Annotated in this window: 52 protein-coding genes, 1 tRNA gene, 1 other RNA gene and 1 pseudogene (1 of these 55 running past the window's edge); 33 read left to right on the top strand and 22 right to left on the bottom strand. The window is 29.5% G+C overall.

What is annotated here, in order from left to right:
- From folE to L8W40_RS05820, 10 genes are all read left to right on the top strand, one after another.
- A protein-coding gene (gene folE / locus L8W40_RS05865; protein WP_133318995.1) for a GTP cyclohydrolase I FolE crosses the window boundary here: on the top strand, positions 1–431 show its 3' portion. 142 nt of this gene lie to the left of the window's left edge; only the last 431 of its 573 coding nucleotides appear in the window; the start codon falls outside the window, past its left edge; it ends in the stop codon at positions 429–431.
- Positions 431–1,738, top strand: a complete 1,308-nt coding sequence (fliI, locus tag L8W40_RS05860; protein ID WP_220566469.1) for a flagellar protein export ATPase FliI — start codon at positions 431–433, stop codon at positions 1,736–1,738. The genes folE and fliI overlap by 1 nt, the downstream gene beginning before the upstream one ends.
- A gap of 56 nt (positions 1,739–1,794) precedes the next feature.
- Positions 1,795–2,283 carry a hypothetical protein gene (locus L8W40_RS05855; RefSeq protein WP_133318996.1) on the top strand — a complete coding sequence of 163 codons (489 nt, stop codon included), beginning with the start codon at positions 1,795–1,797 and terminating at the stop codon, positions 2,281–2,283.
- A gap of 53 nt (positions 2,284–2,336) precedes the next feature.
- Positions 2,337–2,516: a putative motility protein gene (locus L8W40_RS05850; protein WP_133318997.1), complete on the top strand. Its 180-nt coding sequence runs from the start codon at positions 2,337–2,339 to the stop codon at positions 2,514–2,516.
- A gap of 79 nt (positions 2,517–2,595) precedes the next feature.
- Positions 2,596–3,741, top strand: coding sequence for a hypothetical protein (locus tag L8W40_RS05845; RefSeq protein ID WP_263664914.1), 1,146 nt, complete (start codon positions 2,596–2,598; stop codon positions 3,739–3,741).
- Between the two features lie 126 nt (positions 3,742–3,867).
- Entirely contained in the window at positions 3,868–5,046 is a 1,179-nt protein-coding gene (locus L8W40_RS05840; RefSeq protein WP_263664910.1) for a NifS family cysteine desulfurase, read from the top strand.
- Between the two features lie 10 nt (positions 5,047–5,056).
- Positions 5,057–6,028, top strand: a complete 972-nt coding sequence (locus L8W40_RS05835) for an iron-sulfur cluster assembly scaffold protein (RefSeq protein WP_220566466.1) — start codon at positions 5,057–5,059, stop codon at positions 6,026–6,028.
- 85 nt (positions 6,029–6,113) lie between these two features.
- Positions 6,114–7,274 carry a Na+/H+ antiporter NhaA gene (gene nhaA, locus L8W40_RS05830; protein ID WP_263662131.1) on the top strand — a complete coding sequence of 387 codons (1,161 nt, stop codon included), beginning with the start codon at positions 6,114–6,116 and terminating at the stop codon, positions 7,272–7,274.
- Positions 7,271–8,425, top strand: a complete 1,155-nt coding sequence (gene nhaA / locus L8W40_RS05825) for a Na+/H+ antiporter NhaA (RefSeq protein ID WP_263664909.1) — start codon at positions 7,271–7,273, stop codon at positions 8,423–8,425. The genes nhaA (L8W40_RS05830) and nhaA (L8W40_RS05825) overlap by 4 nt, the downstream gene beginning before the upstream one ends.
- Before the next feature lie 54 nt (positions 8,426–8,479).
- Positions 8,480–8,554: transfer RNA gene (locus L8W40_RS05820), tRNA-Glu, on the top strand.
- A 190-nt stretch (positions 8,555–8,744) separates the two neighbouring features.
- Here L8W40_RS05820 and L8W40_RS05815 read toward each other — a convergent pair.
- The 6 genes from L8W40_RS05815 to L8W40_RS05790 are packed head-to-tail and all read right to left on the bottom strand — an operon-like array spanning position 8,745 to position 13,644.
- On the bottom strand, positions 8,745–9,371 hold the full coding sequence (locus tag L8W40_RS05815) for a trimeric intracellular cation channel family protein (RefSeq protein ID WP_220566464.1): 627 nt from the start codon (positions 9,369–9,371) through the stop codon (positions 8,745–8,747).
- A 29-nt stretch (positions 9,372–9,400) separates the two neighbouring features.
- Entirely contained in the window at positions 9,401–10,444 is a 1,044-nt protein-coding gene (locus tag L8W40_RS05810; protein ID WP_133319003.1) for a Cj0069 family protein, read from the bottom strand.
- 54 nt (positions 10,445–10,498) lie between these two features.
- Complete coding sequence (gene aroC / locus L8W40_RS05805) at positions 10,499–11,587, bottom strand: chorismate synthase (RefSeq protein ID WP_263664908.1); 1,089 nt, start codon at positions 11,585–11,587, stop codon at positions 10,499–10,501.
- A complete protein-coding gene (gene rnc / locus L8W40_RS05800) occupies positions 11,584–12,252 on the bottom strand; it encodes a ribonuclease III (protein ID WP_263664907.1) in 669 nt (222 codons plus the stop codon). Before rnc ends, aroC begins: the two co-directional genes overlap by 4 nt.
- Positions 12,245–12,685 (bottom strand): ribonuclease HI, encoded by a 441-nt coding sequence (gene rnhA, locus L8W40_RS05795; protein WP_263660658.1) that lies wholly within the window; start codon positions 12,683–12,685, stop codon positions 12,245–12,247. Before rnhA ends, rnc begins: the two co-directional genes overlap by 8 nt.
- Positions 12,682–13,644, bottom strand: a complete 963-nt coding sequence (locus L8W40_RS05790) for a hypothetical protein (RefSeq protein ID WP_263664906.1) — start codon at positions 13,642–13,644, stop codon at positions 12,682–12,684. The genes rnhA and L8W40_RS05790 overlap by 4 nt, the downstream gene beginning before the upstream one ends.
- A gap of 74 nt (positions 13,645–13,718) precedes the next feature.
- Between L8W40_RS05790 and dnaG the strand changes: the two genes are divergently transcribed.
- Positions 13,719–15,506, top strand: a complete 1,788-nt coding sequence (dnaG, locus tag L8W40_RS05785) for a DNA primase (RefSeq protein ID WP_263664905.1) — start codon at positions 13,719–13,721, stop codon at positions 15,504–15,506.
- A 65-nt stretch (positions 15,507–15,571) separates the two neighbouring features.
- Positions 15,572–16,555 (top strand): MnmA/TRMU family protein, encoded by a 984-nt coding sequence (locus tag L8W40_RS05780; protein WP_214135261.1) that lies wholly within the window; start codon positions 15,572–15,574, stop codon positions 16,553–16,555.
- 25 nt (positions 16,556–16,580) lie between these two features.
- Here L8W40_RS05780 and L8W40_RS08150 read toward each other — a convergent pair whose 3' ends face one another.
- Positions 16,581–17,021, bottom strand: coding sequence for a methyl-accepting chemotaxis protein (locus tag L8W40_RS08150; protein ID WP_240379699.1), 441 nt, complete (start codon positions 17,019–17,021; stop codon positions 16,581–16,583).
- 1,082 nt (positions 17,022–18,103) lie between these two features.
- A complete protein-coding gene (locus tag L8W40_RS05770) occupies positions 18,104–18,661 on the bottom strand; it encodes a hypothetical protein (protein ID WP_263664904.1) in 558 nt (185 codons plus the stop codon).
- Positions 18,662–19,033: 372 nt separating this feature from the next.
- On the opposite strand from L8W40_RS05770, the pseudogene L8W40_RS08145 reads away from it, so the two are divergent.
- A pseudogene (locus L8W40_RS08145) lies at positions 19,034–19,254 on the top strand (hypothetical protein); the annotation flags it as partial.
- 16 nt (positions 19,255–19,270) lie between these two features.
- On the opposite strand, the gene pbpC reads toward L8W40_RS08145, so the two are convergent.
- Complete coding sequence (gene pbpC, locus L8W40_RS05760; protein WP_263664903.1) at positions 19,271–21,475, bottom strand: penicillin-binding protein 1C; 2,205 nt, start codon at positions 21,473–21,475, stop codon at positions 19,271–19,273.
- A complete protein-coding gene (locus L8W40_RS05755) occupies positions 21,472–26,757 on the bottom strand; it encodes an alpha-2-macroglobulin family protein (RefSeq protein ID WP_263664902.1) in 5,286 nt (1,761 codons plus the stop codon). The genes pbpC and L8W40_RS05755 overlap by 4 nt, the downstream gene beginning before the upstream one ends.
- A gap of 100 nt (positions 26,758–26,857) precedes the next feature.
- Here L8W40_RS05755 and L8W40_RS05750 point away from each other — a divergent pair, with 100 nt between their 5' ends.
- Both L8W40_RS05750 and L8W40_RS05745 read left to right on the top strand, forming a co-directional pair.
- Entirely contained in the window at positions 26,858–27,220 is a 363-nt protein-coding gene (locus L8W40_RS05750) for a hypothetical protein (RefSeq protein WP_220567078.1), read from the top strand.
- 31 nt (positions 27,221–27,251) lie between these two features.
- Positions 27,252–27,566, top strand: a complete 315-nt coding sequence (locus L8W40_RS05745) for a hypothetical protein (protein WP_133319015.1) — start codon at positions 27,252–27,254, stop codon at positions 27,564–27,566.
- On the opposite strand, the gene L8W40_RS05740 is transcribed toward L8W40_RS05745, so the two are convergent.
- Together L8W40_RS05740 and L8W40_RS05735 are read right to left on the bottom strand one after the other, a co-directional pair.
- Positions 27,563–29,434: a mechanosensitive ion channel family protein gene (locus L8W40_RS05740; protein WP_133319016.1), complete on the bottom strand. Its 1,872-nt coding sequence runs from the start codon at positions 29,432–29,434 to the stop codon at positions 27,563–27,565. The genes L8W40_RS05745 and L8W40_RS05740 overlap by 4 nt on opposite strands.
- Positions 29,431–30,069: a carbonic anhydrase gene (locus L8W40_RS05735; RefSeq protein WP_133319017.1), complete on the bottom strand. Its 639-nt coding sequence runs from the start codon at positions 30,067–30,069 to the stop codon at positions 29,431–29,433. The genes L8W40_RS05740 and L8W40_RS05735 overlap by 4 nt, the downstream gene beginning before the upstream one ends.
- 160 nt (positions 30,070–30,229) lie before the next feature.
- Between L8W40_RS05735 and L8W40_RS05730 the strand changes: the two genes are divergently transcribed.
- The 9 genes from L8W40_RS05730 to L8W40_RS05690 all read left to right on the top strand — a co-directional run bounded on the left by L8W40_RS05730 (position 30,230) and on the right by L8W40_RS05690 (position 36,536).
- The gene (locus tag L8W40_RS05730) at positions 30,230–30,931 is read left to right on the top strand and encodes a Bax inhibitor-1/YccA family protein (protein ID WP_039629164.1); all 702 of its coding nucleotides are present in this window, start codon (positions 30,230–30,232) and stop codon (positions 30,929–30,931) included.
- Between the two features lie 102 nt (positions 30,932–31,033).
- Complete coding sequence (gene secG / locus L8W40_RS05725) at positions 31,034–31,378, top strand: preprotein translocase subunit SecG (RefSeq protein WP_133319019.1); 345 nt, start codon at positions 31,034–31,036, stop codon at positions 31,376–31,378.
- Between the two features lie 14 nt (positions 31,379–31,392).
- The gene (gene frr / locus L8W40_RS05720) at positions 31,393–31,950 is read left to right on the top strand and encodes a ribosome recycling factor (RefSeq protein WP_039668941.1); all 558 of its coding nucleotides are present in this window, start codon (positions 31,393–31,395) and stop codon (positions 31,948–31,950) included.
- A 2-nt stretch (positions 31,951–31,952) separates the two neighbouring features.
- Positions 31,953–32,561, top strand: a complete 609-nt coding sequence (gene pyrE, locus L8W40_RS05715; protein WP_133319020.1) for an orotate phosphoribosyltransferase — start codon at positions 31,953–31,955, stop codon at positions 32,559–32,561.
- A complete protein-coding gene (locus L8W40_RS05710) occupies positions 32,561–32,977 on the top strand; it encodes an RDD family protein (protein WP_263664901.1) in 417 nt (138 codons plus the stop codon). Before pyrE ends, L8W40_RS05710 begins: the two co-directional genes overlap by 1 nt.
- On the top strand, positions 32,974–33,996 hold the full coding sequence (locus L8W40_RS05705) for a ribonucleotide-diphosphate reductase subunit beta (RefSeq protein ID WP_133319022.1): 1,023 nt from the start codon (positions 32,974–32,976) through the stop codon (positions 33,994–33,996). The genes L8W40_RS05710 and L8W40_RS05705 overlap by 4 nt, the downstream gene beginning before the upstream one ends.
- 169 nt (positions 33,997–34,165) lie before the next feature.
- Positions 34,166–34,288, top strand: coding sequence for a dihydroneopterin aldolase (locus L8W40_RS05700; protein WP_318529485.1), 123 nt, complete (start codon positions 34,166–34,168; stop codon positions 34,286–34,288).
- Positions 34,289–34,298: 10 nt separating this feature from the next.
- Positions 34,299–35,816 (top strand): disulfide bond formation protein B, encoded by a 1,518-nt coding sequence (locus tag L8W40_RS05695; protein ID WP_263664900.1) that lies wholly within the window; start codon positions 34,299–34,301, stop codon positions 35,814–35,816.
- Between the two features lie 90 nt (positions 35,817–35,906).
- Positions 35,907–36,536 (top strand): protein-L-isoaspartate(D-aspartate) O-methyltransferase, encoded by a 630-nt coding sequence (locus tag L8W40_RS05690; protein ID WP_133319188.1) that lies wholly within the window; start codon positions 35,907–35,909, stop codon positions 36,534–36,536.
- On the opposite strand, the gene L8W40_RS05685 is transcribed toward L8W40_RS05690, so the two are convergent.
- Positions 36,537–36,896, bottom strand: coding sequence for a GNAT family N-acetyltransferase (locus L8W40_RS05685; RefSeq protein WP_263664899.1), 360 nt, complete (start codon positions 36,894–36,896; stop codon positions 36,537–36,539).
- A 141-nt stretch (positions 36,897–37,037) separates the two neighbouring features.
- Here L8W40_RS05685 and L8W40_RS05680 point away from each other — a divergent pair, with 141 nt between their 5' ends.
- Entirely contained in the window at positions 37,038–37,778 is a 741-nt protein-coding gene (locus L8W40_RS05680; RefSeq protein ID WP_263664898.1) for a carbonic anhydrase family protein, read from the top strand.
- Between the two features lie 11 nt (positions 37,779–37,789).
- On the opposite strand, the gene L8W40_RS05675 is transcribed toward L8W40_RS05680, so the two are convergent.
- Together L8W40_RS05675 and typA are read right to left on the bottom strand one after the other, a co-directional pair.
- On the bottom strand, positions 37,790–38,422 hold the full coding sequence (locus tag L8W40_RS05675) for a poly(A) polymerase (protein ID WP_263664897.1): 633 nt from the start codon (positions 38,420–38,422) through the stop codon (positions 37,790–37,792).
- A complete protein-coding gene (gene typA / locus L8W40_RS05670; protein ID WP_220567072.1) occupies positions 38,422–40,230 on the bottom strand; it encodes a translational GTPase TypA in 1,809 nt (602 codons plus the stop codon). The genes L8W40_RS05675 and typA overlap by 1 nt, the downstream gene beginning before the upstream one ends.
- Positions 40,231–40,357: 127 nt before the next feature.
- Here typA and L8W40_RS05665 point away from each other — a divergent pair, with 127 nt between their 5' ends.
- Genes L8W40_RS05665 through L8W40_RS05650 form a run of 4 tightly spaced genes read left to right on the top strand, consistent with a single transcriptional unit; the run spans position 40,358 to position 45,061 of the window.
- A complete protein-coding gene (locus L8W40_RS05665) occupies positions 40,358–40,696 on the top strand; it encodes a hypothetical protein (protein ID WP_263664896.1) in 339 nt (112 codons plus the stop codon).
- A 3-nt stretch (positions 40,697–40,699) separates the two neighbouring features.
- Positions 40,700–42,373 (top strand): flagellar hook-length control protein FliK, encoded by a 1,674-nt coding sequence (locus L8W40_RS05660; RefSeq protein ID WP_263664895.1) that lies wholly within the window; start codon positions 40,700–40,702, stop codon positions 42,371–42,373.
- A gap of 50 nt (positions 42,374–42,423) precedes the next feature.
- The gene (locus L8W40_RS08140) at positions 42,424–43,431 is read left to right on the top strand and encodes a flagellar hook capping FlgD N-terminal domain-containing protein (protein ID WP_220567070.1); all 1,008 of its coding nucleotides are present in this window, start codon (positions 42,424–42,426) and stop codon (positions 43,429–43,431) included.
- A 4-nt stretch (positions 43,432–43,435) separates the two neighbouring features.
- Positions 43,436–45,061 carry a flagellar hook protein FlgE gene (locus L8W40_RS05650; protein ID WP_133319032.1) on the top strand — a complete coding sequence of 542 codons (1,626 nt, stop codon included), beginning with the start codon at positions 43,436–43,438 and terminating at the stop codon, positions 45,059–45,061.
- Between the two features lie 10 nt (positions 45,062–45,071).
- Here the strand turns inward: L8W40_RS05650 and L8W40_RS05645 are convergent, their stop codons facing one another.
- Entirely contained in the window at positions 45,072–45,515 is a 444-nt protein-coding gene (locus L8W40_RS05645) for a hypothetical protein (protein WP_263659559.1), read from the bottom strand.
- Positions 45,516–45,567: 52 nt separating this feature from the next.
- Here L8W40_RS05645 and ffs point away from each other — a divergent pair.
- An RNA gene (ffs, locus tag L8W40_RS05640) (signal recognition particle sRNA small type) lies at positions 45,568–45,665 on the top strand.
- Positions 45,666–45,668: 3 nt separating this feature from the next.
- On the opposite strand, the gene L8W40_RS05635 is transcribed toward ffs, so the two are convergent.
- The 4 genes from L8W40_RS05635 to L8W40_RS05620 all read right to left on the bottom strand — a co-directional run bounded on the left by L8W40_RS05635 (position 45,669) and on the right by L8W40_RS05620 (position 50,563).
- Positions 45,669–46,892, bottom strand: a complete 1,224-nt coding sequence (locus tag L8W40_RS05635; RefSeq protein ID WP_263664894.1) for an HD domain-containing protein — start codon at positions 46,890–46,892, stop codon at positions 45,669–45,671.
- Positions 46,893–46,975: 83 nt separating this feature from the next.
- On the bottom strand, positions 46,976–47,956 hold the full coding sequence (locus tag L8W40_RS05630) for an ABC transporter ATP-binding protein (RefSeq protein ID WP_263664893.1): 981 nt from the start codon (positions 47,954–47,956) through the stop codon (positions 46,976–46,978).
- Entirely contained in the window at positions 47,956–49,539 is a 1,584-nt protein-coding gene (locus L8W40_RS05625) for an ABC transporter permease (RefSeq protein WP_263664892.1), read from the bottom strand. The genes L8W40_RS05630 and L8W40_RS05625 overlap by 1 nt, the downstream gene beginning before the upstream one ends.
- Positions 49,540–49,558: 19 nt before the next feature.
- Complete coding sequence (locus L8W40_RS05620) at positions 49,559–50,563, bottom strand: extracellular solute-binding protein (protein WP_133319037.1); 1,005 nt, start codon at positions 50,561–50,563, stop codon at positions 49,559–49,561.
- Between the two features lie 190 nt (positions 50,564–50,753).
- Between L8W40_RS05620 and cgb the strand changes: the two genes are divergently transcribed.
- Positions 50,754–51,182: a single-domain globin Cgb gene (gene cgb, locus L8W40_RS05615; protein WP_133319038.1), complete on the top strand. Its 429-nt coding sequence runs from the start codon at positions 50,754–50,756 to the stop codon at positions 51,180–51,182.
- Positions 51,183–51,206: 24 nt separating this feature from the next.
- Here cgb and L8W40_RS05610 read toward each other — a convergent pair whose 3' ends face one another.
- Together L8W40_RS05610 and L8W40_RS05605 are read right to left on the bottom strand one after the other, a co-directional pair.
- Positions 51,207–51,680, bottom strand: a complete 474-nt coding sequence (locus tag L8W40_RS05610; RefSeq protein WP_133319039.1) for a GlcG/HbpS family heme-binding protein — start codon at positions 51,678–51,680, stop codon at positions 51,207–51,209.
- Positions 51,681–51,689: 9 nt separating this feature from the next.
- Positions 51,690–53,318, bottom strand: a complete 1,629-nt coding sequence (locus L8W40_RS05605; protein ID WP_263664891.1) for a multidrug ABC transporter permease/ATP-binding protein — start codon at positions 53,316–53,318, stop codon at positions 51,690–51,692.
- Positions 53,319–53,482: 164 nt separating this feature from the next.
- Between L8W40_RS05605 and L8W40_RS05600 the strand changes: the two genes are divergently transcribed.
- A complete protein-coding gene (locus L8W40_RS05600; protein WP_263664890.1) occupies positions 53,483–57,109 on the top strand; it encodes a filamentous hemagglutinin N-terminal domain-containing protein in 3,627 nt (1,208 codons plus the stop codon).
- A 10-nt stretch (positions 57,110–57,119) separates the two neighbouring features.
- Positions 57,120–57,671: POTRA domain-containing protein (locus tag L8W40_RS05595; protein WP_318529484.1), on the top strand; the 552-nt coding region annotated here is incomplete at its 3' end.

Here is a 57,671-nt window from a genome sequence, read left to right as displayed (position 1 = left end):
AACAAATACTAAATGATGCCTTATTTGAAAGCTCAAACAACGAAATGGTTTTAGTAAGAGATATAGAATTTTATAGTCTTTGCGAGCATCATCTTTTACCTTTTTTTGGGCGCGTACATGTTGCGTATATACCGGATAAAAAAGTCGTAGGTCTTAGTAAAATTCCACGCCTTGTGGAAGTTTTTGCAAGACGCTTGCAAATTCAAGAACAACTCACAGAACAAATCGCAGAATCTTTAATGGAACATGTAGGTGCAAAAGGTGTTGGAGTAGTTATTGAAGCAAGACACATGTGTGTTGAAATGCGTGGGGTGCAAAAAGCAAATTCTACTACTAGCACTTCAGCACTAAGAGGTAGCTTTTTAAAAAGTGAAAAAACAAGAAAAGAATTTTTCACTTTAATTAACTCGGCAAAACAGGTTAGATTTTAATGGGTTTAGAAAAACTTCGTAGTAAAATTGCTTCACAAAATCTTGCTAGTGTTTTTGGTCAGATTACTAAAATTTCAAGTACTAGTATAGAAATAAATGGCTTAAAAACTAGCATAGGTGATATCATTAAAATAGTTTCTAGTGAAGATGAGAGTAAAGAAGCTATGGCTATGGTGGTAGAAGTAGATGAAAATTTAAGCTATTTGAGTCCTTTTGGTTTTGTGGAAGGTTTTAAAATAGGCGATCGTGCTTTTATTAACGATGCAGGTATGCAAATAGGAGTTAGTGATGAACTTTTAGGAAGAGTAGTCGATCCTTTTATGCGACCAAAAGATGGTAAAGGACCTATTGAGGCAAGTAAATTTATGCCTATTATGCGAGCACCTATTGATGCAATGAAGCGAGGTTTGATAGAAGAAGTTTTTCCAGTAGGTGTTAAAACAATAGATGCACTTTTAACTTGCGGGGTAGGACAAAAGCTTGGGATTTTTGCAGGAAGTGGGGTTGGTAAATCAACTCTTATGGGTATGATAGTGAAAAATTCCAAAGCTCCTATTAAAGTTATAGCTTTAATAGGAGAGCGCGGTAGAGAAATTCCTGAATTTATACAAAAAAATCTTGGTGGTAAACTTGATGATACTGTCATCATCGTTGCAACAAGTGATGATAGCGCGCTGATGAGAAAATACGGAGCATTTTGTGCTATGAGTGTGGCTGAATATTTTAAAGAACAAGGTAAAGATGTGTTATTTATCATGGATAGCGTAACGCGTTTTGCTATGGCTCAAAGAGAAATAGGTCTTGCCCTAGGTGAACCACCTACAACAAAAGGTTATCCGCCAAGCGTTTTAAGTCTTTTACCTCAGCTTATGGAAAGAACAGGAAAGGAAGAAGGTAAAGGCACCATAACAGCTTTTTTTACCGTGTTGGTTGATGGGGATGATATGAGTGATCCAATAGCTGATCAAAGCAGATCTATCCTAGATGGGCATATAGTGCTTAGTCGCGAACTCACTGACTTTGGAATTTATCCACCTATAAATATACAAAATTCAGCCTCAAGGGTTATGGGGGATATTATCAGTGATGAACATAAGCTAGCTGCTAGAAAATTTAAGCGTTTAAATTCTTTGCTTAAAGAAAATGAAGTGCTATTGCGTATTGGTGCTTATCAAAAAGGCACCGATAAAGAACTCGATCAAGCTATTGCTAAAAAAGATTTTATGCAGCAATTTTTAAGTCAAAATCCTGAAGAAAGTTTTGAATTTGAAGATACGATTAATATGCTTAAGATGATTGATACATAATAGTTGGAATATTTTTTGCTTTTTTTAATAAAAAAGTCATGAAAAAAGGATAGATCATGTCAAATATAGCATTTTTAGATCATCAACAAAGCTTAGGTTTAAAATATACCGATATTTGTCAAAATATTTTTGAAAGAGAAATTTTTACACATATGTTTTTAGAATGCATAAGTTTTGTTTTACTAGAAGATAAAGCAAAATTAAAATATTTAAAAATTATCGCTTCAAAAGAAGATTTTATAATCGAATTTAAAATCAATAATCAAAAAAAATCTTTTATTATTAATAATAAAAAAGTTCTAAATGAAGAATTCAGTGCAAAAAGAATGACTCAAGATGAATATGAAAGAGAAGTGGCGAGAATTTATCAAATCGAAAGATATTTAAAAGCCCAAAATAATCTTCAAAATTTTTCTAATGAAATTAGCACTACAATGAAAAATCTTTTTAAAGATATGGATGAATTTAAAAATTATATCGATATGCTTGAAGCAAAAGAAAACACCCACAATCATTACTTATCAAAAATTTATAATATAGCTTAATATTTACCAAACTTTGCCGATAATACCTTTGATCCAAACAAAAGGAGTATGTTATGGGCGAAGTTACAAACAATCAAGCAAACTTAATGCTTAACATTGCAACTACTATGATGAAAAAAACCATAGAAGTTAATGAAAATGCAGTAATGCAAGTACTTGAAGGCGTAAATGCAAACCCTGCTCCAACTACTACTCCTACTGCTAGTTCAGGATTACTTGACATTTACGCTTAAAATTTTTCTCTTCAATTCAAAAATTTTGGCATAGCTTTTGCTTTTTAAAAGTTAAGCAATATTTTTGAAGAGAAGAGTTATGTTTGTAAATTCTAATGTTAATCCGTATCAGAATTTTGCAAATTATCCTTTTGCAAAAACTGGACACATAGAAGAAAAAAAAGAAAATACTAATATTAAAAGTGATTTACTTGATATCAATGGTTCTAATTTAGACTATAAAATTACTTATGCAAGTGAATTTGGTTTTAGAATCAATGAGCAAGGTTTTTTTGAAAAAGATCTTAATAAAGCAGCTGCTTTGCCTCTTGATTATGATATTAATATAAAAAGTATAAGAGAAATTTCAAAACAACTTATAAAGCTTGATGAGAATTTAAATTATAACAAAATAGATTTACCAAGACTTTTAAACACTTATCACAACACATTAAAAACTATAAATCCACAGTTTCAAAACAATGACAATGATTTTTTAAGTAAAGCTCAAATTTCAGAGTTAAATCAAGGTTATAGTTATACTTATGAGGGTAAAATTTTAAAAGTTTATGAAAATGCTAAAAATTTACAAAATGCAAAAGATTCAAATAAAAATTTAAACACCTTAATGCTTGATAATAAAATAGGTGATTTTGCGTTTAACGCAAGCATAGAAAATACAGCTAGTAATCCTGTTATCAAACCTTATTTAAATAAACAAGGGGAGGTTTCTAAAAGTGGATTGCTGCTCAATTATATTTATCATGATTTAAAAGAACAAAATCACAATAAAGCTAATTTTTTTCTATCGCCTATTGAGTTGGATATGTCCTCTAGTGTAAATTTTCAAAAACTCATGAGAGGTCAAATGAGTATGCAAGATTATATTAATGAAAACAACAAAGAAAAAATGAGTTTTGATTTATATTTATATATCAATGGAGTAGATAAAAACAACACTTCAGAAGATAAGCTTTCAGTTTTCTTTCAACAATATATTAACTATCAACATAGCATTAACATGAAAGAATTTGCCAATTCAAGTTCTATTTATAGTCTTTATAGCGAGCAAGTTAGCAAAGAAATTGAAGTTTTAAAAGAAGAATTCAATCAAAACAATCCTAATATTGATCTTGAAAAAATCAATACTCAAAAAGAACTTTTAGATACTCAATTTTTAGAAAATAGAAAAAAACAAGCTAGTATTAACAAAATTTTACATTCTTATTTAAATGCTATGGCTTAACTTGTGCTAAAATAATAATGTAAATTATTACACAAGTTAAAAACTTACTTGATTTAATATTAAATTTAATATTTTAGTGTATATTAACAAAAAAGATAAAAATTATCCTAATTAAAGGAGTATAATTTGAAAGTATATTTAGATAACAACGCAACAACACAACTTGCACCAGAAGCTTACGAGCTTATGAAGCCTTTTTTAAAAGAGCATTTTGGAAACCCAAATAGCCTTCATCAATGGGGTAGTGCAACCCATCCTGCCTTAAAAGAAGCTATCGATAAACTTTATATAGGTGTAGGAGCAAGTGATTTAGATGATATTATTATCACTTCCTGTGCTACAGAAAGTATCAATTGGGTGTTAAAAGGTGTGTATTTTGATAAAATTTTAAATAACGATAGAAATGAAGTAATTATTTCTAGCGTGGAACATCCCGCAGTAGCTGCTAGTGCTATGTTTTTAAAATCTTTAGGGGTAAAAGTTATAGAACTTGGTGTTGATCATGAGGGTGTTTCTAGCGTAAAAGATTTAAAAGAAGTTATTTCAGATAAAACTGCCCTAGTGAGTATTATGTGGGCAAATAATGAAACTGGTATGATTTTTCCTATAGAAGAAATGGCTCAAATTACTCATGAATACGGAGCGTTATTCCATACTGATGCAACCCAAGCTGTTGGGAAAATCAAAGTTAATTTTGCAAAAGCTGGAGTTGATTTTGCTTCATTTTCTGCACATAAATTCCATGGTCCAAAAGGAGTTGGTGGGCTTTATATTAAACAAGATATAGAACTAACTCCACTTTTACATGGTGGTGAGCATATGGGTGGCAGAAGAAGTGGAACTTTAAATGTGCCATATATTATAGCAATGGCAGAAGCTTTAAGAATTGCAAATACTATGCTTGACTTTGAAAATTCACACATTAGAAAATTAAGAGACAAACTAGAAGATTTAATTTTAGCAATGCCTGATACAAGCGTAGTTGGAGATAGATCAAGAAGAGTTCCAAATACAATTTTAGCAAGCATTAAAGGCGTAGAAGGTGAAGCTATGCTTTGGGATTTAAATAAAAATGGTATAGCAGCAAGCACTGGATCAGCCTGCGCTAGTGAAGCACTTGAGAGCAACCCTATCATGGAAGCAATTGGTGCTGAAAATGATTTAGCTCATACTGCCCTAAGACTTTCTTTATCTAGATTTAACACAGAAGATGAAATTGATTATGCAGCAGAGCAGATAAAAAAAGCAACGCAAAGACTTAGAGCAATCTCAAGTACTTATGCGTATAAGCCTGAAAATATTTAAAGGATAAAAAATGGCAAAAAATAATTTAATTGGCGGATCTATTTGGGATGAGTATTCTCAAAAAGTACAAGATAGAATGAATAACCCTCAACATATGGGCGAATTTACACAAGAAGATGCACAAAAAGCAAATGCAAAACTTATTATTGCAGATTTTGGAGCTGAAAGCTGTGGTGATGCAGTTAGACTTTATTGGCTAGTGGATGAAAAAACAGATAAAATCATTGATGCTAAATTTAAAAGCTTTGGCTGTGGAACAGCAATAGCAAGTAGTGATACTATGGTTGATCTTTGCATAGGTAAAACCGTGGATGAAGCTGTTAAAATTACAAATTTAGATGTTGAATTTGCTATGAGAGATAATCCGCAAACTCCTGCGGTTCCACCTCAAAAAATGCATTGTTCGGTTATGGCTTATGATGTTATCAAACAAGCAGCAGCACATTATAAAGGAGTCAATCCTGAAGACTTTGAAGATCAAATTATAGTTTGTGAATGTGCTAGGGTAAGCCTTGGAACTATCAAAGAGGTAATTAAACTAAATGATTTACATACAGTAGAAGAAATCACACAATTTACAAAAGCAGGAGCTTTTTGTAAATCTTGTGTTAAACCTGGAGGACATGAGAAAAAAGATTATTACCTTGTAGATATTTTAGCTGAAACTAGAGCTGAAATGGAAAGAGAGAGATTAAAAGATCAAAGTAAAGCAGATATTGCTTTTGATGATATGACCATGGTTAAACAATTAAAAGCAGTAGAGGCTGTTTTAGATAGCGATGTGCGTCCGATGCTACACGGAGATGGTGGGGATTTGGAAGTAATTGATATACAAAAAAGTGAAAGTAAAAATATAGATGTATATATACGCTATCTTGGAGCTTGCAGTGGTTGCTCAAGCGGAAGTGGCGCAACTTTATATGCCATAGAAAATATCTTACAAGAAGAACTTAGTCCAAATATACGCGTTATACCTGTTTAAGCAGTTTTTCTGCTTAAACTTTTAAATTTCAAGCCTTTTTATGCTAAAATAACGCATTAATTAAAAATTTAAAAAGGCTATTTATATGCAAAGACTTCAAACCTTTGTTAAAAGCGAAACTTTTCCGGGTGTTTTGCTAATATTTTTCACTTTACTTGCATTAATTTTACAAAACAGCTCTTTAACAGATCAATACACCAACTTTTTAAATATTCCTTTTGGGTTTCAAGCAGGAAGTTTAGAAATTTTCAAACCTTTGCTTTTATGGATTAATGATGGACTTATTGCGATTTTTTTCTTTGCCATAGGGCTTGAATTAAAGTATGAAGTAACAAGAGGACAGCTAAATAGTATAAAAGCTATGTCTTTACCTGTATTTGCTGCACTTGGTGGTATGATAGTACCTGCATTGATTTTTGCATTTTTTAATTATAAAGATGCTTTTGCTTTGCAAGGTTGGGCTATACCAACAGCAACTGATGTGGCTTTTGCAGTAGGAATTTTAATGCTTTTAGGTAAAAAAGTACCTACTTCATTAAAATTATTCTTGCTTTCCTTGGCTATTTTTGATGATTTGGGTGCGATTATTGTGATTGCTTTATTTTACACAAGCGAGCTTTCAGTATTTGCTATGATTGCTGCTTTGGTATGTATATTAGCACTTTATTTATTAAATCATTTTCATGTTACTAAAAAATCCTTTTATATCATTATAGCTATAGTATTTTGGATAAGCATGCTAAAAAGTGGAGTACATGCAACTTTAGCGGGTGTGATTACTGCTTTGTTTATACCACTTGAAACAAAAAATGGAAAATCTTTTTTAAAAGAAATCGAACATGATTTAGCACCTTGGGTAAGTTATTTTATTTTACCTATTTTTGCCTTTGCAAATGCAGGTGTTGATTTAAAAGATATGGATCCAAGCTTTATGTTTTCTTCGGTTAGCTTAGGTATTATTTTAGGTTTATTTTTAGGAAAACAAATAGGTGTCTTTTTATTTTCATATATTAGTATAAAACTAGGCTTAGCAAAACTTCCACAAAATGTTAATTTCAAACAACTCTATGGAGTTTGCATACTCACAGGTATAGGTTTTACCATGAGCTTTTTTATAGATGGCTTAGCTTATCAAAATAGTGATATTTTTGCATATTCAGATAAGCTTGCTATTTTAATAGCCTCTTTGTTAAGCGCTGTGATTGGCTATGTTTATTTAAAATTCATTTATAGTTTCAAAAAATGAAATTTAAAAACCTCCAAAGTTTTTTATCTCTTGAAATTTTAGGAGGATTGTTGCTTTTAATAGCAACAATCTTTGCTTTATTACTCAAAAATAGCCCTTATGGACAACACTATATGAATTTTTTAAGTGTAGAAATGGGTATAAAAATAGGAGCTTGGGAGCTTTTTAAACCTTCTTTGTTATGGATTAATGATGGGCTGATTGCAATTTTTTTCTTTGCAATAGGACTTGAATTAAAAAAAGAATTTGTTCAAGGAGAATTTAAAACTCTTAGCAATATTACTCTACCCTTAATAGCTGCTATAGGTGGTATAGTAGTACCTGCTTTGATATTTTGCGCTATTAATTTTAATGATACTTATGTTTTAAAAGGTTGGGCTATACCAACAGCAACTGACACTGCATTTGCTCTAGTTATACTTGCAATGCTAAAACAACGCATACTAAGCTCTTTAAAAATATTTTTAGTTTCTTTGGCGATTTTTGATGATGTAGGAGCTATTTTAATCATTGCTATTTTTTATACAGGTGAGCTTTCAACTTTGGCTTTTTTTGTTGCCTTTTGCTGCATTGTTGGCTTGTTTTTACTTAATCGCTTAGGTAATGAAAGAAAATCATTTTATTATATACTTGGTGCTCTGCTTTGGCTTAGTGTATTAAAAAGTGGAGTACATGCGACTTTAGCAGGTATTATTACTGCTTTATTCATTCCTGTATATACAAAAAACAATCATGCTTTATTAGAAGAAATTGAGCATGGTTTAAAATTTTGGATAGCTTTTATAATATTGCCACTTTTTGCTTTTGCAAACGCAGGAGTTGATCTTTCTAAAATAGAATTTCATATGCTTTTTAGTGGTGTAAGCATGGGTATATTTTTGGGACTTTTTGTTGGAAAACAACTAGGTGTATTTGGCTTTGCCTATATGGCGATTAAATTCAAACTTGCAAAACTACCAAAAGATGCAAATTTTAAACAACTCTATGGAGTTTGCATACTCACAGGTATAGGTTTTACCATGAGCTTTTTTATAGATGCTCTTGCTTATGAAGTGAGTGATATATTTAATTTTGTAGATAACTTTGCAATCTTACTAGCCTCATTAGCTTCTGGTGTATTTGGCTATTTTTACCTGCGTTTTATTAAATAATTAAGCTTTTTTTAAATTAAATAAGATATAATTTCATTTCTTATTTAATGTTTTGGCCCATTCGTCTAGCGGTTAGGACATCGCCCTTTCACGGCGGTAACACGAGTTCGAGTCTCGTATGGGTCACCACTCTTTTAACTCCTAAATAAAAATAGCATAAACAATAGTTTCAATATTTAAGCTTAATATAAATTTAATATATCAAATAAATATTCTAAAATAAAATATAAATAAATATTGCTTACTAGCAAAGCTCGCAGGGATTTTATAAAAACATTGTAAATAACAAAACTTGCATTTTAAAATCTAAAAAATAAAATTAGCTTTCTTTATTTTCTCCATCTTTAAAAGAAAATATAGGCAAACTTAAACCATAATGTATCGCTAAAAGTCTTGCTATAGTTCCTACAATCAATGAAGCAAGAATTACCCATAATTCATCTATGCCTAAAATATGCAATATATAATACAAAGCTCCTGTTAATATGGCCACACCTGCATAAATTTCTTTTTGAAATACAAGTGGTATCCTAGCACATAATATATCTCTTAATATCCCGCCAAATACACCTGTAATCACAGCTGAACTCACAGCCACTATAAAACCATACCCCATTTCTATTGCAATTTGTGCCCCTAAAACACTAAAAACAACCAAACCTATAGCATCTAAAATTAAAAAAAGTTTTTCAAGTCTTATAACATATTTAGCAATTTTTGTTGTAATCATAGCCGCAACACAAATCAAAATGACATATTCAGGAGTTTTAATCCAAGTTAATGGATGATGATCAAGTAAAATATCTCTGATAGAACCTCCACCAATAGCTGTTACCAAAGCTATAAATATCACTCCAAAAAGATCCATTTTGTGCCGTCCTGCAGCAATAGCCCCCGTCATTGCATCAACAGTAATTCCGATAATATAAAGTATAGTTAAAAGCATAATGAGTTAAAACCCTTGTTAAACAAGGGTTAATTTTTACTCACGATATTAATGATATTTTGAGCTACTTTTTTAGCAATAGGCTCAACAAATTCAGCAGGAGAAGTAAATCCTACGCAAGAGCAGTTAATCTCACCTAAAACATATTTATCTTTACCATTTTCATCTGTGTCTAAGATAAAATCGGCAGTCCAAATTAAAGGAATATCGTAATTTCCAAGCTTTGAACGAATTTCTGGTAAGGTTGCTAAAAACCAATCTATCAATTCTTGCCAATCTTTTGGCTCATCATATCTATATTTTGCACCTGAAAAGAGTGTAGCAGAGAATGCATCAGCACCTTCTGCAGGCTTTTTATGCACTACATAAATTGGAGTATGATAAAGCATTAAAATTCTAATTTCACCTTCTTTAATACGCGGTAAAAAAGTCATATCTACAAGCATACCATTATCACCCACAATGTATTGCTCACAAAAATCCATAAATTCACCAAGCTCTCTTTCTTCTGTATGATTGTCTTTTGCTTCTGTGCATTTGATTTTTGCATTTAATGGCACACTTGTAGTCCCTGCTGGCAGTTCATCTATTAATCTCACACGCCAAATTCCCTCACCTGTTGAACCACGATTTTGCTTCAAAACCCTCTCGCCTTTTGCTAAGGTTTTTACAAAACTTTCTTTAAAAGTTTTAATATCATAATACGCATAAGTATCTTCAGGCACTAAAGCTGTTTTATTAAGCTTAGTAAGTGCATCTTTAGCGCCATATCCTATCATCGCATCAGGATGAGGCATACCTATAACACCATTTGCACAAAGTTTTCTTAACATATCAAAGTATTCATTTTCTTCTTTTAAATTTCCTGGGTTAATTCTAGAAACATAAGCATCAGCATTGTTTTTTACATATTCATAAATTTCGTCTTTTTTTTCAACTTCAAAAAAGATAACCTCAGCGTTCCAACCTTGCTCTTTTAAAGCATTTACCATAGGCATAGTGTCTTTTCTATGGCCATCTTCACCTTTATCGCTACCACCTCTAACTTCAAAAAATACGATATTTTTTTTCATATTGCTCCCTTTTTAAAGATATTTTATCATCATATCAAAATAAGTATTAAATTTTTATTTATTTTTTCCATAAATACATTGTAAATTTTGCAAATTTGAACTTGCATTTAAAAGTAAAGCATCGGCCATGCATATAGCTACCATAGCATTTACTACAACACTACCTCTTATACCCACACAAGGATCGTGTCTACCTTTTAACTCATATATGATATTTTTTCCTTGAATATTTTGTGTTTGCTGGGATAAAAATATAGAAGGGGTTGGTTTAAAATATGTTTTTATATCGATAAAATTTCCATTAGAAATTCCACCCAATATACCTCCGCTATGATTACTTAAAAATACTCCATCTTTTAACTCATCATTATTTTCGCTTCCATACATATAACTGCTTTGAATGCCACTTCCTATTTCTACAGCCTTAACTGCATTTACACCCATAATCGCATGAGCAAGTTTAGAATCAAGCTTATCATACAAAGGCTCACCTAAGCCTATGATAGGGTTTTTCACTCTAGTAAAAACTCTTGCACCTACGCTATTTTTAGCATTTTTAGCCTTTAAAATTTCATCTTTAAAGTTTTGCTCTAAATTTTTATCTAAAGCATAAATTTCACTATTTTTAGCATAATTAAAATCGAACTCATCATTACTAAGTTTGCTATCAATACTTCCTACCCCAAAAACTCCACTCATTATTTCTATATCAAACTCTTTTAAAAGCATACAAGCTAACGCCCCTGCTGCCACTCTTGCTACACTTTCTCTAGCGCTAGCTCTTCCACCACCTCTATAATCTCTAATGCCGTATTTGTGATAATAAGTAAAATCAGCATGTGCGGGACGAAACACATCTTTTTCATAATCTTTTGAGCGTGTATTTTCATTATACACCAAAACACTTATAGGAGTTCCTGTTGTATAACCCTCAAAAACCCCGCTTAAAACTTGAGCTTTATCTTCTTCTTTTCTAGGAGTGCTAAATTTATTTTGACCTGGTTTTCTTTTATCTAGCATTTCTTGCAAAAAATCAAAGTCAAACTTTACCCCTGCTGGCATACCATCTATCACACAACCTATAGCTTGACCATGAGATTCGCCAAAGCTTGTAAATTTAAATCTTTTTCCAAAGCTATTCATAGTTTTCCTAATTTTTCAAGTGCTATTTTGGCACATTGTTGTTGGGCTTCTTTTTTACTACCTGCTATAGATCTTGCTACTTCTATACCTTGAATTTTTACTGCAATTTCAAATTGCTTTTTATGATCAGGTCCAAAAGCTTTCATCACTACATACTCAGGTGTGCCTGCCATATTTGCTTGTGTAATTTCTTGAAGTCTTGTTTTATAGTCTTTAAATAAACTTTGTGTATCAATATGTGGATAAACTTCATTGAGTAAATTTAATGCTATGTTTTTAGTTTTTTCAAAACCTATTTCCAAATACAAAGCTCCCATTAAAGCTTCAAAGGCATCAGAAAGTATAGAAGGTTTATTGCGTCCATCATTATTTTCTTCTGCAATAGACATAAAAATACATGCTCCAAGATCAAGTTTTTGTGCTAAGGTTGCAAAAGATTTTTCATTTACCAAAGCTGCCCTAAGCTTAGAAAGGTTTCCTTCTGAATCTTTTTGGAATTTAAAAAACAAAAACTCCCCTACTACTAAATCCATCACAGCATCACCCAAAAATTCTAATCTTTCGTTATTATAAGGCTTTTTATAGCTTTTATGTGTCAAAGCTTCGATGAGCAATTGCTCATTTTTAAAATAATAACTTAATCTTTCTTGGAGTTTTTTAAGCATTTATCAACCTTTCTTCTTGGAGCTTTAAGGCTGCATTTCTTGCTAGCTCATCACAACGCTCATTTAATTCATGGCCATTGTGTGCTTTGATCCAAAAAGCAGTTATTTTATGATCTTTAGCAACATTTAAATACTCTTTCCAAAGATCAATATTTTTTTTACCTTTAAAATCTTTTTTTATCCAACCTTCAAGCCATTCATTAATACTTTGCACCATTAAATTTGAATCTGTGTATAATTTTACCTCACATGGCTCTTTTAAAGCTTTCAAAGCTTGTATAATGGCCATTAACTCCATACGATTATTTGTTGTATTCTCACATGCCCCACTTTGTTCTTTTTGATGATTTTTATAAGTTAAAACATAAGCCCACCCTCCAAAACCAGGGTTATTTAAACACGAGCCGTCTGTATAAATTTCAATATTTTTCAAGCTTTTACCTCATAATAAATCTCGCATTTTCCAAATTCATAACAAAATGGACAATGATAAAAAAACAAAGGACTTTGATTTTTGCAATTATTACACACATAAGTAAAGTTAAGATTAGCACTTAGCTTATTATCATTTAAAATTTTTAAAATTTTTAGTTTATGATTTTTTATAGGAATAGATTTTGTACTTAAATTTTTTGCATAAAAAAACTCATGGTATTTTTCATCTTCAAGATTAAACGGGCTTTTGCACTCATTAAGCAAATCAATAACATTTTCAAATTTAGGCATTTGAGTAAGTTTATCTTTATAGTGTAAAAAACAAAATCTTAAAACATACTCATTATCTTTGCTAAAAATTAAAATTTCTTTAATCTTTTGCTTTTGCTCTTTAGAACTTGATTGAATTTTTAAAGCCTTTATCAAAGCTTTTTCTGTATATATATTTTCTCCAAGCTCAAACAAACATTCTAAAACATCTAAAACCTTATCATAATCTTTAAGTTTTAAATACACAATTTTTAAAAGTTTTAAGCTTTCTTTATTGCGTGCTTTGATTTTTAAAGCATTTAACAAAGCTTCTACACTACGCTCTAAAAATCCTGCTTTTAGATAAACTTGTGCTAATGAAAAAAAGATAAATTCTTTTTGGTTAGCCTCATTTGTCTTTTGCAAAGCTATGAGATAAATTCCCACAGCTTTTTCAAATTCACCACTTTTGGTAAAAATTTGAGCTAGGAAATTTAAATTTTCTATACTTAAATTGGCATTTTTTAAAATCTGCTGATGAGTAGAATTGATTTCAAATTTTTTTACAAAACGATCAAGCTTGCTTTTTTGATCTTTGCTTGCAAAAAACCGCCATATATAATGTGAGCTAGCAACAATAAAAATCAAAGCCGTCAAAACAATAAGACCGAATAAAGGATCGCGGTATTCTACAAAGAAAAAATCCATAATCTTGCAACTTAACTTTCAAATTTATAACAATTATAGCTAAATGCTTATATAATTTTCTTTAAGGTTTAAATATGATAGAACAAGCAAGTATAGAACAACTTTTACAAAAAACAGATATTGTTGATATTATAGCTCATTATGTTGAAGTAAAAAAACAAGGTTCAGGCTATGTATGCGTTTGTCCTTTCCATGATGATAAAAATCCTAGCATGCATATTAATTCTATTAAAGGATTTTATCATTGTTTTGCATGTAAAGCTGGGGGCAATGTTTTTAAATTTGTAATGGATTATGAGAAATTAAACTTTGTTGAAGCGGTAGAAAAGGTTGCTTCGTGGAGTAATTTTTCACTTACTTACACCTCACAAAAACAGAACAATAAAAAATCTATCACTCACATCTTACCTACTCTTAATGCTTTTTATAAACAAAATTTAACAAAAAACAAAGAAGCTTTAACTTATCTTTATAAAAGAGGTTTAAATGATGAGGATATTAGAACCTTTGAGCTAGGCTTTGCACCAAGTTCTAATGAAACACTAAGACTTTTACAAAATGAGCAAATCACTCAAGAAGAAGCCTTAGAGGTTGGCGCAATAAAACAAAATGAAAATGGTGCTTATGCAAGTTTTATCAACCGCATTACTTTTAGTATTTATGATCATAAAAATTTACTCATAGGCTTTGGTGGTAGAACTTTAGATGAAGCAAATATGGCAAAATATGTTAATTCACCTCAAAGCAAACTTTTTGATAAATCACGCGTTTTTTATGCACTCAATTTAGCAAAAGATACCATTTACAAACAAAAAGAAATGATAATTTGTGAAGGCTATATGGACGCCATAGCCTTTCATAAGGCAGGATTTAAAAATGCTGTAGCAGTTTTAGGAACAGCTTTAGGTGAAAATCACATACCTTTGATAAAAAGATTAGAGGCAAGAGTGATTTTGTGCTTTGATAATGATAATGCAGGACTTAATGCTGCCGTGCGTTCAGCACATTTACTAAGTTTAGCAAAAATTGATGGAAAAGTAGTTTTAATAGAAGGCGGGAAAGATCCGGCTGAACTAGTGGCCGCTCATCAAGAAAAATTGCTTTTTAATATTTTAGAAAAAGGTATAGAACTTGGAGAATTTTATATAAGAAATTTGATCACAAATTTTGATTTAAGCTCAGCACTTAGTAAGCAAAAGGCTTTAGAAGAGGTACAAAAATACACTTTTAACCTTGAACCTTTAATAGCAAATTCCTACACTACCTTAGTAGCAAATCTTTTGGGTGTAAATGTTAATGATATAAAACTTTCTAAAAATACTAGACAAAATATAAATTTTTTTACTCCTACAAAACAAAATAAAATCAACAACATAAGCGAGTTGGAGCTTTTGAAATTTTTATATGAAAATCAAAAAGCCATAGGACTTTTTAAACTTTTAAGTGCAAAAGAATATTTCTTACATCAAGATATTGCTAAGGCTATTTTAGAACAAAAAGACTTTAATGATCCTAGCATAAGAGAACTTTATGAGATCGAAAATATTAAAATTTTAAACAATTTAGAAGAATTTTTATATGCTATTTGCAAAATTAATTTTGCTCATTTTAACAAATTAAAAAACTTAAATTTAAAACAAGCCTTTAAAAAGCAAATTTATAATTTGCTCAATCAAAATTTAGAAAAAATCAAAAAAAACTATCAAAATGATGAAAATTTTTTTAATCATTTAATGGAAGTTTTAAAAAATGTCCAATTTTTAGATGATGAGGGAAGTTTAGAATTATTTTTAAGTAGATTACAAAAAAATATAAAAGATAAAAAAGCAATTCATTATAACTTTGAAGAAGAAGTTTTTTAAATAAAAACTTACATAAAAATTAAAAAATATTCACTACAATATGCCAAAAATTTCGAAAGGAAAAAATGAAAGCATTAGCACTTTTTAGTGGTGGCCTTGATTCTATGCTTGCTATAAAGCTTATAAGCTCTCAAGGCATAGAGGTAAAAGCTTTAAATATCAATATAGGCTTTGGTGGCACAAGCGATAAAAGCGAACTCATGGCAAAACGCGCTGCTATGGCAGGGGCTAGTTTTGAAATGATAGATGTAAGAAATGCTTATTTGCAAGAAGTTTTATTTAATCCTCAATATGGTTATGGAAAACATTTTAACCCTTGTATAGATTGTCATGCTTTTATGTTTAAAACCGCTCTTTCTATGTTAAAAGATGAAAATGCAAGTTTTATCATCACAGGAGAAGTAGTTGGTCAACGCCCTATGAGTCAAAGAAATGATGCTATGGCTAAGGTAAAAAAATTAGCACTTGATGAAGAAGATTTAATCTTGCGTCCAATGTGCGCTAAAAATTTACCTTTAACTAAACCTGAGCGTGAGGGTTGGGTTGATAGAGAAAAGTTAGAAAACATAAGCGGAAGAAGCAGAAAAAGACAACTTGAATTAGCTGCCAAATTTGGTTTTGAAGATTTTGAAAGTCCAGGTGGTGGATGTTTGCTCACACTTGAGAGTTTTTCAAATAAAATCAAAGATTTTATTAAATTTGATAAAAATATGCAAGTTAATGATGCACAACTTTTAAAATATGGACGCCACTTAAGACTTCCAAATGGCTCTAAAATGATAGTAGGTAGAAATGAGCTAGAAAATCAATTTTTAAAAGAATTAAAAACTCAAAAATATGAAGAATTAAAACTCTTTGATTTAATCGGTGCTTATTCTTTGGTAGATGAAAATATCAATCCGCAAGATCTTGAACTTGCTCTAAGCATAGCACTAACTTATGCTAAAACTCAAAATAATACAAAATACAAAATAGGTTTTAAAGATAAAATTTTCCAAAGTATGGCTTTTGAAGATAAAAATAAAATTCAAGAGTATTTTATAAATTAAACTACCCTTAAAAAGGGTAGTTTTTTTAGAATTTCTTTCTTCTAACTTCTGCTACAATATCAGCCGACATAGAATCAACTTCATTTGCTACAGAATTAGTTGCATGTGCAATTTGTGAGTTTTCTTTAGTTAAACCATCTATTACTGAAACAGATTGATTAATTTGTGAAATTCCTAAAGCTTGTTCTTTAATACTCTCACCCATTTCATTAATAGATTGAACTAAGATATTAGTATTAGCTTCAATCTCACCTAAAGACTTTTGAGTTCTTTCTGCTAAGTTTCTAACTTCATCAGCAACAACAGCAAAGCCACGACCATGTTCTCCTGCACGAGCTGCTTCAATAGCTGCATTTAATGCAAGTAGGTTAATTTGATCAGCAATATCTCTAATAACATCAGTTACATCTTTAATATCGCTACTTTGTTTAATAACCTCTTCAGTTCTTGCTGCTACTGCGTTCATAGAAGCACTCATTTCTTCAACAGCAGCTGCGCTTTCTTGTAAAGAATCAGCTTGTTTTTGCGCGCCATCATTAAGCTTTAAAACACTCTCTTTTAAAGCATCAGCTTTAGTTTGAAGCATTTCCCCTTGTTTTAATGAAGCTTGAAGCATTTTTCTTATTTCTTCTCCGACTGCATTAAGCGATTTTTCTATCTCACCATCAGCATACTCAAGTTTATCTGAAAAATCAAGATTTTTAAAACTTTTAAAAACTCTTTCTATTTCATTTAAATCTTTACCAATTTTCATTTGCATATCATCAAGCATTTTATTTAATACTTCTTTTAATTCCACAAGTTTTGGATTAACAGGATTTGCTTTTATTCTTTGAGTAAAATGTCCTTTTTCTATATCACAAGATACTTCTAAGATATTTTGCACAGTTATGTCATCTTTTTCTAAACAAGTATGTATATATTGAACATTATCATTAATCATTAATGCCATTTTTCCAAGTTCATCATTATATCTAGGAATTAAAACCTCAACGGTTGGAAGCTCATGATTTAAGTATCTAAAAAATTTCATTAAATGATCTTGAAGTCTTTGTACTCTTATAGAAACTATTCTTTTTACTGAAGTACCAATCACAACTACTATAACAATTATCGCTATAATAGAATTAATCAAAATAATATTTCTTAAATCCACAATAGAAGCATATACAGATTCATTTGGGACAATAGCCAACATAGCCCAATAAATTCCCGTATTTGGCCATATTTCAAATACTCTTATAGCACCATGATATTCACTACCATCATCTGCTTTATAATCAATAGCTCCTGCATGGATAGTTTTTTGTGCTTCTATTATATGAGCTGTATTTTTATTAACCTCTGTAATCTTTTTTGTAACAAATTCAGCATTTGGATGCGTAGCTATAACACCATTACTTGCTATTAAAATCCTTCTTGCTCCTTGATAAATAGATCTTGAAGAATCATTTAAAAAATCAGCCGTAGGTTTAAGATCAAAAAGCATACCAACAACACCTATAGCCTTTCCTTTTTTATCTGCAATAGGTGCAGCTACATGAACACCTAGAAATTTATTTCCATGTATGTTATACCATCTTGGTTCTCCAAAATATAACTTACCCCCCCCATCAAATTTTTTATAGCATTCGTTTTAGCAATCTCTTCACTTGCTGCTAAAGTTTGCATACCGCCAGCATTGTTAATATCTACATCTCTCATTAACACCATAAATTCATTATTATTTGAAAAATATTTTACATCAACACCCAAATTTTTATATGCAGTTCCGTCTTTTAAATAATAATAACCATAAGCTATATCTCCATTTGCATCAATGGCTTCTCCGAGGATATTTTCTATCCTTTTTGGGTTTATAGCACCTTCTGAAATAAGATTGTTTAAAGTTCTTTGTGTACCAATAGTACTGACGAATAAAGACCTAATGCTCGCTTCAGCTTGATTTCCATAACGATGCACAGAAGCTGTGAGTGTATTTTCTATTTGTGTATTTAAAATAGCTGTGGATCTGTTTATAATCAAAAAAGATAAAATACTTAAGATTAAAACAACCGTTATAATAGCTATTGCAACTATTTTAGCACCAAGACTCCAATTACGCATTTTTTCTCCTTTAGTTAATAAATTATAAATTTTTATAATTATAAAAACTTTTCATTAAATAAAAATTAAAATTTATTAAAATATTAAATATTTTATAAACAATAAAAATTATCAAGTTAAAGCTAAAGAATTGAGTAGTTTTTACAAATAAAAGAAGTTGAAGATTTATTTAAATGGATGAATGAAAATGCCAAATCACCTCGTTGGCTGAGCGTAAATGGAATAGATTATGATGCAGCTTATGTTAAAATTTTTCACACAAGCAAAAGCATAGATGAGTTTAAAGAAAAATACCTTGAGCTTCAAAATACATACTTTGTTGATTTTAGCAAAAAGATTAATGAACCTCAGGAAACTTTAGAAAAAGACAAAGAAAAATCTTTCAAACCTATACAAGGTGAAAGTAAAAATAAAGAAACCTACAAAGATGATAATGCAAAAAATGAACTTATAAAAAACTTTTAAAAAATAAATTTAGCACAAGAGAAGAATTAGAAATTCTTTTTGGTATGAAATTTAATGATGATGTGGGAGAATTTAATCAATTTCTTTCTCAAAATATCACTCCAAAAATTATAGATATTAAAGTTTAAAAATATTTTTATAATATTAAAATATATTAAATTTTATAAAATCATTAGAGCCATTTTCACTAATAACATTAATAACATATTTACCTTTTTTTAAATCCAAAAATAAACTTTCTTCTTTTCCTTCAAAAATCAATTCTTGATTTAAATACCAAAAAAGTTTTTCTTTTTTAGGGTTTATAAGTTTAATTAACAATTTTTGCTTACTTTTTAAATCTTTTGGCAAAATGATATTAAGATTATTTAGCGGATATATGATTTTTAAATTTTGATTAGAGCTTTGTAAATTTTGCTTTTCTTTTGCAAAAAATGCTTGTGCATTGGAAGGTAAATTTAATATAATCTTTTTCTTTGCATGGATGAAATTTTCATCTAAAGAATCAACTTCTTTATTTTTATACATAAAAACTTCTTTTAAAAATGGTGAAGTTCTTAAGACATTTGCACTTTGCGGGTAAAGCACTTCTTTAAAGTCAAATTTATAATCATATCTATATCCTGTTTGATTTTCAATTTTGATAGAAACTAAATCATTAGGCTTTTCAAATTCTAAATTAACTCTCTCAAGTAAGGCTAAAAGTTCAAAAAACAATTCCCCTGCTATGCTTACACCATATAAATTTGCATTTGCCTCGCCATTAAAATTTCCAACCCACACTCCTAAAGTGTATTTTGGAGAAGTTCCTATAGCCCAGGCATCTTTTCTACCATAACTTGTGCCTGTTTTCCAAGAAATAATAGTATTAAAATCATATTGTCTTAAACCTGCTCTATCTAAATCCTTTAAGGTTTGTAAGGTTAAAAAGCTTGCTCCATCACTAATAAGCTTTTTATTTTCTTTAGTAAATGCATTTTCTTCATATAAAAGCTCTTTAAAATTTCCATAATTTCCAAGTCCTAGATAGATTTTTACCATATCTTCTAAACTAAATTCTTTTGTGCCCAAAATCAAAGAAAGTCCGTATTTTTTAAAATTTTCATCTTCAAAATCTAAAATATCTTTGAGCTTATAAAAAAACTTCTCATACCCATATTCTGCAAGTAAGCTTACAAAAGGAATATTAAGTGATTTTTGCAAAGATTCTTTTGCACTAATAAAACCATGGTATTTTTTATTTGCATTTTGTGGAGCAAAGTTAGAAAAAAATGTAGGTACATCAAGCATTAAAGATTCAGGTACTATAAGTCCCTCATCTATGGCAAAAGCAAAAAGCAAAGGTTTTAAGGTTGAGCCCACACTACGCTTTGCTATCACCCCATCAACTTGACCAAAACTTGCAAAATCATAAAAATCATTAGAGCCTACATAAGCTAAAACTTTATTTGTTTTGGTATCTGCTAACAATATAGCTAGATTTTTTATGCCTTTTTGTTGTAGTTTATAAGAATATTCTTTAGCTTTTTCTTCAAATTTAATTTGAATTTTTTTATCTATACTAGAAACGATTTGTTCTTTATCTGCTAAAAGCCTACGCGCTAAATGTGGAGCTAAGTTTTTCCTTGTTTTAAAGCTAGGAAGTTTTTCAGCCTTTGCAAGAGTTAAAATATCTTTAGAAAAATATCCCTTTTCAAAAAGCCTATCAAGCAAAGCATTGCGTTTTTTTAAAAGTCTATCTTTGTTTTTTTCAAGATTAATTAAACCTGGATTATTAGGAAGCACAGCAAGCAAGGCTGCTTCACTCCAAGTAAGATCTTTTAAATCTTTTTCAAAATAAAATAAACCCGCACTTGCAACACCTACTAAATTTCCTCCATAAGGAGCATTATTTAAATAAAGTCTTAAAATTTCTTCCTTATCATAAGCGTTTTCTAAAGCAAAAGCTTTGATGATTTCATTAAATTTATTAAAATATGTGCGTTTGTTTTGCTCTAGAAGTTTGATTGTTTGCATAGAAATTGTACTTGCGCCACTTCTTTTACTTGAAAAAATATTATTTTTAAAAGCCCTTATAATCGCTAAAAAATCTACTCCATAATGAGAATAAAAATTTTTGTCTTCATATAAAAGAACTGCGCTTTTTAATTTTTGCGGTATAAACTCACTCTCTAAATGCCATTGTTCGTTAGAATCTAAAAATACACTAAGAATTTCTTTATTTTTATCAAACAAAACCTTACTATAAGTGCATTTAAATAAATCCTTGCTATCAAAGCTAAAATAAATTAAGCCTATGTAAAAACATAGGCTTAAAAAGCATATTGCAAGGCTTATTTTGATTTTCACTGCACTACTTTAACTCTTTTACTCTCACTTAAAGCTCTATAAGCATTATCATACATTGCTTCAGCATAAGCTCCACTCAAAGTATAAACACCTGGAGTAACAGCACTTAATTTCACAAAAAATTCTCTTGACTCATCAGAGTATAAAGGAAAGAAATACATGATTTTATCATCTCTTATATCTACAAAATCATAATAAGAATTTTTCACAAAATCAGGAGTTTCATCATCTAAAAGATCATGTACTATCTCCCATCCACTTGGTAAAATTTGAGTTAAAGCTATATTAGAAGTGCCCGGATAATTTTTATTTGATATTTTTAATTTCATATAAAAAATTTGAGAGCTTTTTATAGCACTTTCATCTATTTCATTTCCATTTTCATCATAAAAACTTCTTTCTATATACATACGCTGTGCAAAAGGTTCGACAATACCTTTTTTAATTCCCTCTACTCCAAAATGCACATAAGTATCTTCTTTAGCTTCTATCAAAGCGCTGCCTTGATTAAACTCAAATTTAGAAAAACTTGTATTGAGCTTTTTACTCTCACCATTAATTTTTACACTTGCATTGATAGTTTTAGGATTTTCATTACTAAAGCTATTTGCCAAAGCATATAAAGCATAGCCTGTGCTTTGAGTGCTAAGCCAAGCTTGGCTTTCTAAAGTTTTTTTAATATCATCTAATAATTCATCATTATTTTTACCATAAATTATTTTATACGCATTTGCAATAATAGCTTCATCTCTTAGAAAAGATCCATAAGTATGAGTATAATTAGCTTTTTCATCAGGCTTTGTGCTTAAATTTTTAGCTATATTTAAAGCTACCTCATCAAAACCTGCTAATTTATAAGCTGCACTAAGTTGCCAAAGACTTACATTGTTTAAGCTTTGCAAATAAGTACTATCTTCATAAATAGCATTCATTATGCTTAAATTTGGCTCTTTGGCTAAAGCTAAAAGATATAAAGAATTTATTCTAATTTCTTTATTTGTTTGAGCTTTTAAAACATAGCGTTTTTGATAATCAAGCCATGCTTTAAACATTCCCTCGCTCACATAATAGCCTCTTTCTTTGGCTAAAATCATAAACATACCCGCATAATTACTTCCCCAAGCATCAGAATCTTTAAGTCCTTGCCAATAAGCAAAACCACCATTGGCAGTTTGAAAATTTGCGTATTTGCTTAACAATGCATTGATATTGTTAATATTTTTTTGTTCATTTGATCCTTGATCAAGTTTTTGCAAAAAGAGTTGCGGTAAAACCGCTGAAGTACTTTGCTCTATACATCCATAAGGATAATTTTGCAAGTATTTTAATCTATGATTTATATTTAAAATAGGCTTAGAACTCACACTTAAAAACGCCACTGGATTGATATAATCTTGTGTGATTTTAAACTCCATAGAAGTATTTGCAGGAATTTTAAAAGATTTTCCCTCATAAGTAATCGTATTTAGTGCTTTTATATCAATTTGAGTATTTTGAGTATAGGTGTAATCTTTTGCATTTAAACTTAACTCTATTTCTTCTACTCCAAGCTTGCTTGAATTTACTCTTGTGTTAATATAAATATCTTTTGTTTTTTCATTACCAAAATCAATTAAAATTTCATCTTTTTCAAAATTTATGAGTGAATTTTTTGTTTTTAGTTTAAGTTTTGCATTTTTTACATCATCATCTACTTTAAATACCTGCACTAAAAGCTTAAACTCATCATCAAGTCTTAAAACCCTTGGCAAAGTTTCAAGCATTACAGCAGGTGCGCTAACTTGGATATCTTTAGAAGCACTGCCAAAACCTGCTAAGTTGTTCGCCACTACCATAACTCTAACCGAACCTAGATACGAAGGCATATTAAATTTTAATTTTGCATAACCATTTTCATCACTTTGCACTGGCTCTTGAAACAACACAACAGGTTTAAATCGTCTTGCTTTTTCATCGTTTTTACTTTTATTTGCCCTACTTTCTAAGAAAACATCACCACCTGTAGTTAATACCTTGGAAGCATTAGAAATATTTTTAGCAATGATTTTATCATAGGTATCATATATGCTCATATTAAAGCGAATTTTTTGATAAAAATATCCCCAAATATCTGGAGTTTTAAAAGCATTCACATCAAGCAAACCCTCATCTACAATAGCTATGGTATAAGTATAACTTTGCTTGTTTTTACTTTGAATTTCTACTTCAAAATCTTGTTTTGGCATGATTTTATTCGGTACTTTTAAATCAAGCTCGATTTTACTTTGTTCATCTACTACATTCAAAGGCACTACACCAAAAAGTCTTAAGGCTCTATCGTTAGTGTATTGATTATAATCTTGAAGCAAAATCACACTCACATACACATTTGGCTTATATTCTTTAAGAATAGGAATTTCAACCTTTGTAATATCTTCATGCGTATCTATCACAAAGCGTTTTAAAACCTTTACATTATCATTTAAAGTAACGATGGCTTTTGCACCCTTAACACTTTCAAATTCAATAAAAGCTGTTTCGTTTGGCTTGTATTCTTTTTTATCGCTTTTTATTTTTAAAGAACTCACTATATCAGCATTACTTGGCGCACCAAAACTACTAATATAAAAAAACTCTCCTGTACTTGTTTTACTTTGTGTATCTTCAAGCTCTATAAACATTTCACCATGGTATTCTTTGGGATCAAATTCTATTTTAACCGGTTTATCCTTACTTAAAATAGTTCCTTGGGTAATGATTTGCGTGTTTTTATCTTTTTTGAGTGATTTTAAAAAATCATCATAATTATCATAATCCCACCACCAAGAATAATCATTTGCATAAATAGTATATTTAATCTCCCTATTTGCTATCAAATTCTCATCTAAATCACTCACAATAGCTTCAAAATTAATTGTAGAACCCGAGCTTAAATAGTGATTTTTCAAACGCTTAATACCCACAAAATACTCATGTAATATCACTTGTGAATTCACAAGCGCTTCAACCGATCTTGAACCTTTTTCAAAAACCCTAGCTCTTATGTTAGCTTCAAGATTATATGGAGTATTTTTAAAAAAATCTTTTAAAGCAAATTCTTGCTTTACAAAGCCACTTTCATCTAAAATGCCTTTTAAATTATCTTGATATTTTTGCACTAAAACACTAGGATTTGAAAAAATATATTCTGGATATTTTGAATTTTTATATTCTTTTTTACTTACAAATAAATCAGCTTGATATTGTAAATTACTTGCTGGTGTTCCAAAAAGATATTTTGAGCTAATATTAAAATCTAATTTTTCATTTTCTTTTATACTTTTTGGAGCTTGTATAGATAGTTTTATACGATTTGGCACTATATTTTGCACTAAAATTTCTTTATCAAAAATAGCATTTGCAAATTCTACTCTAGCTAAATACACTCCACTTAAAGCTTGTTGATCAAGTGAAATCTTTTTATAAAAAGTTCCATTGCTCAAAGGATCAAGTTTAATTTTATCTAAAAACTTTTTGTTGCGTGGATCAAAAAAACTCAAGAATATAGGGTGATTAACAGCTCCTTTATCATTTCTTGCAACCATAGTTAAATGTATATCATCACCTGGTCTATAAACCCCTCTTTCTGTGTAAATAAACACTTTGTTTTGAGAATTTTGCTCTAAACCATCTACATCAAAACCATCATATAATAAAGGCGAACTTAAGCGTAAAATAGAAGCTTGCTTATCTTTTGAAGCAATGATAAATAAAGCTCTTGACTCATCAATATCATCAAAAACAGCCAAACCATTATCATCGCTTGTCTTAGAAGCTAAAATTTGATTGCTTTTGCTAATTATATCAACCCTAACCCCACCTAAAGCCTTTTGTGTGGTAAAATCTCTTACATCGACAAAAAGTTTTTTATTTAAATTTTGAGCAATTAAAGCTATATCTGAAAAAATCAAATTTTTACTAATCTTTGCTTTTTGATCAAAAAATCTTTGCTTTTTCCAACTCTCCATACCCTCATCAAAAACATAATCAATATCTTCTTCTTTAAAATAAAGCTTAACTATAAACACACCACTTAAATCTTTTAAACCATCTAAAGCTATCTCATTTTCTTGCCATTGATTTTTAACATTTTTAATATCAAAGTCTTTTTTTAATACTACTTCACTAGTATAATCACTCTCTGAAAAAATATCACTATCATAATCACTTAAATTTTTAGCACCTTGAAGATTTTTATATCTTAAATATTCACTTAAATTATTTGAAAATACCTGATGAACTTCTAAATGGATCTTTTTAATATTTAAACTTTTAAAAGCTATTTTTTTACTCGCTTTGCTAGATAAAAATACCCCTTGATTTGTAAAACTTATAGCAGGCTCATAGTCTTTTAAACTTACTTGAGTTTTATAGCTTTCTTTTGTACTAATTCCATCAGCGCTTTTAATCCCTTGAGCAAGTTGAATTTCATAAGTTTTATTTGGAGTAAAATTTCCTATGAGCTTGATTTTATTCCCAAATACCAATGCTTTAAAATCTACTTTGGGTGTAATAAAAATCAACTCTTTTAAATTTTGATCTTGCGAAATACTTTGAGAAAAAAGTAATTCTATGTTTTTATTGATTATATTTGCATTTTGAAATACAAATTCGTTCTTTGCAAGTAAAATATATTCTAAATCTATATTTTTCTCTAAACCTAAAATTTCTTTATCAAAAACTACTTTTATATTAGTGTTTGTATTTTTAATTTTTAATGGCTTAGAATACACACTTGCTATATCATCTTGGATGATAATTCTATCTATTTGAATTTCTTTTTCTTGTGCATTAATTTTTACAGCTTTTAACAACTCATCTTTATCAAAAGCATAAAAACTTTGAACATTTAAAATCAACACACTCTCATCATTTGATATATTTTGAAAATATCCTTTGACATCTAGTTTTTCAAAAGGAGTTTTTACTTTTAATTGTACTTTTTCATCAGCTACAATATCATTTAAGTCTATAAAAATATCATAATTTTGATTTGCTTTTAAAGAAGTGTATATGTTTAATCTTGTGGAAGTTTCAAGTTCATACTTTGCTTTTATTTTTTGATTATTAATAACAATTTCTCTTTCTTTTACAACACCTATGTTTTCTGTAATGATATTGGTATTAAATTCTATAAAAATACTATGCGTATTTTCATTAAAACCATAAGATCTTATAATAGAATTCTTATCTTCATTTTTAGAACATGCAAACAACAAGCTTGCAAGCAAAAAAATAAAAAAATAATGTAAAAATCCTTTCATGGGTATCCTCTTTTTGGTAAATTTTTCAAATTATATCTAAATTCACTCTTGCTTCACTCAAAAAATTATATAATTCTTACATAAAAATAAAGGAGAAAAAATGAAAAAGAAAATCGCTGCATTATTAACAACTTTAAGTCTTTCAAGTCTTGCTTATGCAGATGGAATTTATGGTGTTATAGTAGATGTAAATGATGGTGCAAAAACTATTCTAATCGATACCACCTATGGAGAAAAAATGAATATAAAAATTCTACCAAATACAGAAATTGACATGGATGATTGTGGTATTTTTGGTATGGATAAATATGGCACTTTTAGAGATTTAAAAGTAGGAACTTTTATAGAAGCTGAAGTTTTCCATGGCTATACTCAAACAACACCAAATCCACAAACGCCAAATCAAGTTCAAAATATAACCGCTAAAGAAATTAAAATAGAATGCAAAAAAAGAGCTTATTAAGCAAAATAACTCCTAAAAAGGAGTTATTTTAATGCGTTTTTTTCTTATATTAATTTGCATTAGCACTTTTGCATTTGCTTATAAAATTCAAGGTATTTTAAAAAACACTACTACACATACAATAAGTATTCAAACAAGTTTTGATAATAACTTAATTATTACCATTTTACCCCAAACACATATAGATATTTATAACTGCGGAATTTTTGGTAGCAATAAAAAACAAGCCAATGTACAAGATCTAAAAAAAGGAAGTCTTGTTAAAGTTAAAGGCAGTAAAAATGGAAGCATTATCATTGCTGAAAAAATTATAGTAGAGTGTGATGATCAAAGAAGAGCTTATTAAGATAATAACTCTTCTTTATCGTCTTTATTGATTTTTTCTATATAAAGACTTTGTGAAGGAAATGCAAAACTTAGTTTATTTCTTTCGACAATCTTCATTAATTCAAGTAAAATACTTTGTCGTGCTTCTCTAAAACCTGCAGCATCAACTGCTTTAGTATAAAAATATACTTCTATATCAATAGAACTTGCGCTAAAGCCACTCACAGCCACATAAGTATTATTTTTATATCCTTCTAAATCATTCACTGAAACTAAATTTTGTCTATATCTAGCGCGGGTTCCACCATGATTTAGCGCACTATCATCAACTTGGGCTATCAAAGGACTAGTAGCTAATAAATATCTTATATCTTCTACACATTGCTCAAGTTGTTCAGGTCTTGCATCATAAGTTACACCTATAAATAATTTTACATGGCGTCCTATTTTTCTTTTACTCCAATTTTTTATATTAGTTCCCATAATAGTTGAATTTGGTAAAAACACCAAAGAATTATCAAAAGTTCTAATAGTAGTTTTTCTAAGCCCAATTTCTACTATAGTTCCTTCTATACCTGAAATTTCAACCCAATCGCCTTGATTAAAGCTGTTATCAAAAAGCAAAAGCACAGAAGCAAAGAAATTTGCAATAATATCCTTAGCTGCCAATGCCACAGCCAAACCACCAATACCTAAAGATGCAATCAATGCTGAAATATTAAATCCTAAATGTGATAAAACAAATAAAACAGCTATTACTATAATAATAAAATATAAAATTTTAATAATTAAATTAACCACTTCGCGTTTGCCACTTTTTTCAGCAAGCTTTGCCACAATTACCATACCATAACTATCAAAAATATTTATCACAAGCCAAGCAGTTAAAATAACATAAACAATTGATAAAATATTACTAATTCTTATATCTACAGGTGCAGGATAGTAAAAAATAGTAAAACAAATTCCAATAGCATAAGCAAACAAAAACCAACCCACTGGTCCTTGGAGCTTTTCTAAAAAGTGAGTTTTTATTTCTACATTTTCTGAATTTTTTCCAAATAAATGTATCAATACAAAATACAAAATTTTTGCAAGATAAAATTTTAAAGAATAAAACAAAACAATGACAATAATAGAAATAACTATTTTTCCAACATTTACACTACTAATAGAGGTTTGTTTATTAATATAATTAATGGCATTTTGCAAGCCCAAGCCCGTAAATAAAAAATTAGTTTCAAGCAAATTTGCATTATTTCTTAGATATACCAAAATTTCATTATATGACTTGATGGTATTTCTTAAATTATTTTCACTAAGCTCTAAAGTTCTAAGTTGAGTAATATCATTAATTTTCTCTTTATCTAAAGCAAAATTAAAAACTATATCTTCTTTTAATGAGTCAATGCTTTCATCAATAATTTTTTTTATTTTTTGACTTTGAGCACCTTCGATAAAAACTTTTTCTAATTCAAATATACAAAGATAAAAATGTTCTGCAGAGGTTAAATTTAAAAGTTTGATTTTATTATCCACATAATCATAATATCTTTTTTTAGCTTGGGCATTTTCAACACTTTTTTGTAAAGCATTCTTAGTTTTTAAAAAATCTTTTGCTTCTTTATCATCAATCTTTTGAGATACCATTTTTAAAGGTAAAGTAGTCAAAAGAGCTGTTTTTTGTTTTTCTATTTCTTTGATATTATCTTGAAATTCGGTGCTATTTGTATCACCGGTTTTAAAACTTTCCAAAAGTAAATTAAGCTCTATATAATCTTGTACCAAAGCAAAAATACTATTCTTATCCTCTAAAGCATTTTTTTCCTGTGCATTCAAAGTGCTGATAAATAAAAATAATAAAATAATATTAACAATCTTTTTCATACTTTTTTCACCCTCTCTTGTATTAAAACAAAATTTTCAAAATTAAAATCATACTCATAAATTTCACCCGTTTCTATGATGTAATACCAAGCATGAAGTTCTATTTCTTTTTTATTTAAAGCTTCTTCTATACCTGGATAGGTTAATAAATTTTGCAAAGAATTAACCAAGTTCATTTTTTCAGTCATCCAAGATCGCATGGCTAAATCACTGCCTGCAACTTTTAAAACCTTATTTTTAATAGGCTCGAGCAAGGTAAGCCATTTTCTCACATTCGGCATACTCTTTAGCTCATTTTCATTTGCATATAAAGCCGCACAGCCACCACAATTACTATGTCCGCAAACTATGATATTTTTTATATGTAAAGAACTAAAAGCATACTCAATAGCTGAAGTAGTTGCCAAAAAATCATCTCCTACTCTATAAGGTGGAACTATATTGCCTATATTTCTTACAACAAAAAGCTCTCCTGGACCTGTATTAGTAATTAAATTTGGTATAACTCTTGAATCAGCACATCCTATAAAAAGTGTGTGGGGATTTTGTTTATTTTTTAAACTTTCAAAAAGTTCTGCATGCTCTTTAAAATCTTCTTGCATAAATTTTAAAGCACCCTCGATCAAGTCTTTCAAAAAAAGTCCTTTTTTGCATTTTAATAAAGCATTATACTAAATTATTTTTACTTAAAATAAATCTATAAATTTATTTTTTGTTATATTTTTATACAATTTTAATCTTTTATTTATCTTTTTTTTGTAAATTTTAATTTTTAAAAATTATTGGAGGATTTTAATGAGTCTTTATGATAGAGATTATTCTAACTCTAAAACTCAAGAATTTGAAGGTTATGCTAGAAGTGATTTGAGCATTTTTATAAAACAAACTTATCAGCTTTTTGCTGCTTCATTATTAGCTGCAACAGCAGGTGCTTACATAGGAATTTTTGCCTTAGCACATTTATTTGCACAATCTCAAGCAACTTTTTGGATTTTATTTATCGTAGAAATTGGCTTGTTATTTGCATTACAATGGAAAAAAAGAGAAGCTCCGCTTAATTTAGTTTTACTTTTTGCCTTTACTTTTGTTTCAGGACTTACTTTAACACCACTTTTATATTCTGTTTTAGCACTTCCTGCAGGAGCTAGCATTATCGCTCAAGCTTTTGCTTTAACAACAGTGGCTTTTGGTGCTTTAAGCGTTTTTGCTATGAATACAAAAAGAGATTTTACTATGATGGGAAAAATGCTTTTTATAGCTTTAATTGTTATCGTAGTAGCTTCTTTAATTAATATCTTTTTTCAAAGTTCACTTTTAAGCTTAGCAATTTCTGGTATTGGTGCAATTTTATTTTCTTTTTACATTCTTTATGATACTCAAAACATCATTAGAGGAAATTATGAAACACCAATCGAAGGTGCAGTTGCACTTTATCTTGATTTTATCAATCTTTTCATCTCTCTTCTTAATATTTTAAGAAGCTTTAATAGCAGATAAAAATTTGCGAGAAAAATTCTCGCAAATTTTCTTTACCTCTTTCAAGTTTTTATCAAACTTTTTAAGTTAAAATACTCATTTTATTTTCAATAAGGAAAATTCATGACTACTCTTTTAATTATTTTGCAATTTGCAATTGTTGTAATTATTTGTATTGCTGTTTTATTACAAAAAAGCTCAAGCATAGGACTTGGAGCATATAGCGGAAGTAATGAAAGCTTGTTTGGAGCAAAGGGTCCTGCAGGGTTTTTAGCTAAATTTACTTTTGTGATGGGTGTTTTACTTATCGCTAATACAATTGCTCTAAGTTATATGTATAATAATGCTAATTCTAACTCACTTGCTGAAAAAGCAGAACAAATTTTACCAAAGGCACCTGAAACAAACACAACTAGCATTCCAGTTGCACCAAGTGCTCCAATTAGCGAAAGTAATACTAGCAAATAAAAAAAGGAAATACCATGCTAAATGAAATTTATACCAAGCAAAAACAACAATCAGACAAAAGCTTAGAGGCCTTAAAAAAAGATTTTACTACCATAAGAACTGGCAAAGTAAATATAAATATACTTGATCATATTCATGTAGATTATTATGGTAGTGCAACTCCATTAAATCAAGTAGCAACAGTTTTAGCAACTGATGCTTCAACTATTAGCATTACTCCTTGGGAAAAATCAATGCTAAAAGCCATAGAAAGTGCCATAGCTGCGGCAAACATTGGAGTAAATCCGAACAATGATGGCGAAAGTGTTAAATTATTTTTTCCTCCTATGACAAGAGAACAAAGAGAAGAAAATGCTAAAAATGCTAAAGCTATGGGTGAAAAGGCTAAAGTTGCTATTAGAAATATTAGAAAAGATGCAAATGATGCGGTAAAAAAACTAGAAAAAGATAAAGCAATCTCAGAAGATGAAGCTAAAAAAGCTTATGATGAAGTACAAAAACAAACCGATAATTATACAGCAAAAGTAGATGAGTTAGTTAAAAACAAAGAAGCGGAACTTTTAAAGGTTTAAAAATGAACTTAGAACAAATTTATAAAGATTGTGGAGCATACCTACAAGGACATTTTTTACTTAGCTCAGGGAAACACTCTGAGTTTTACCTTCAAAGTGCTAAAGTTTTAGAAAATCCAAAACTAGCAGGTGAGCTTTGTGATGAGCTTGCGAAAGTTATTGCCAGTTTTAATATTGAATTTGATAGTATTTGCTCGCCTGCCTTGGGTGGAATTTTAGCAGGTTATGAACTTGCTAGAGCTTGCAACAAACGCTTTATTTTCACTGAACGCGTAGAAGGAGTGATGAGTCTTAGACGCGGTTTTGAAGTAAAAAAAGGTGAAAAATTTATCGTTTGTGAAGATATTATTACAACAGGTGGCTCAGCACTTGAGAGTGCAAAAATCATCGAGAATTTAGGTGGAGAGGTAGTAGGTTTTGCAGCTTTAGCAAATCGTGGTTTTTGTGCTGTAAAAAATTTAAACAATCCAAGAAAAGAAAATGCAAAATTACCACAAAATTTACCACTTTTTGCACTAGGAAATTTTGAATTTGATATTTATGATGCAAATACTTGCCCACTTTGTGAAAAAGGCACTAAAGCTATCAAACCTGGTAGTCGTGGTAACTAATGAAAACTAAAGCAAAAATAGCCACTCGCTTTTTAAGATTTAAAGCCTTTTTGATTGATCTATTTTTGCTTTATGTGCCCATTTTGTATTTGTTTTATTTTACTCTTGGCTCTAAAGAAGCTTTTTTAAGCAATCAACTTATAATTTTTTTGTGCCCATTGCTTTTTGGATTTTTACAAGCATTATTTTTAGTAAAAAAAGCTCAAAGTCCTGGACTTAAAGCTTATGATTTATACTTGATTGATATTAAAAATGGACACAAACTTAATTTTTTTAGAATAATCCTACGCTATGTAATTTTCATTATAAGCTTTGGCTTGTTGATTGGCTTTTTGGTAAGCTTTTTAAGAAAGGATACCTTAGCCTTGCATGATATTTTAAGCCAAAGCGCTATTGTAACAAAGGTGGAAAAATGAATAGAAAAAGAATTTATAATCCAAAATCAAATGAAACTTTAAATGATAGAAAAGTATTTAACGGCAACCCACATGGTATTTTAAATTTTACTAAAGCAAAATACACATGGGCTTTAAAACTTTGGGATTTAATGGAAGCAAATACTTGGTTTCCAAAAGAAGTAGATACAACAAAAGATGCACTAGATTATCGTTGCAATCTAACCGTAGCAGAAAAAAGAATGTATGATCTAGTTTGGTCTCAACTTATCTCAATGGATAGTTTTCAAACAAACAATCTTGCTGATAATATCAACCCTTATATCACAGCACCTGAAATCAATGCGGTTTTAGCAAGACAAGCTTATGAAGAAGCAAATCACTCAAAATCTTATGCAGTGATGGTTGAAGCAATCTGTGAAAATACAGACTTAATTTATGAAATGGAAAAACATGATGAGACTTTAAGAGAAAAAAATGATTTCATTTCAAGTATTTATGAAGAATTAGCTGGCGAAGTAGATGATAATAAACTTTTACTTGCAATGGTAGCAAATCAAATTCTAGAAGGAGTGTATTTTTATAGTGGTTTTACTGCTATTTATGCTTTAGCGCGTGCAGGAAAAATGCTAGGTTCAGCACAAATGATACGCTTTATACAAAGAGATGAAATTACTCATTTATTATTATTTCAAAATATGATTAATTCTGTGCGTAAAGAAAGACCTGATTTGTTTAATGATATCAATATAAACAAAATTTATGATATGTTTAAAAAAGCAGGTGAACTTGAGATCAAATGGGGTAAATACATCACTCAAAATCAAATCATGGGTTTTACAGACGATATTATAGAAGAGTACATTCACTATCTTGTTGATCAAAGACTAATAGCTATTAATCTTGATAAAATTTATAATGCAAAACATCCTATTAAATGGGTGGATGATTTTTCTAAATTTAATGATCAAAAAAGCAATTTCTTTGAAAGCAAGGTTACAAACTATTCTAAAGGGAGTTTGAGTTTTGATGACTTTTAAGTCACAAAACTACCCATATTTTACATTTTTTTAAACTAAAATTCTCTTTTTATTTAATATTTTATTTTTATTTATTTCATTATTGTAAAATCCGCCATTTTATTTTATTAGTAAAGGGGTAATTATGGAGTTTTTAGAACTTTTGCTAGTCTTTATTGCCATAGTTCTCATGATAATTAAGCCTGAAAAAGAAAAACTAGCTTTTTCTATACTTGTAATTTCATGGGCTATTATGGTATTTGACTATTTAGGTCGCAAATCAGGCGCAATCTTAGGCCTAATGAATCTATAAGGTGGCAAATATGTGTGATATTAACAAAACTAAATTTTTTTATTTTTTAATGTGCTTGGCAGGTTTTTTAATCATTTTAATGCCTGTTGGAATTGCAAATTTGATTTTTGGTTATATGCTAGGTGATAGCCCTTGTACTTCTTGTTGGGGCCAAAGAGAATCAATGATTTTCATTGGTGTTGCAGCTTTATTTATTGTGCGTTATGGTATGAAAGGTAAGTTCTTAGCTTTTCTTTTAATTGCAACTGCATTTGGTTTATGGCAATCATTTAATCATATAAGCGGACATGCACATCGTGATCTTGATCAAGGTTTTGGTTTGCCTATTTTTGGTTTGCATACTTATTTTTGGGCTGAAGTAGTATTTTGGGCTGTAGTTTTATTACTTGGTGTAATTTTTGCTTTTGCTCCAAAATTTGGCTCCTTTGAAAAAGAAATGGAAGGAGTTAGTTTTAGAAAATTAACTAAATTTAACCTAGCTGCTATGGTTATTGTTGCTTTTATCGTAGCTTCAAATGTCTTCCAAGCTTTCGTAAGCACTGGTCCTATCCCATATAGCGGACAAGGTGATCCAGTTCGTTTTAGTTTAAATCCAAAATATATTATTTGGGATGATTCAGGCTGGAATAAAAGTTGGAAAAGCATTTCTTTCTTAGGAAAACGCGATGTTAAAGAACCTGATTTTGCTTTTGCTCCTGCTAATGAAAAACTAGGTATTGAATTTGATAATAATATCAGTAATGCTCCATTTACAAATATCGATGATAATCTAAAAATCGCAAATGAAACAAAAATTGATTTTCCTAAAGCTATCAATACACTTGATTATATCAATGGAGAATATGTCGCAAGTTCAAAATGGGAAGTATTTTTCCTAGATGATAATTTTAGCACTAAAACAGATTTTCTATTAGATCCATATTTTTCAGCTACAATCAACCCTATCGTAGGAATTATCCCTTATTTAGATAACAAATACATCTTAATGGGTTCTAATAAATCTTTCTTAAGATTTGCTCAAAATCCTAATGCAGATGAAGCTTTACAATATGCTGATTTTATTAGAGGGGCAAATAATTTTGAGGGACAAGGTGAAAACCTTGGTCGTGGTAGAATTGACACAGTTAGAGCTAAATTCCATCATGTTTTAAGCACAACTACTGATGGAAAATACATGTATCTTGCTACTGTTCCAAACAATAAGGATGCTAAAACTTTTGTAATTTCTAAAATTTCTTTAGCAGATAGAGTTCTTTCAGCTGAATTTACTCCTAAAGCTGAGTTAAAAGAAGGAAAAACTTTGGGCGATCTTTATATAACTTCAATGGCTTTTAAAAATGGTAAAATTTATGCATTAAGTAAAAAGCATAATGTTATTGCTGTAATTGATCTAGACAAAGAAGAAGTTGTAAAAACTATTTCGTATCCAGAAAATATAACTAACGCAAGAAGCTTATTCTTCAAAGATGGTAAAATGCACATCTTATCTTATCAAGATGGATCAAATATCCTTTATACACTTGATTAATCTTAAGGCGTTTTTACGCCTTAAGGATTTTAAAGCTAGATAAATAAAATTTAAGATAAAATAACACTTTTTATCAAGGAGTGCTTATTGATTCATATATTTGAACAAAAACAATGTCAAACTATGGCAGAAGAAATTCGCAAAAACACTTTCATTAATGAAGAATTATTTGAAGCTTTTTGTTCTACTCCAAGAGAAATTTTTTCACCTTTAAAAATGCATGCTTATAGACTTGATGCACTTCCTTTAATGGGTAATCAATGGATAAGCTCACCTTTAACTGTGGCCAAAATGACTATGGCGCTTGATTTTAAAGAAGCTGATAGTGTTTTAGAAATAGGTTGTGGTAGCGGGTATCAAGCTGCGATTTTAAGTAAGCTTATTAGAAGAGTTTTTACCATAGAACGCATCGAAAAACTTGCAATTAGTGCTATAGAAAAATTTAAAAAACTAAACTATGCTAATATTCATGTAAAATTTGATGATGGGCAAAATGGCTGGAAAAATTATGCACCTTATGATAGAATTTTACTCTCAGCTTATATAGAACACATTCCAAATGTATTATTTGATCAACTTGAAAACAATGGAATTTTAGTAGCTCCTTTACTCATAGGAAATCAACAATTTATCACTAAATTTACCAAAAAAGATGGCGAGATTAGCAAAGAAGTTTTAGATGAATGCCTTTTTGTACCTATCAAAGATGGCAAAGAATAGTTAAAATTTCATTTTTAAAATAATAAAACCATATTCATCTTTATATTCACTCTCTTGTAAAAAACCATTTTTCTGATAAAATTTATATGCCTTATAATTATCTTTATTTACTTCAACATATTTCAAATGATAATCATTTATGACTTTAGATATTAAAGTAGTGTCTATACCTTTGTTAAAATATTTTGAACTTAAAAACAACATTTCAATTTTATCATCCACAAATGCTAAAAATCCAATCATTTTGTCTTTATTATAACAAATCAAATAATTTAAACTAAAGAATACTTGAGAATTTAAAAGATCATTTTTAATCTTTTCTCTATCAAAATCAGATAAAAAATCATGGGAATGTTTCACACTATCCTCCCATATATCGATCAATTTATCCTTAATATTGTCTATAATTTCTTTAAAATATTTAATTTTAATATAATTATTTTTAAATATAAGCTTCTTGTAGGATTTATTTTTTTATAATTATATTAAAAAAGGAATATTATGAGTTTTAAAAAAATACTTTTTGGCTTATTTACTACTAGCATGCTTTTTGCCTATGAGCAAATGCCTCAAAATGCCTCACATGGAAATTTCATAGACAAAGACAAATGGAAAAATTTAGATAAAAACTGGATTTACTGTGAAAGTGGTTTAAATCAAGATTTTATCAATATAAATAGTAAAAAGGCCACAAACAAAAATCATTCTTTAGAATTTAACTACTCAAATGATTCTTTTGGTTTAATAAATGATGGTTATACCATAAAAATGTATTTTGCAAGCAATGGAAGCCATATCATGCTAGATAATACAGCTTATAATTTATCGCATTTTCACTTTCATAGCCCATCAAAGATTTCTATTGATAAAAAATCTTATCCTTTAGAAATTCATTTTAGCCATGTAAGTCAAAAAGGCGATATAGCAGTGGTTGTGCTGTTTTTACAAGAAGGTGCGGAAAATCCTTTTATTAAAAAAATCATCCGTGCTTTTCCTAAAAAAGAAGGCGATAAGCTTTATGTTCAAAGCTTAAGCGCTAATGAGTTATTACCAAATAATCTTCAATCTTTTTATATCTTTAAAAATAAACTCAACAAGCCTTGTAATCAAAAAATCACTTGGATAGTTTTAAAAGACATAAGCTATGCCTCTAAAGAGCAAATTCAAATCATACAAAATTTAATGGGAAAAAATGAGAATTTAAAAATACAAGAAATTAATAATTTAAAACAAAATGATTAAGTAAGCTAAACTTAATCATGTATAAAAGCTTGAATTTTTTCTAAATTAGCTCTAAAAAGTTTAAAATTTAACTCGCTTGAAATTTTTAAATCAGCAAAAAAAGGATTTTTCAAACTAGCTATGAGCAAATAATCATCTTTTTTCAAAACTCTTTGTGTAGAAAATTCTTTATCCTTTACTTTTTCAAAAATACTTTCACTTGAGCTAATATCTTCTTTTAATTTCTTACTATAAAGCAAAATTCCACAAAAGAAATTCCCAAATTCATCTTTAAATTTCACATCATAAAGAATAAAATCATCAAAAATAAAAGAATTTTGAGAATGATAAGTTTTTAAAGAAAAATCAAAAGTAATTTTTTCAAAATCTTTTTGATCAAAGCCTTGTTTGTCAAATTTAGCATTGTTTTGCTTTAAAAATTCTTCACACATTTTAAATACAAGCTCATTGCGTCCCCACATAAGCTTTCTTCCTAAAATTCTAAAAAACAAAACTCCTGCTAAAACAGCAAAAAACAAAGCTATAATCACATCCTTGCTAAATTGAAAAGCAAGAAAAAATATAACCAAAGCTTCAGCAAATGCTAAAATTTGTAAAGCTTTGAGTCTTTTATTTAAAGCTTGTCTTATGGCTTCAAAATCCATTAAGACTTAGCCTTTTCCATTCTTTTTCTTTGAGTAGGATCAAGATATCTTTTTCTAACTCTAATATTTTGTGGAGTAACCTCTACAAGTTCATCTTCTTCTATCCACTCTAATGCTCTTTCAAGGCTTAATTTTCTAGGTGGTACAAGCTTAATCGCATCATCACTACCACTTGCTCTAACATTAGTTAAATTTTTACCTTTAATAGGATTAACATCTAAATCATTTGGGCGTGAATGCTCACCTATAATCATGCCTGTATATACTTTTGTTTGAGGATCAATGAATAATACCCCTCTATCTTGTAAGTTAAATAAAGAATATCCTAGTGCAACACCATTTTCCATAGAAATTAACGCGCCATTATTTCTTTTTTCAACTGCTCCACTAAATGGACGAAACTCTAAAAAGCTATGGTTCATAACACCCTCGCCTTTAGTATCTGTTAAAAATTGTGATCTAAATCCTATAAGCCCACGCGCAGGAATTTCAAACTCAAGTCTTGTTTGACCATCTCCAGTTGGTGTCATAGTTTTCATTTCAGCTTTTCTTTTACCTAGTTTTTCAATCACCACTCCGGTAAAATCATCAGGCACATCAATCACTAAATGCTCAAACGGCTCTGTTTTAACACCATCTTCTACCTTAACGATAACTTCAGGTCTACCCATACAAAACTCAAAACCTTCTCTACGCATATTTTCGGCTAAAATAGTTATTTGAAGTTCACCTCTTCCACTTACTTTAAATTTACCCTCGCCTGTGCTTTCATATTTCATGGCAATATTAGTTTTCATTTCAGCTTCTAAGCGTTCTGCGATTTTATTTGAAGTTACATGTTTACCTTCAGTACCCGCTAAAGGACCATCGTTTACTGAAAATACTATACTTAAAGTTGGCTCTTCTATATGTAAAGGATCAAGTGGCATAGGGTTGTTTGGATCTACCACGCTATCTCCTACATCTAAAGCTTCAAAACCTGCAATCGCTACAATATCGCCTGTCCCTGCTTCTTCAATGTCCATTTTTTCTAGACCCATAAAACCGATAAGCTTTGAAATTCTTCCATTGATTTTAGAGCCATCTGCTTTAGCAAGCATAACATTTTGATTTTTCTTTACTTTACCATTAAAAATTCTTGCAATCCCTATCTTACCAACGAAATTATCATAACCTAGAGTAAAAACTTGAAGCTGTAAAGGATTTTCATCACTACCACTTGGAGCAGGCACACGCTCAAGTATAGTCTTAAACAATGGTTCCATGTTAGTGCTTTCATCTTCAAGTGCAAGTTTTGCATAACCATTTTTAGCAGCTGCATAAACCACTGCAAAATCAAGTTGTTCATCATTTGCCTCTAAAGCCACAAAAAGATCAAAAATTTCATTGATTACTCTTTCAGGATCAGCAGCTGGCTTGTCGATTTTATTAATAACAACAATAGGTTTAAGCCCTAAAGATAAAGCCTTTTTTACCACAAATTTAGTTTGAGGCATAACCCCTTCTTGTGCATCAACTAAAAGTAAAACCCCATCAACCATTTTTAACACACGCTCAACTTCACCACCAAAATCAGCATGGCCTGGAGTGTCTATGATATTTATTTTTGTGCCTTTATAATTAATAGCGGTATTTTTAGAAAGTATAGTAATACCTCTTTCTTTTTCTATATCATTACTATCCATTACACGCTCTGCTATTTGTTCACGCTCATTAAAAGTTCCTGATTGTTTTAAAAGCTCATCTACCATTGTTGTTTTACCATGATCGACATGAGCTATAACAGCTATATTTCTAATATTATCCAAGTTTTTCTCCAAAGTCTTAAATTTAAAATCTAATATTATATAAAAAAAATGCTTAAAAATTAAGATTTAAAAATTGGAACACTTGTTGCTTTTGTCTTGAGTAAGAATTATTTTTAAGGAGAAAAATATGTCAAACCTAAATACTCAAATCTTTAACACTAACTTAGAAAAACAAGGAACTTCAGTTTTAAATAGTAAGCATTTTATGGAACTTTTAAATTATTTAGAAGTTATAAATTCAAACGAAGAAAAAGAATTAAATTATGCAAAACTTTCAAGTAAAGTAAGTGAAATTTTAGATGATGCTCAAAATGAAAATGCGGTTTTAAATGCTAAAAACATAGAAGAATTATTAGTAATATTTAAAAATTTTAATCTTACTCATGAAAATTTAAAACTTGATTGTGCAGCACAATTACAAAATTTATTTCCAAATTTAGCAAAAAATAATTTTTTAGTAGGTTAATTAATGTCTAATATCCAAGCTAGTGATGCTTTAAACTTACTAAGCATCACTCCACAAAATGAAAACCCAAGTAAAGAAAACGCTAGCTCACAAAGTGATGGCGAGGAATTTTTAAATTCCTTATTGCAAGCAATAAATGAAAAAGATGGAAGTTTACCAAAAGATTTCAAGACTCCACAAAAAGATGATAAAGTTAATGATAAAATTTTAAAAGATGATGTCAAAGATAAAATACCGCTGGATGAAAAAGATGCTTTGAAGCTTTTTGAGGGTGCAAATTTTATGCAAATTCTTTCTTTATTGGAGGTTTTACAAAGCGATAGCAAGGATATAAAACTAAACAAACTTGTCCAGGATAATACTGCTATTTTAGCTCTTGAAAAAAATCTACACAAGCTAAAAAATATAAAAAATATTAATGAGCTTTTTAATGTGGCAAAAGAGCTTGGATTAAACATCAAAAATATAAAATTTGAACAAATTAAAGATTTAAAAGAAGCCTTTCCAAATCTTGATAAAAAAGGTTTTTTTGAAATACCAAAACAAAATAATAATACTAATGTTTTTCAAGATTTAATCAATCAAAAAATTACCAAGCTTTTAAAAGAAGAACCAAATACAAGCAAAAATATAAAAAGCAAAGAAAATGAAGGTGTGTCTTTGCTTTCTTCTGCTTTAAAAAATATAGAACTTCCAAAAAAAGATATAAAAACGCAAGCAAAAGAAAACATTCAAAACATAGATTTTAAAGAAAAATTAGTAGAAAAAATTCAAATTCAAGATGAAAAAGAAATAAAAAACGCAAAAAATATCCAAAATACAACAACAAAATTCAATGAAAAACTAAGTGATATTGAGTTAATTAATCTTACTCAAAACACAAACCTAAAAAAAGATATTAAAGAAAAAGAAAAGCTAGATTTTAAAGAAATATTAAAGAATGAAAAACTAACTACTAGCGAAGATAGCTTTAGTAAAAAAATAAGTTCTGTTTTAGAAAATTCAAAAGATTTAAAAACTGAATTAACAAATATAAAAAATACTCAAAATATACAAAATCAAAATCAAGATTTAAAAATTAACTTAGAAAATCTATTAGCCCCTCAAGATAAACATTTAAAAATAGATAAAAATAATCAAAATATAGATAATTTTAGTGATATTTTTAAACACACAAAAGAGTTTTCAAAAGATGAAAATGATCATAGTGAAGAAAATTTAAATTCTTATGTAAGGGAAATGAATAGGGTTTCTAATAATTTTATAAAAAATCAAAATATTCCTATGAAAGAAACTTTTAATGATTTTGCCCAAGAATTTAAAGAAAAACTAGAAAGCTACAAAGCACCTATAACTCGCTTTAGTATAACTCTTAATCCACATAATCTTGGAGAAGTAGAAGTAACTTTAGTCCAAAGGGGTTCAAATTTAAATATTAGCTTTAACTCTAATCAAAATACCCTAAATCTTTTTATACAACATCAAGCTGAATTTAAAAATGCTCTTGTAAATATGGGATTTACAAATTTAGAAATGAATTTTAGTAATCAAGAAAGAAAAGAACAAAGCAATCCGCAAAGACAAAAAAACAACAATAGTAAAGAAGATAAGGTGAATTTTGAAAAAGAAATTCAAGAAAAACCGAGCTTAGAAATGGTTTTAGCAAAATATTTTTAAATGGAATATTTTTTGCTTTGAGCTTTAAAAATATATAAAAAAGGATTTTTATGTCAAATATAAACACACAAACCCTTCAAGGTCCTTTAGCAACGCTTAATACTAAAGATATGCCAAATGCTAAAGGAAGCACTAGAGCCGGTGAAGGTGATAGCGGGTTGATTTACAACCCTGGGGCAGAACTTGACAAGGATGCGTTTTTAAAGCTTCTTTTAATAGAACTCCAACATCAAGATCCAACAGATCCTATGGATACTGAAAAAATGCTTACCCAAACAGCACAACTTTCAGCACTTGAAATGCAAGATAATACTAATAAAACCATGACTCAACTTGTAACTGCGATGACAAAACTACAAAATTCTATTGCAGCAAGCACAGGTATGAGCGCACTAGCTGCAGTTGGAAAGCTTGCAACAGTTAAAGATAATTACCTTGTAGTGGCAGATGATGATATACAATTTCAAATTAATATGTATTTACCACAAGAACCACAAAAAGGTAAAAAGACTGATATTGATATTGAAGGTTTTGAACTTAAGAAAAATGGCGAAGATAAACTAGATATAACAGGTAAAGTTGATAAAGAAATAGCTGAACCTGGAGAAACTATACATATAAAATTAAAAGATGACAAAGGTCAAGAAGAAACTGTTCAAGCAGTAGTTGGAGAAGATCAAACATTTAAAATAGTAGGACATACCCCAAGTGTTGATATCAAAACAGCAAAGATTGATTCAGCTTATAAATCAGACAGCACACCTGTAACATTTACTATTTATAATGAAGCAGGAGATCCTGTAAGAACAATGAGTGTTAAAGATATGAGTGCTGGTATGAAACAAATCGTTTGGGATAGAACAGATGATAGTGGAAGTCCTGTACCATCTGGAAAATACTATGTAAGAGCAAGCTATATAGGTGAAGATGGCACAACCGTTAATTCAACTTATGGTGCTTATCCTATCACTGGAGTTAAATTTGAAGAAGGTGAAGCTCTAGTTGGTATGGGCGGTAGCTGGGTTAAATGGGAAGATATTAAAGAGATTACAGGATAAAATCATGTTTACAGCATTTTACAATGGAGTAAATGGAGTAAAATCCCAAAGTTATGGTATAGACAATACCGCTCATAATATAAGCAATGTCAATACAGTCGGTTTTAAATACTCTGATGTGGCATTTAAAGATGTATTTTATAGCACCATAACAACACAATCATATAACAAAGGTCAAACTGGTTATGGTAGTGTAGCAGGAGCTACTAATGATATTTTTGAACAAGGTCCGTTAGTTTCTACTGATAATGAATTTGATGTAGCAATTGCTGGAAAAGGCTTTTTTGGTGTAAGTAATGCCAATGGGGTTTATTATACTAGAAATGGTGCTTTTAAACCTGATGCAAATGGATTTTTAGTAGATTCAAATGGAAATTATGTACTTGGAACTATGAATCCATCATTACAAGAAATTCAACTAAGCGATAGAGTTTCTAATATGTTTGGTCAGATTATGGGACAAAAAGTCACTACAGCTTGGAGTGGAACACCTGGACAGAATTTACAAATGGGCGGAGTTAATACTCAAGGACCTATTTCTGTACCTAAAAATCTTTACTTACCACCTCAACCAACGCAAAATATAACTTGGAGTGGAAATTTAGACACAAGCACCAAAACAGAAGCAGTAAATGTAGATGTAGATGCTTCTAAATTTGAATTTAGTAAAAATGAAGATGGTAGTGTAAAAATTTCAGGTAGTGTAAAAGATGAACAAATTTATGGTATAAAACCTGGCGATACTATATATTTTAAAATCACTGATGAAAAGGGTGCTAGTCAAACATTACAAGCTACTTTAGATGAAAATTTAGCTTTTAGTATCGACAATCAAAAACTAGATAAAGTCGATTTAGAAACAGCCAAATTAGAATCATCTCACTTAAGCGTTGAAAAAGAAGTAGCTGATAGCACAGAACTTTCTGCAAAATTAATAAATCCTGATGGATCTATTAGTTGGGTAAAAGTTAAATTAGATAGAGTTTTACCGCAAAATGGTACAGATTTAGAATACAAAGCCGTTGCACAAGTGTATGATAATGATGGCAATAAAATAGGTGGAACAACTGAAGGTTTAATCACTTTTAACGAATCTGGAGCTTTAGTATCTAACACCTTAAATTCGGTAGATAATAATGGCACAAGGGTTAATATAAATCTTGGTTCTTATTATGATCCAAATATACCAAATTCAGGCTATGATGGGCTTCATGCTTTACAAAACAAACAACCTTCAGTGCATACACAAACAGATGGTAAGGGCGAGGGGTTTTTAAATAATTATTCTATTAACACAGATGGTACTATCATCGCCACTTTTACCAATGGAGATCAAATAGCTATGGCAAAACTTGCTTTGTTTAATTTTACAAACGAACAAGGCTTGGAAAAGCTAGGGGAAAATCTTTATGGGCAAACAGGAAATAGCGGCAATCCAACTTTTTTACTTGATGCTAATGGAAATTTCAGCACAGCAACTTTTAAAGGTTCTTATTTAGAGCAATCTAATGTAGATTTATCGGTAGCTTTTACTAACTTAATTACTCTACAAAAAGCTTATGATTCAAGTAGTAAAAGTATCACAACAGCCGATCAAATGATACAAAAAGCAATCAACATGAAACGCTAATTTTAGCTTTTCATGTTTTATTTATATTTTTTTGCTCTAAGATATATTTTACCTCTTGCTCAAAAAATTCATACACCCTAAGCTGAACCAAAGATTCTTCTTCATTTTTATCTATTAAACGCTCAAGTTTATCAAATTTTATCTTTTGTATATATCTTGGATTTTTTTTCAAAAGCAAAGCAATATTTTTAAGTAAAGTATCCAAACTAAGCTCATTTTTTAAAACTCTATCTACATATTCTTTAGAAGTTTGCACCAAAATTGCTTGCCTGCTTTTATCTTTTGGATAAATTTCACTAGCAATATCAGCTAAAACTTGCCAAATTTCTGCTTTTATATTTTTATTTGCCACAATAATAGCCGCAAAAGATTTTGCTCTAAATTCTAAAGACAGATGACTAGGAACAAAAAATTCTCTAAATTTAGATAAAAAATTTGCAAATATACTCAACATACTTCACCTCAATGTTTTTTAAGATATTTTAAGATATTATTTCAACTGCCTTCTCTTAGACCTGTGCAATGCTATTTTTAAGCACCGCTTCAGGGTGGGAACACAGCAGAGCACTTAGACTTAGTGTGTGCCGCAGTCATCTGGGGGAGGGTTTTAAAGTTTAAAATACCCTTTAATATCCTCACAAATTCTAAAGAAATTTACCCCATTAATAGTCGGATTTGTTTTAAAATACTCATACATTCCCACAAAACCGCTTTCAAGCTCTTTAGACTTTACTCCATAGCTAATCGATAAAGCCGCTTCTATAAAAGCTGCTAGCTTATCACAATACTTCAAAGCCTTTCCATCAATAGCCTTAAAACGATCCTCATTAACCGCATCCAAACTACCGCTATAAACACTTGGCTTGTTATTAAAAATACGATTTTCAAATTCATTTTTTACAAAGGCACTTTCTTCATTTTGTCCTTCTCTAATACCAAGTATATAACTAAATTCTTCTCTAAAAGATAGTGGTATAAAAGGTAAAATTTTCTCATTAATAAGTTTCATTTCATACTCATTGATGATTTCATTTAAACCATCTATGCCATATTTTACCGGAGAGATGATATCTCTAGTTAAACTTTCGGGTAAATCATGAAACAAAGCACAATAAAAATTGCTTTCTATCCTACCATCGCATGCTTTTACTTCTAAAGAATAAAAATAAGACAAAATAGCTACCACAAGCATATGTCCTAAAACCGCAGTTTCTGGAATCCTTGGAGTTTGTGCCCATCTTTTTTGAAAACGCAAGCGTCCGCTTAGATCGATTATTTTAGAAATTTTTCGATTAAGGGCTATTTTTCTTGCGCCAATTAACTCATAATAATCTTCTAATTCTTCTTCAACCTTAGCCTTAATCTCATCAATATCACTTAAAAATGAACTAGTTTGATAAACTATATTAAACTCCCACCTTGTCGCAAAATACGAAGCAGCTTTTAAAACAAGCCTTTCTTTCACATAATCTTTACCTTGCAAAAAAAGCTCATAGCGTTTTAAAAACTCACCATTTTCTATATCTTGAATCATTGGTGCGATTTTACTTAACACCCAAGCACTTACTTGCTCATTTTTTGCACGCGTTATCTCATGATACACATCAGGGCGTATATCAGTCACTACCACCCTACTTAAAAACTCAAAAATTCCTGCTTCTATGATAAAACGCATATTGACATCTTTTTCCATTTTAGCAATGAAATAAGCAATGATAAATTTATGTGCTTGTTTATCAAGCTCAACTAAATTTGTCATTCTAGGATAATCATTCCACCTTGATATAGAAGCAGCTTTAAAAATATGCTCTATCAATTCTACACTAATCATTTATTTCCTTTTTTTGCTGTGATTTTACTTTATTTTATAATCTTTAGCAAATTTTAGATATATTTGAAAATGAATTAGAGTAATTAAAAGCTTTCTATATCACTTAACTTAAGATAAACCTCATCATTTTTACTAAGCTCTTTATGATGATAAATACTAAAAATATGTCCTTCCAAACTCACGCCTAGCTCATAAAAATCCCCATAAAACACACATTCTAAAACGCTAGCCTTTAAAGGAGTTTGTGAAGTTGAAATTTGTATATCATTAGGGCGTAAAATGCCATTTTTACTTTGTAAATATGCTTTAAAATTCTCATCTAAAATTGTATTTGGATCTATAAAAAATGCTTCACCCAAAAAACAAGCACTATCTATATTTTTAGGCTTACAAAAAAGCTCTTTAGCACTTCCATAGTCTAAAATTTTCCCATCCTTAATCAAAGCGATATTGTCTGATAAATAAAAAGCATCGTCTTTATCATGCGTAACAAAAATAGCACTAAGCTTATGCTCTTTTAAAATATTTTTGATTTCTTTGCGCATTTTAACACTTAAAGTGTGATTTAAATTTGAAAAAGGTTCATCAAAAAGTATGATTTTTGGTCTTGCAACTATGGTTCTTGCTAATGCTACTCTTTGAGCTTGCCCACCGCTTAGCTCATTTGGATAACGTTTTAAAAGTGTATTTAAATTTAAAATTTCCAAAACCTCATCAAGCCTTTGTTTTTGCTCGTTTTTACCTAAAGAGCTTATACCAAAGCATATATTTTCTTCTACATTTAAGTGCGGAAACAAAGCATAATCTTGAAACAAAACCCCCACATCACGCTCTTGTGGGGCTAAATACATACTCTTAGAAGCAACTAGTTTATCCCCTATATAAATACTACCATCATTGATTTCAAAAAAACCCGCTATACAACCAAGCAAAGAACTCTTACCACAGCCACTTTCTCCCAAAATACTGACAATCTCGCCTTCTTTTAAGCTCAAAGAAATTCCTTTTAAAACTTCTGTTTTTCCAAAAGATTTGTAAAGATTGTCAATTTTTAAGATTTCCATTATTGTCCTTTTTGGTTGTTTTTATTTTGCAAATAATGCATTAAAAATGTAGGGATAATCCCAAATAACACTATAATCAAAGATGGCAAAGAAACATTATAAATTAACTCATTTTCACTATAAGCAAATACAAGCGATGAAAGCGTTTGAAAACCTGAAGGTGAAAGTATAGTTGAAATAGGTAATTCTTTTAAAATATCCACACAAATAATCACCACAGCCAAAGCTAAATAATGCTTCATCAAAGGAAAATGAATTTGAGTGAAAATTTTAAGTGGTTTTGATTTTAAGGTTAAATTTGCATAGTCTATATTTTTAGAAATTCTCTCATAGCCTGATTGGGTTGCAAAAATTCCAGAAGCTAAAAATCTCACAAAGTATCCAAAAAATAGCACTAAAAATCCACCACCTATGGCATACTCAAAAGATAAAAGATCAAAAATATAATTTAACACACCCAAAATCACTAAAATTCCCACAGCTACCACAGCTCCAGGTAAAGAATACCCCAAAGTCGTAAGCCAAAGGATGATTTTAGAAGCTTTTGTATCATTTAAACGCACCACAAAACATAAATAAAATGCCACTCCCACAATAGCAAAAGAACTCACCAAAGCCACACTAAGACTATAAAATGCAGGTGTTAAGACATTGCTTAAATTTTGCATAAAATCAAACCCAACCCAATAAACAAGCCACATAATAGGCACGACAAAGGCTAAAAATGCCACTAAAAAGCACCATAAAAAGGCTAAAAATGCCTTTAAGCCTTTTAACTCATCTTTTGGAGTAGGTAAAAACACATTTTGATTAAAGCCTTTTTTACCTCTTTGAATTTTTTCTAAAAGCATTAAAAATGCGATAAACACAAGTAAAGCCACGCTTAAAGCCACAGCACTGACTTCATCGCCACCACTTCCCCATGTTCTAAAAATTCCTGCACTAAAAGTATCTACGCCAAAATACGCCACCAAACCATAATCACTCAAAACCTCCATAGCCACCAACAGCAAAGCACCCACTATACCCACACGACAAAATGGTAAAATCACTTTAAAAAATGTTTTTAAATTAGAAGCCTTAAGTGTTTTGGCACTTAAAATGATATTTCCAAGTCCATAAGCAAAGGTATTTTTAGCAAAAAAATACACATAAGGATAAAGAGCAAAAGATAAAATCACAATCACGCCATATGCATTCATGATATCTATACGCTTATCAACACCTAAAAGCGTGGGAATTAAGCCTTGAAATTCAAACAAATCAATCCAAACAAAACCCATTACATAAGAAGGTATAGCCAAAGGTAAAATCAAAAACCATTCAAAAAATTTCGAGCCAAAAAATTTATAAAAAGCTATCAAATAAGCACTAATTAATCCTATAATCAAACACAACACTAAAGTCCCAAACAATATAAAAGCACTACCAAAAATATACCTTGGTAAGACATTTCTACTCAAATGTTTTAAGGTATTAATATCTATAAAAGGAAGGTGTAAGATAATAGCAAGTATAGGCAGTATGATTAAACTACAGAAAAAAAAGGTGGCAAAAGACCACCTTAAACTTAAAAATTTCAAATTTTATTTTTCCTTAAAATTATTTCCATTGAACTTCATCAAAAATCATTAAAGCTTCTTTAGCATTACCCCAATAAGCTTCGAAATTTGGCTTTTCTACTTTAAACTCGCCCCAAGATTGTAAAATTTTAGCAGGTTTTACTTCTTTATTTACTGGATACTCATAGTTTTGGTTTGTTAAAATTTCTTGTGCTTCTTTTGAAAGCATAAACTCGATAAATTTAACCGCAGCTTCTTTATTTTTAGAAGTTTTTAAAACACCTATACCACTTACATTGATATGTGTTCCTCTATCATCTTGGTTTGGAAAAATCACTTTTACTGAATTTGCAGCTTCAACATCTTTAGGATTTTTTGAATTTGCTAAATGTCCTAGATAATAACTATTTGATATAGCCACATCGCCTTCTTTTGCATAGATTGCACGAATTTGATCACGATCCCCACCTTTTGGAGTGCGTGCAAGATTATTTGCTATGCCTTGTGCCCATTCTTTTGCTTTTTCTTTGCCCAAAGTATCTATCATAGCACTTAACAAAGAAATATTATAAACATTATTTGAACTTCTTACTAAAACCTTACCTTTAAATTTAGGATCAGTTAAATCTTCATAAGTTTTAATCTCTCCATCTTTAATTCTATCTTTAGAAGCGATGATGATTCTTGCTCTTGTTGTAAAAGCATACCATTCGTTATTTTTGCCTCTTAGCTCTTTTGGAGAAAGTTTTTCTAGCTCAGGCGAGCTAACTGAAACAAAAAGATTATTTGTGCGAACTTGTTCTAAATTTCCCGCATCAGCAGTCATAAATAAATCTGCTTTTGAATTTTTACCTTCAACTTCTAATCTTTTAGCAAGCTCATTAGCCTTAGCTTGCACCACATTTACACTAATACCTGTTTTTTCTTGAAATAATTTGAAAATTCCTTTATCAGAATCATAATGACGATGAGAATAAATCGTAAGCTCTTGAGCACTTAAGCTCATAGCAGCTAGTAAAGATAGTAAAACTACTTTTGCTTTCATTTTATAAATTTCCTTAATTTTAAATTTTGAAATTGATAAGGATTATTATATTAATAATTCACTTTATATTTACTTAAATTGATATACATAATCAATTTAAAATAAAATAATACAAAATTAACATAAATCAAGATATTTTTTCTCTTATTTTTATATAATCATCAAAAATACAATATACAAAGGAGATAAAATGACACAAGAGCAAATTCAAATCATCAAAGATTGTGTACCAATTTTACAAAAAAATGGTGAAGTTTTGACAAAAGAATTTTATAAAATCATGTTTGAAGAATATCCTGAAGTAAAACCTATGTTTAATATGGAAAAACAAGCTTCAGGCGAGCAACCAAAAGCTTTAGCAATGGCTATTTTAATGGCAGCAAAAAATGTAGAAAATTTAGAAAATATGAGAAGCTTTGTTGATAAAGTAGCTATCACTCATACAAAATTAAATGTCAAAGAGGAGCATTACCCTATAGTAGGTGCTTGTCTTTTAAAGGCTATTAAAGTAGTGTTAAATGCAGATGAAACTACACTAAAAGCTTGGGAAGAAGCTTACAAAGCTATCGCACAATTTTACATAAACATTGAAAAAGAAATTTATGCAAAAGCTAAGTGACAATAGGCTTTGATTTTTCAAAGCCTATTTTAAAAACGCTATCCCCGCTTTTGCTATTTTTACATCCTCATCTAAGTGTGCTCCACCCACACCTATACCACCAACAACAACTCCATCTATAAAAATCGGTACCCCACCAGGCATAATAGAAAACTTATCATCTAAATAACGAATATCTTCAGGTATTTTACCCTCTTTTACACCTTTAAAAATAACTGCTGTTTCTCTTTTTTGCGAAGTGGCTGTGTAGGCTTTTTTATAACTAGCATTAATCGTATGCACACCTGCTTTATCATCTCTTAAAACTGCTAAAATTTGACCAGATTTATCTACTATGGTAATACTTACATGAAAGCCATTTTTTCTTGCTTCTTTCTTTGCAAGATCCAAAATCCCTTCAACCATTTGCGAAGTTAGAACAGGCTCTTTTACAAGCTCAAAAGATTTTGCCATCAAACTTACTCCTAAAAATAAACATAAAATAAATAATTTTTTCATTTTTATCCTTTAAAATTTTTCTACTGCATTTTTTGCTAGTTCTTTAATATCGCCTTTTAATTCACAAATTTGACCATTTTGTGCGAGTAAAATTCTATCAGCCATGTCAAAATATACTTCATCATGTGTTATAGCAAATATTGTAATGCCTTTTTGCTTTAAAAGTGGCAAAAGCTTAGTGTAAAAAAACTTTCTAAACATAGGATCTTGATCAGCTGCCCACTCATCTAATATTAAAATATCTCTTTTTTCAAGTAAAGCATTAAGCATAGCAAGGCGCTTTTTTTGTCCAGCCGAGAGCTTTATAGTGCTAAAAGTATTTTCCACAAGCTCTACTTTTTCATTTAGTTCTAAAATTTCAAGCCAATATGCCAAGTCCTCTTTGCTAAATTTCTCATCTTCTAAAACATGCTCAAATAAATGAAAATCACTAAAAATCGCACTAATTAAACTTCTATATTCATAAATATTTTCTGAAGTTATTTTTTCATCATCTAAAAAAATATCCCCTTTAAAGTCTATAAAAAGTCCTGCTAAAATCATAGAAAAAGTAGATTTACCACTACCATTTTTCCCTATTAAAAATACGCATTCGCGCTTTTTAAGCTCAAAATTTACAGGTTTTAGTGCAAAATTTTCATTATAAGAAAAAGATACATCTTTAAAACAAAGTTTTTGCCAAGTTTTTTTATTTTGACTAATTTTAAACTCATGAGAATAATTTTCTAAATTTAAATTTGAAATTTTATCTAAAGCGATTTTTGCCATCATAAGCGTAGGAAAACTTCCTATCATAGCTCCAAGTGGCGATCTTAAAAAAAGCACACTTAAAGCAATAGTAGTAGCACTTTGCAAACTAGCAAGTTCATAGCTTAAAGCTATATAAAACTCCACTCCTACTAAAGCTAGCATGGCGCTATTGCTCCAATTATTAGATAAGATATGTAAAATATTTCCTATAGTGGAGCTTTTTTTCTTTTTTAGAGCATTTTTTTCAAACTCGTTTTCATAATAATACTTTGCCCTTAAAGGATTTAAGGTTAATTCTTTATGCCCTTGTAAAATATTTTGATAGTTTTTTTGCAAAGCATCATCATTTTCCCTAGCATTTTTAAAATAAAAATACACCTTGCTCATCAAAAAATTATCCACCAAAAAAACACACACTATCCACACAAAACACAAAAAGAAAATTTCTAAAGAAAGATAAGCTATATAAGCACTTACACAAATAATCAAAACACTTGATTGTATGAATTCAGGAAGTCTTAAAAGTCCAAAAGAAATACTACGCACATCATTATTTAAAGAAGCCAAAATCTTTGCTCTAGTAGTATTTAAAATACTCAAAACACTTGTATCTAAAATTTGCTTTACAACCCTTCTTTGCATTTTAAAAATAAAACTTTGTCCAAACGAGCTTAAAGCAATTTCTACAAAAGAAGAACTCGCAAAAAATACAAGCAACAAAAGCACAAAATACACGATAATATTTGAGTTTTCAAGATTAGCTTTTAATAAAAATTCATTGATAAAAACTAAAGTCAATACACCTAATATACTCGTAAAAATACTAAAAAGCAAAAAAAGAATGGTTTTTAATTTGCTTTCTTTAAATAAAAAAACTAAAAATTTCATTTAATCTAAACCTTAACTCTAAAAGCAAATTATATAACAAAAATATGCATAATAAATTATTTATATTGTTTATGTTTATTTGTTTTTATTTAACTATAAATAAATTTTGTTATAATATATTTAAAAATTACATATTGATATTAATAATTATTTAAGGATAGCTGATGTCTAGTTTTTCTAACCATATTCTTTTATCTGGTATTGTTATTTCTATCTTATTTGATCAAAGTCTAGCGCTACCTAGTGGAGGTAAATTTACTCACGGGACTAGTGGAACTATAAACAGACCAAATGACAATACCTTAAATATTAATGGACATGGAACAAATTCAGTCATACAATGGGGTGGTGGCTTTAGCATAGGCAAAGGTGAAAGTGTAAATTTTAATGGAAGCAATAAAAACTACCTAAACATTGCTCATGGGACAAGTAAATCTACCATAGAAGGTGTATTAAATGCAAAAGGCAACAATGTCTTTTTAATCAATCCTAATGGAGTAATCATTACTAAAACAGGAACTATCAATGCTAATCGCTTTGTGGCTTCAACCTCATCAATAAGTTCTGATGAAATGCAAAAATTTGCAAATGGAAAAACAAACACCATACAATCACCCATTATAAAATTAGATAAAAACAATGGCAATGTAGTCAATATGGGAAATATTAACGCTGAAGAAGTTGTCTTTATAGGAAATAAAATTTTATTAAATTCAAATATTAAAAATTCAAATGATTTATTAACTAAAATCAACTCAAAAAACATCAAACTTATAGGAAACGAAATAGACATTGATGCATCAAATATAAACGCAAATTCTTTATCAAAATTAGAAGTAAGCACTAAAGAAAGAGGTTCTATATATTTAAATGCTAGTGGATATTACTACGATCCTAATTCTTTTGCAGTTTTTGATAAACTTAAACAAACTGATTTTCAAAATATAAAACATAATAATAGCTCCTTTAACATATATGATTTTGTAGGAATATCATCAGATGTTGATTGGTGGCATTTTGCCAAAGGTTGGAATGAAAATAAAAAAGATTTTAGAAATACAGCTACTGAATACAGACTAACAAATGATATAGATTTTAAAGGAAAAAACTATGCAAATTACTGTATAGAAGGATATGGTTGCACCAATATGATAGTAGGATATAAAGATCCTATTTACAATGATAATTGGGAAATTATAGAAGATAATAGCTTTTATAATAAAATTTTTGACGGACAAAATTTTGCTTTAAAAAATATATTCATAGATACAAATGTATTATCAGATTCTTTAAGATATGTTGGTATATTTGGAAATGCTAATGGTTCTGAATTTAAAAATATAATAATTGATTATAACGATAATTCTATTCTATCAAACTCAATGTATACTGGAGGTTTTGTAGGATATGCAAGTGGTGGCAGTAAATTTGAAAATATAGAATTAAAAAATATCTCTAAAATCTCTACACAAAATAAAAACAACCTCTACGCAGGAGGTTTTATAGGATATGTTAATGGTGCTAACTTTAACAAGATTGATATAAAATCAATAGGAGAAATCAGCGGTATTAGCCTTGAAAATAGATCACATATTGGAGGTTTTGTAGGTGGAATTAACAATGGAAAATTTGAAAATATAAACATATCACAAATAAATAAAATTATTAATGATAAAACAACAAAAGCAACATACACAGGTGGTTTTGCAGGAGAAGTATGGGGAGGAAAATTTAGCAATATCGATATAAGACAAATTGATGAAATTAATGGAGGTTTTGTTACAGGTGGTTTTTCAGGTAATATAGGCTATGCTGATCTTGAAAATATAAATTTAGATATAAACAACATAACCTCCACTTTTACTACTTTACGCCATACTTATGCTGGTGGATTTGTAGGAAGTATTGATTCTGGTGATACTTATTTTAAAAACATCAATGTACGCGTTAAAAATGTAAAAAGCATTAGTCAAGATAACAAAGATGGCTCGTTGGAAGAAGATTTTTTTGATACAGGAAATGCTTATGCTGGTGGGTTTGTAGGTTTTGCTAATGGAGGTGTTTTTGATAATATTAGCATAGAAGCTGAAAAAATAGAAAGCATTAATAATAACTCCATGGAAGGCACTCGTGCTGCAAGCGGTGGTTTTGCAGGAAAAATAGAAGGATATAGAAGTGATAATTTATCTCTTTCAAATATCACAATAAAAAATATTGACACTATTTCAGGTAAGATTGAAAAAGACAAAAGCGGAATGGTGAATGTTGGAGGTTTTGCAGGATGGATTCAAAAAGAAGGTAAGGGAAGTTTTTCTGACATAAGCATATATGATATAAAAAATATACAAGCTTATGGACAAAAAGACTTTGCCAATGCTGCTGGGTTTATCGGATATATTGAAGGGCGTTCAATGTTTCAAAAATTTAATTTAGATTTTAAAAATATATATTTATTTTTTGAAAATGACTCCCAAATACAATCTTTTGCAAGTGATGGTAAAAATTTAAGTGGAAAATTTATTAGTGCCTATAACGATAAAAATGTAAATTTAGCTTTTAAGAATATACATATTTATCATCATGAAAATGATTTTAATGATGTTTTTAGCGACTTAAAATTATGGAAAGATATGAAAATTAATATTCATACCTATAATGATGATAATAAAAATTTAAAATTTGAAGATTTTTTAAGTAAAGATAATACAATAGCAAGACCTATTATAGAACTACCAAAAAAACCAGATTTTTCAAATAAAATAGAAATTAATTACCCAAATATAGACAATATCATACAAGAAGAAGCCATCCTTGGTAAAGATGATTTATATGAAGATGTCATCAAAAATGAAATTCTGGCAGATCTTATCAATCAGCATTATAAAATATATATTGATGTTTTATTGGATATGTTAGCAGAAAAAGATTATAATCTAATGACAGAAGATGAAAAAGTAGATTTTGTGGCAAAATACTTCATCAAAGATACAGCAAATAATAAATCACAAGCCTTGAAAATAGTTCAAAGTTTAGATTTTATAATGGCTTATCAAAACAACGGATTAAATAATGCAAATAATGATAAATTTGAAGAAGGTGTAAAAGATTTTTATCAAAACAATATAAAATCAAATATAGACAAAACAATTGAGAAAAAAATAAGTATATTAGAAATTCTAAAAGGAGAGTTAAAAGATATAGTTTTAAATTCACAACAACTTCTAAAAGAATTGGAAAATATAAAATTACAACTTCAAATAGCAGAAAAATCTTATAATGACTATATAAAAAACAATTCTTCACTAGATCCTAATAAGCTAGCTCAATTACTTAAAAATATCAATATGCTAGAAAAACAACAAGAAACAATAGCTTCCAAATTAGGATTAGCAGAAATTAAAAATAAAATAGAATATCAACACAATAAAGGTAGTTTTTTAATAATGGGAGATTATCAATATGACTTATATAAACCTATTTTAGAAAGCATTGATCTAACACCTAGCATTCCTGTTGAACCTGATTTACCTTGGACTGATCTAACACCTAGTATTCCTAGCATTCCTACACTAGAAAACAATCAAGCAAAATCAAGTCTAAACAATAGTCAAAACTATCCTGCAATGATTAATGACAATATTGCTAATTTATTTTTATTTAATTCTTTAGGAGATGATTTAGTTAAAGATGAAATAATAATCAAAGAAATTGGGGAACTTGATATAGAAGCTCGTAAAAAAACTTGTATTGTAAGCGATGGGTTTAAAGCTATGAACCCATGTGCTAATTAAAGAAAGTTAAATGCATAAGATTATTGTTTGCACCTTAATTTTAACATGTGCTTTACGAGCTACAAATGACAATATAAAAATAATAGAATTATCCCCTGATAGAAATATACCACAAAACAAAGCTTTAAAAGAAAATTTAAAAACTGAACAAAATTATGAAAAATTTCAAGATGCTAGAGAAATCATAAATACACACCAAGAACATTATGAAAAAGAAATACTTACTCACTATAATTTTCACATCACAAACAAAGGAATTGATTTTGAAAATTTAGGAATTAAAGAAGAGGAATTACATAATCTCATATTAAATTATGAACAGAAAAAATTTAATATCCAAGATTTGCAAGATGTATCAAATATTGTTGCTTATTATTTCCAAGTTAATGGCTATCCTGCTGCAACAGTGTTTATTCCAAAACAAAATTTTGAAGATGGCAATATAGAACTAAACATTGCTTTAGGAGTATTTGGAAAACACATAATAGAAAACAAAACCTCGATCAAAGATCATTTCATAAAAGATAAATTAGATAAAAAACTTAAAGGTAGAATTATCTCC

This window comes from Campylobacter sp. IFREMER_LSEM_CL1846 (genome assembly GCF_025772105.1).
GTDB classification, from domain to species: Bacteria; Campylobacterota; Campylobacteria; order Campylobacterales; family Campylobacteraceae; genus Campylobacter_D; species Campylobacter_D lari_D.
This window is presented reverse-complemented; position numbering and strand designations above follow the sequence as displayed.

Excerpts from the sequence above, each read along its gene's own strand:
- fliI (WP_220566469.1), top strand. The coding sequence starts at position 431 with ATGGGTTTAGAAAAACTTCGTAGTAAAATTGCTTCACAAAATCTTGCT.
- L8W40_RS05855 (WP_133318996.1), top strand. The coding sequence starts at position 1,795 with ATGTCAAATATAGCATTTTTAGATCATCAACAAAGCTTAGGTTTAAAA.
- L8W40_RS05850 (WP_133318997.1), top strand. The coding sequence starts at position 2,337 with ATGGGCGAAGTTACAAACAATCAAGCAAACTTAATGCTTAACATTGCA.
- L8W40_RS05845 (WP_263664914.1), top strand. The coding sequence starts at position 2,596 with ATGTTTGTAAATTCTAATGTTAATCCGTATCAGAATTTTGCAAATTAT.
- L8W40_RS05835 (WP_220566466.1), top strand. The coding sequence starts at position 5,057 with ATGGCAAAAAATAATTTAATTGGCGGATCTATTTGGGATGAGTATTCT.
- nhaA (WP_263662131.1), top strand. The coding sequence starts at position 6,114 with ATGCAAAGACTTCAAACCTTTGTTAAAAGCGAAACTTTTCCGGGTGTT.
- nhaA (WP_263664909.1), top strand. The coding sequence starts at position 7,271 with ATGAAATTTAAAAACCTCCAAAGTTTTTTATCTCTTGAAATTTTAGGA.
- L8W40_RS05815 (WP_220566464.1), bottom strand. The coding sequence starts at position 9,371 with ATGCTTTTAACTATACTTTATATTATCGGAATTACTGTTGATGCAATG.
- L8W40_RS05810 (WP_133319003.1), bottom strand. The coding sequence starts at position 10,444 with ATGAAAAAAAATATCGTATTTTTTGAAGTTAGAGGTGGTAGCGATAAA.
- aroC (WP_263664908.1), bottom strand. The coding sequence starts at position 11,587 with ATGAATAGCTTTGGAAAAAGATTTAAATTTACAAGCTTTGGCGAATCT.
- rnc (WP_263664907.1), bottom strand. The coding sequence starts at position 12,252 with ATGCTTAAAAAACTCCAAGAAAGATTAAGTTATTATTTTAAAAATGAG.
- L8W40_RS05790 (WP_263664906.1), bottom strand. The coding sequence starts at position 13,644 with ATGGATTTTTTCTTTGTAGAATACCGCGATCCTTTATTCGGTCTTATT.
- dnaG (WP_263664905.1), top strand. The coding sequence starts at position 13,719 with ATGATAGAACAAGCAAGTATAGAACAACTTTTACAAAAAACAGATATT.
- L8W40_RS05780 (WP_214135261.1), top strand. The coding sequence starts at position 15,572 with ATGAAAGCATTAGCACTTTTTAGTGGTGGCCTTGATTCTATGCTTGCT.
- L8W40_RS08150 (WP_240379699.1), bottom strand. The coding sequence starts at position 17,021 with ATGAACGCAGTAGCAGCAAGAACTGAAGAGGTTATTAAACAAAGTAGC.
- L8W40_RS05770 (WP_263664904.1), bottom strand. The coding sequence starts at position 18,661 with ATGCGTAATTGGAGTCTTGGTGCTAAAATAGTTGCAATAGCTATTATA.
- L8W40_RS05755 (WP_263664902.1), bottom strand. The coding sequence starts at position 26,757 with ATGAAAGGATTTTTACATTATTTTTTTATTTTTTTGCTTGCAAGCTTG.
- L8W40_RS05750 (WP_220567078.1), top strand. The coding sequence starts at position 26,858 with ATGAAAAAGAAAATCGCTGCATTATTAACAACTTTAAGTCTTTCAAGT.
- L8W40_RS05745 (WP_133319015.1), top strand. The coding sequence starts at position 27,252 with ATGCGTTTTTTTCTTATATTAATTTGCATTAGCACTTTTGCATTTGCT.
- L8W40_RS05740 (WP_133319016.1), bottom strand. The coding sequence starts at position 29,434 with ATGAAAAAGATTGTTAATATTATTTTATTATTTTTATTTATCAGCACT.
- L8W40_RS05730 (WP_039629164.1), top strand. The coding sequence starts at position 30,230 with ATGAGTCTTTATGATAGAGATTATTCTAACTCTAAAACTCAAGAATTT.
- secG (WP_133319019.1), top strand. The coding sequence starts at position 31,034 with ATGACTACTCTTTTAATTATTTTGCAATTTGCAATTGTTGTAATTATT.
- frr (WP_039668941.1), top strand. The coding sequence starts at position 31,393 with ATGCTAAATGAAATTTATACCAAGCAAAAACAACAATCAGACAAAAGC.
- pyrE (WP_133319020.1), top strand. The coding sequence starts at position 31,953 with ATGAACTTAGAACAAATTTATAAAGATTGTGGAGCATACCTACAAGGA.
- L8W40_RS05710 (WP_263664901.1), top strand. The coding sequence starts at position 32,561 with ATGAAAACTAAAGCAAAAATAGCCACTCGCTTTTTAAGATTTAAAGCC.
- L8W40_RS05705 (WP_133319022.1), top strand. The coding sequence starts at position 32,974 with ATGAATAGAAAAAGAATTTATAATCCAAAATCAAATGAAACTTTAAAT.
- L8W40_RS05700 (WP_318529485.1), top strand. The coding sequence starts at position 34,166 with ATGATAATTAAGCCTGAAAAAGAAAAACTAGCTTTTTCTATACTTGTA.
- L8W40_RS05695 (WP_263664900.1), top strand. The coding sequence starts at position 34,299 with ATGTGTGATATTAACAAAACTAAATTTTTTTATTTTTTAATGTGCTTG.
- L8W40_RS05680 (WP_263664898.1), top strand. The coding sequence starts at position 37,038 with ATGAGTTTTAAAAAAATACTTTTTGGCTTATTTACTACTAGCATGCTT.
- L8W40_RS05675 (WP_263664897.1), bottom strand. The coding sequence starts at position 38,422 with ATGGATTTTGAAGCCATAAGACAAGCTTTAAATAAAAGACTCAAAGCT.
- L8W40_RS05665 (WP_263664896.1), top strand. The coding sequence starts at position 40,358 with ATGTCAAACCTAAATACTCAAATCTTTAACACTAACTTAGAAAAACAA.
- L8W40_RS05660 (WP_263664895.1), top strand. The coding sequence starts at position 40,700 with ATGTCTAATATCCAAGCTAGTGATGCTTTAAACTTACTAAGCATCACT.
- L8W40_RS08140 (WP_220567070.1), top strand. The coding sequence starts at position 42,424 with ATGTCAAATATAAACACACAAACCCTTCAAGGTCCTTTAGCAACGCTT.
- L8W40_RS05650 (WP_133319032.1), top strand. The coding sequence starts at position 43,436 with ATGTTTACAGCATTTTACAATGGAGTAAATGGAGTAAAATCCCAAAGT.
- L8W40_RS05645 (WP_263659559.1), bottom strand. The coding sequence starts at position 45,515 with ATGTTGAGTATATTTGCAAATTTTTTATCTAAATTTAGAGAATTTTTT.
- L8W40_RS05635 (WP_263664894.1), bottom strand. The coding sequence starts at position 46,892 with ATGATTAGTGTAGAATTGATAGAGCATATTTTTAAAGCTGCTTCTATA.
- L8W40_RS05630 (WP_263664893.1), bottom strand. The coding sequence starts at position 47,956 with ATGGAAATCTTAAAAATTGACAATCTTTACAAATCTTTTGGAAAAACA.
- L8W40_RS05620 (WP_133319037.1), bottom strand. The coding sequence starts at position 50,563 with ATGAAAGCAAAAGTAGTTTTACTATCTTTACTAGCTGCTATGAGCTTA.
- cgb (WP_133319038.1), top strand. The coding sequence starts at position 50,754 with ATGACACAAGAGCAAATTCAAATCATCAAAGATTGTGTACCAATTTTA.
- L8W40_RS05610 (WP_133319039.1), bottom strand. The coding sequence starts at position 51,680 with ATGAAAAAATTATTTATTTTATGTTTATTTTTAGGAGTAAGTTTGATG.
- L8W40_RS05605 (WP_263664891.1), bottom strand. The coding sequence starts at position 53,318 with ATGAAATTTTTAGTTTTTTTATTTAAAGAAAGCAAATTAAAAACCATT.
- L8W40_RS05600 (WP_263664890.1), top strand. The coding sequence starts at position 53,483 with ATGTCTAGTTTTTCTAACCATATTCTTTTATCTGGTATTGTTATTTCT.